Below are 57,671 nucleotides of genomic sequence, written 5' to 3' on the forward strand. Positions count from 1 at the left end.
GTTCGGCTACTACAGCAGGCTGATGTATCCGTCCTGGTCGGGGGTCGCGGCCTCACTCCGGGGCGGCGACGAGACGGGCGAGGCTGACGGGAAGCCTCGGGGCGACGGGTGGACCAGTGGGTTCTACTCCTCGGTCGCGGATGACGAGGAGACGCTCGGGGACTTCCTGGACGGGCTGGACTCGTACAACTCGGTGCCGGGAGAGCTGCTCGCGGCGGCGGTGGACTGGTCGCGCCACCGGACGGTGCTGGACGTGGGGGGTGCGCGGGGCAACCACGCCGCGCACATCGCCCGGGCGGCTCCGCACCTGACCGTGGAGGTGTTCGACCTGCCGCAGCTGGGGCCGTTCTTCGATCGGCTGATGGCGGGAGCGGGGCTGCGGGAGCGGACCGGCTTCCACGGCGGGGACTTCTTCACGGATCCGCTGCCGGAGGCGGATGTGGTGGTCTTCGGGGACGTGCTGCACAACTGGTCCCCGGACACCCGGCGGATGCTGATCGGGAAGGCGGCGCGGGCCGTTCGTCCGGGCGGTTCGGTGCTGGTGTTCGACCGGATGATGGACGAGGCCCGGTCGGACCGGGCCAAGCTGATCGCCAGTCTGAGCATGTATCTGGCGACGAAGGGCGGCGGCTCGGAGTACCTGGAGTCGGAGTGCCGCGGCTATCTGGCGGACGCGGGGTTCGTCGGCATCACCACCGAGCCGTTCGGGACGGCCGGTCACGTGCTGGCGGTCGGTCACCGGCCGGACGGGACCGGGGCGGACGGGTAGGACACAGGCGGTCCGGAGCACGTGTGGCCGGGGAGGGCGGTTGCCCTTCCCGGCCGTCGGCATTTCCGAGGTCGTGGGTCAGCCCGCGTCGGGGTCGGCGGCGAGGGTGCGGAAGCCCGGCTGGAGGAGGTCGACGATCTTCTCGGGGGAGGCGTCCCGGAGGGGGTCGAGTTCGAGCAGGTGGCGGCCGATGACCACGCCGAGGTGTGCGGTGATGAGGAGCGCGGCCCGGAGGTCGGAGTCCTCGTCGTCGGGGAGGACGGCGGCGATCTGCTTGATCTGCTGCCCGAAGACGGCCCGCATCTCGGAGGCCGCCTCGGGGTGGGTGAGCATCGAGCGGAGCATGGTCAACGAGGTGGCGGGCATGCCGGCGAGTTTCACGCCGAGTCCGGCCAGCAGGAGCTCGCTGAGCGGCTCGGTGGCATCGGCGTCCATCGACTCGGTGTCGATCCGGACGACCTGCCGGAACAGGCCCTCCTTGCTGCCGAAGTACTGCATGATCAGCGCTGGATCGACCTCGGCCGCCTTGGCCACGGTGCGCATGGTGGTCCGTTCGTAGCCGAGTTCGCCGAAGATCCGACGAGCCGCCTCCAGGATGCGGCGCTCCGAGTTGCGTCGTCGTTCGGCCCGGGAGCGGGCAGGTCCGTTGGTGTCCACGTATCGATATTACCCAACCTCGCTCAACGCACGTTGACTGGCGTCGAGCTTTGGCTCTACGGTTGTTGAGGAATCGGGAGTCCTGGGTGGGCCACCGGGTCCTCCACCGTTGCTACCTGCCCTCCGGCGACTGCTCGCACGCGTCCGGACCGGGCCTGAGAAGGAGCACCATGCCCAACCGGAACGCTGTCGGCACGGACGTCCCGAAGGAGGCGCCGGATCGTCCCGCGCCGGCGGGAACGCGCCGGCCGGGCCTCACCCTGGCGGTCATCGCGACCTGCTACCTGATGGTCGGCATCGACTCGACCATCGTGAACATCGCTCTGCCCAAGATCCAAGCGGCGCTGGACTTCTCGCCGGTCGGGCTGTCGTGGGTGATCAACGCGTACCTGCTCGCCTTCGGCGGCCTGCTGCTGCTCGGCGGACGGGCCGGCGACATCTTCGGACGGCGCCGGGTGCTGGTGATCGGCACCGTGCTGTTCACGGCGGCCTCGCTGCTCGGCGGCCTGGCGAACGCGCCGTGGCTGCTGATCCTGGCCCGCGCGCTGCAGGGCGTCGGCGCGGCGATGGCCGCACCCGGGACCCTCGCGCTGATCGCCAGCAACTTCGAGGAGGGGACGCCGCGCAACCGCGCGCTCAGCATCTACTCGGCGACGGCGGCCACCGGCACGTCGATCGGGCTGATCCTCGGCGGCATCCTCACCTCCTGGGTGTCCTGGCGGTGGGTGCAGTTCGTCAACGTGCCGATCGGGGTGGCGGTGGCGGTGCTGGCCCCGATGTGCATCCGGGAGACCGCCCGGCAGAACGGCCGATTCGACTTCCTCGGGACGATCACCGGCACGGCCGGCGTCGGCCTGTTGGTGTACGCGTTCATCCGGGTTCCCGCCGAGGGCTGGAGCGACTCCCTGACGGTCACCTGCTTCGTCGCGGCGGTGGTCCTGCTGATCGGGTTCGTGCTGGTCGAGCGTCGGGTCAGCCATCCGATGGTGCCGCTCGCGCTGTTCCGGGACCGGACCCGCACCGCCGCCTACCTGAACATGCTGATGTTCACGGCGACGATCCTCAGCCTGTTCTACTTCCTCAGCCAATTCATCCAGAACGTCCTGGAGTTCTCGCCGATCCGGGCCGGGCTGGCGTTCCTGCCGATGACGCTCGGCATGTTCGCGGTGGCGAGGGTCGTCCCCAAGCTGCTGCCCAAGTACGGCGCCAAGCGCTTCATGGTGGTCGGGGCGCTGCTGATGACGGTCACCGCGGTGTGGCTCAGCCGCATCTCGGTGTCCGACAGCTACGCCGTCGGCGTGCTCGGACCGATGCTGCTGTTCGGCATCGGAGCGGGCTGCTGCCTGATGCCGACCAACGTGACCGTCCTGAGCGGGGTGCAGCCGCAGCTGGCAGGTGCGGCCTCGGGCGTGCTGCAGACCATGATGCAGCTGGGCGGCGCGCTCGGTCTGTCCATCCTCGTGACGGTGTACGGCACCGCCAGCGACGACGCCGCCAAGCACCCGCAGGCCGGCACCGCGGTGGAGGAGGCGCACCGGGCGCTGACACACGGCGTGCAGAGCGCCTTCACCGCCAGCATCGCCTTCGTGGGCTGCGCCCTGGTGATCGCGACGCTGCTGATCCGCACGCCGAAGCCGGCGGCGAAGCCCGCCTGACCGGAGCCGTGGGCGGTCGTCGGGTGCCCCGGCCCACCGGTGGGCCGGGGCACCCGACTTCGGGCCTTTGGGCCGGGTTCAGCGGCAGTGAATGCGCCGCACCGAGCATGGTGGAAAACCCAGGAGAGGTACTCGCATGCGCGATCGGGACCAACCCACCCCCGGCTCCGGCCGAGCGGCCGCGACCACGCCGTACCTGACGGCCGGCCCCGCGGCGGACGGGCGACCGGTGCTGTTCTGCTTCCCTCACGCCGGTGGCAGCGCATCGGTGTTCACCGCGCTGCGTACCGCCCTCGCGCCCGCCGCGGACGTGCTGCCGGTCCAGCTGCCCGGCCGGGAGAACCGGCTGCGGGACCGACGACCCGGCTCGATGGCGGAGCTGGTGGCCGTCCTCGACCAGCAGCTCGACCCGTACCTGGCCGGGCCGCACGTGTTCTACGGGCACAGCATGGGCGCCCTGGTGGCGCACGATCTGGTGGCCCGTCGGCAGGAACGGGGTGTGCGGATCCCCGACCGACTCGTCGCCGGGGCGGCCCGGGGGCCGCGGCTGCCGGCGGCCCTGGTCGCGGCACACGTCGACTCCGACGAGAACCTGCTGGAGAGGATCGTGGACTGCGGGGGCTTGTCCCCTGACCTGCTGAGGTACCCGGACTGGTACCGGCCGGTGCTGGAACTGACCCGCGCCGACCTACGGTTGTGCGCGACGCGGAGCACCTCGCCGACGGCGCCGCTGGATTGCCCGGTCGACGTCTTCCACGGTGTCGCGGATCCGCTGGTGACCGAGCGGGACGCGCTCGCCTGGGTCGGGGCCGGGTCGGCGGGGGGTGCGCTGCACCGTTTCGACGGTGGGCACTTCTTCTTCCTGCGGGAGTCGGCCGGGCCGTTCGCCTCGCGGCTCGGCGCGGTGGTCCGGGCGGCGGCGGAACCGGTCGGTCCCGACCGGAAAACGGTCCCGTCCCGGCAGCGGTAGGCATGCCGGGACGGGACCGGAATTCGGCCAGGGGTGGAAGAAATCAGCCGTTGAGAGTGATCCGGAGGTTCACCGTCATGGTGGAGACGGGAAGGATCAGGCCCCATTCCCGGACTCCGGTGAGTCCGAGGAACTTGCCTCCGGTGCCGATCGCGGGGAACCGGGCCCAGGCTCCGCCCAGCATTTCCTGCCGGTCGATGGTGCCGCTGGATCGCAGCGTTCCGTCGGGGAGCTCGATGGCCTCCTCGTAGTGGGTCATGAGGTGGCCGTTCGGTGCGACATGCGTGGCCGTCACCATACCGACAGTGTGTCCGATCGTGGTGCCGTCGGCGTCGTAGATCTCGTCGAAATAGACGATGGCGTCCCCGACCTTCTGGATCGGCAGCGGCTCGTTCTGTCCGATGTAGTGGTAGCGGACCGTCTTTTCCGTCACGTTGTCGATGACGATGTTCACCATGTCGCTCCCTGGTTCGATGGTGGAGAAAGTCTTTCCGCTATGATCGGTCCGACTTCTAAAGCCGTGCCTTTTTCTCCCTTGGCCTGGCGGGCGTCCTCGTCATCCGATGGCCTCCGGCCGGTCGTCGGCGGTGAGGATTTCCTGATGGAGGGTGCGCAGCGCGGATCCGGGATCGATACCGAGGTCGCGACGGAGGGTTTCCCGGGCGGTTCGGTAGACGTTCAGTGCGTCTGCCCGCCGTTCGGACCGGTAGAGCGCGATCATCAGCTGCCGGTAGAAGGTCTCGCGGAACGGCTGGTCGACGGTGAGCGAGTAGAGCTGCCCGATGATCTCGCGGTGCCGGCCGAGGGCGAGATTGGACTGCATCATGATCTCGATGCATTCCAGGCGGTGCTCCTGGATCCAGGTGGCGAAGCCGTTGACGATGGGCCCGTCCCGCAGGTTGCCGAGGGCCGGCCCGTGCCACATTCCGAGCGCCCGTTTGAATTCCGCGACTGCCTGTTCGTGCTCCTCGCGGTCGACGTGCTGGCGGCCGTTCTGCGCCAGCCACAGGAACGCCTCGACGTCCAACCCGTGCGGGCCGAGGTGCAGCATGTAACCGGAATGCTGGGTTTCGATGACGCTGCCCGTACAGCCGGCCCTGATCAGGAATTTCCGGAGCTGGGACACGTAGACGTACAGGGCCGAAGTGGCGCGCAGCGGTGGACGCTCCCCCCAGAGTTCGGTGATCAGATCGTCGATTCCCACGCTCTGTTCGGCCCGGGCCAGCAGTGCGGCGAACAGGATTTCCACTTTGCGGGCGCTGACCGACCGTCGCTGCTCATGGCTGTTCACGCAAACGGGGCCGAGGACCTCGAAGGTGACAGGGTGAAGCCTTTGTGCTGCGGTAAGATCCAGGCGAAAAGGTGAATTGACGGTTCCGCTTCTTTCGCCAAGGCCCACGAGCTGCAAGTTATTGAACATCTCCCTCTCTCCCCGTACCTGTTGATTGCTTCCTGTGACAATAGCGGTAGGTGTGCGCTCGTGGTGGGTAACGCGGAAGGGCGAGGTCCGTCGACCGGAAACGACTAAGGCAGGCCGGTCGACGGACCTCGCTTCAGGAGTCGGCGATATGGATCGCGGCGGCGGGGCAGAGGCCGGCCGCGAGACGGGCGAGGGCCGCGTCGGCGTGATCGGGGTTCGGCCGCAGGACGAGGGAGGTGCCCTCGTCCGGGTCCTGGTCGAAGACCTCCGGAGCCACCCTGGCGCACTGGCCGGCCGCGATGCACCTGGCGGGGTCGACGGTGACCCGGGCAGTGCGGTCCCCGCTGCGGGGGACGCTCACCAGGTGACGGGAACGGAGTCGTAACCGTAGATCAGCGTCTCCCGCTTGAACGGCAGTTCCTCGACGGGGAGCGCCAGCTTCAGGGTGGGGATCCTGGTGAACAGGGTGGACAGCACCACCTCCAGTTCCAGTCGGGCCAGGTTCTGGCCGATGCACTGGTGGATGCCGTAGCCGAAGGCCAGGTGGTGTCGGCTGTCGCGGGCGAGATCGAGGGTGCCGGGCTCCTCGAAGACGTCGGGGTCGTGGTTGCCCGCCGCGGTGGACAGCAGGATGCCCTCGCCGGCCCGGATCACCAGCCCGTCGATCTCGATGTCCTCGATGGCGGCCCGGTGGGTGACGTGGTCGGCGTGGCTGATGAAGCGCAGCAGTTCCTCGGTCGCGGCAGGGGCGGTGGCCGGGTCGGCCTGGAGCAGCGCCAGCTGGTCGGGGTGGGTGAGCAGGACGACCGCGCTCAGCGAGATCAGGCTGGCGGTGGTCTCGAAGCCCGCGATCAGCAGCAGCACCGCGAGGCCGATCAGCTGGTTGCGGTCGTCGAGGCCGTTCTCCGCGAACTTGACGATCAGCCGGGTGAGCAGGTCGTCCTCGGACAGGTCGGCGCTCTTGCGTTCGACGAGGTCTGCCAGGTACGTCCGCATGTCGCCGAGGTTGGCGGCCCACTCCTCGGCGGTGACGGTGCGGTTGACGACGGTGCGGGCGCGCTGTTGGAACATCGCGCGGTCGTCGTAGGGGACCCCGAGCAGTTCGCAGATCACCAGCGACGGAACGATCAGGCCGAGTTCCTGGACCAGGTCGGCCTCGCCGGGCTTGGCGAGGATCGCGGTGACGCAGTCGTCGACGATGCCCTGGATGTAGGGGCGCATGGCCTTGATCCGGCGGAAGGTGAACTCGTTGACGACGGTGCGACGGTAGAGGTTGTGCTGCGGCGGGTCCATCCAGGGCAGCACGCCCGCCTTGTCGACCTCCTGCTGGCCCTCGACGAGCGAGGGGAAGCCGGGCTTCATCGGGTCGGAGCTGACCCGCGGGTCGGCCAGCAGTCGCCGTACGTAGTCGTACTTGGTCACCAGCCAGGCCACGCGGTCGCCGGGGAGGGCGACCTTGGCGATCGGACTCCCGGCGCGCAGTGCGGTGTACTCCGCAGGGGGGGTGAATGGGCAACTGCGAACAATCGGGAACTGAAGGATATTATTCCCGAGCGGCACGTCATTCACGGAATTCTCACTTCCGGGTGTGGTGTGACTGGATTGCCTCCGCATAGATCCTCGTGCTGCCAACTAAAGTCAATCTTAAGGCAGTTGGTCAGGTCGGCAACGCCACCACCTCCAGGGCCGCGCCCAAGGATGGCCTTAAATCCACTTAAGAACCCGGTCCGAGGATCTCGTCCGGAGCGGCCCCGCCGGGCAGCGACGCCGACCACGCGGAGGGATCTGATGCACCCCGAGGGAATCCATATCGTGTCAACCGGGACTGCCCTTCCCGGTCCACCGGTCGACAATTCGGCACTCGCGCGACGTTTCGGTGCGAGCGACCAGTGGGAGGAGTGGATCCAGCTCTTCATCGGAACGGCCACCAGGCACCTCTCCGTCGACCTGGACACCGGTGAGCGCCGCAACTCGCTCGCGGACCTCGCCGAACTCGCCGGCCGGCGCGCGCTCGACTCCGCCTCCCTCGCGCCCGAGGACATCGACCTGCTGGTCATGGGCACCGCCACCCCCGACCGCCTGCTGCCCACCACCGCCTCCGTGGTCGCGGAGCGGCTCGGCATCGACGACCTTCCGGTGTTCCAACTCCAGTCGGGTTGCACCGGGGCGTTCCAGGCGCTCAGCGCCGCCCACCAGCTGCTCGGCACCGGCGCGTACCGGCGGGCGCTGGTCCTCGGCGGCGAACTGAACGAGAAGTACTTCGACCTCGGCCAGGACTTCGGGGCCATGCGCCCCGAGCAGCTCATCAACTACGTGCTGTTCGGCGACGGAGCGGGTGCCGCGGTGCTCGCCGCCGATCCGGAGGGCGCGCGAGCCGTGATCCGGCACAGCTCCGTCCGGCTGACCGGGCTCGGCCGGCCCGCCGGTCAGATCCTCGAATGGTTCGGCCCGGCCGACCGGACGTCCGACCGGATCCCGGCCGTCGAGGACTACAAGGAGATCGAGGCCTCCGTGCCCCGGATGAGCCGCGAGATCCTCGACCGGTTGCTCTCCGACCTCCGATGGACACCCGAGGACGTCCACTACGTCATGCCGCCCCAGCTCTCCGGCCGGATGACCCGGAAGGTGGTCGAAGCCCTCGCACTGCCCGGCGCCCAGGAGATCAGCTGCGTCGTACGGACCGGCAACACCGGCAACGCCACGCCCTTCTTCCAGCTCGAACAGGCGCTGGACGTGATGAGCCCCGGTGACCGCGGCCTGGGCATCTCCGTCGAGTCCAGCAAGTGGATCAGGGCCGGCCTCGCGATCGAGCGGTTGTGAGCGAGATGACCGCGACCACGGCCACGCCCGGCTCGTTGCTCGACCTCCACCGCGCCGGGCGACTCGCCGCCGACTACCCGCAGGTGCGCGCCCGGCTGTCGGTCGCCCCGGAGGCCGAGTTCCAGCGTGCCGGACAGCTGCTCGCCCGACTGGACCCGGAGGAGGTGCTGCGCGCACACCCCCAGGTGCCGCTGGTCCGGGTCGCGGTCACCGGGCACGGAAACCTCGCCATGCTGGTGCCGCCGCTGACCGCCGAACTCGCCCGGCACGGAGTGCTGTTGCGTCCGACCGTCACCGACTTCGACAGCTACGTCGCCGAGCTCTCCGACCCGGCCGGCGAACTGCACGCCTCCCGGCCCGACCTGGTGCTGTGCGTCCTCGACCCGATGGTGGTGCTCGACGACCTGCCCACCCCCTGGGACCTCGACGCCGTGCGGACCGCCGTCGACCACCGGCTCGCCCTGATCGAAGGCCTGGCCGAACAGTTCGTCGTGCACAGCGAGGCCACCCTCGTCCTCAACACCCTCCCACTGCTGCGTCGTTTCACCGCCCAACTCGTCGACTACCGATCGCGCGCCCGCCTCGGCGCCCTGTGGCGGGAGGCCGGCGCCCGGCTGCTGAGGCTCGGCGAGCGCAGCCCCCAGGTCGTGGTGCTCGACCTCGACCCGCTGCTCGCCGAGGGCGTGCCCGCGAGCGACCCGCGACTCAGCACCTACGCCGGTGCCCATCTGTCCGCCCCGCTGCTCGCCGCCTATGCGAAGGAGGCCGCGCACCTGGTCCGGCACCTGCAGGGCCGGACCAAGAAATGCCTGGCCGTCGACCTCGACGAGACGCTGTGGGGCGGCGTTCTGAGCGAGGACGGCTTCGAGGGCATCGAGATCGGCGAGGGCCTGCGAGGGAAGGCGTTCACCGCGTTCCAGCGCGCGGTACGGCAACTGGCGGCTCAGGGCGTGCTGCTCACCGCGGTCAGCAAGAACGACCTGGAACCGGTCCGCGAGGTGCTTCGCTCCCACCCCGGCATGACTCTGAGCGAGGACGACTTCGTGCGGGTCAGGGCCGACTGGCAGGCCAAGCCGGGCCACCTGCGGGAGATCGCCGGTGCCATCGGCATCGGCCTCGACAGCTTCGTCTTCGTCGACGACAGCCCCCACGAGTGCGGGGTCGTGCGGGAGCACTGCCCCGAGGTGGACGTGGTCCCGCTCGACACGGAGCCCGCCCTGCACGTCGAGAAACTGCTGGCCGACGGCTGGTTCAACGTCAGAGAGGTCACCGCGGAGGACGGCGAACGCACCGCGATGTACCGGGCCGACGCCGCGCGCGGCGAACTGCGCACCGCGCACGCCAGCCTCGACGGCTACCTGGCGGACCTCGGCATCACCGTCACGCTCGCTCCGGCGGAACCCGGCGAGATCCAAAGGCTCTCCCAACTGACCCTGCGCACGAACCAGTTCAACCTGACCACGGAGCGGCTCCAGCCGGCCGACGTGCAGGACCGGATCGACGACCCCACGCGGACGGTGCTGTCGGTACGGGTCGGCGACCGGTTCGGCGGCAGCGGACTGACCGGCGCGGTGTTCCTGCGGCAGTCCGGTGAGGTGCTGACCGTCGAGAACTTCCTGCTGAGCTGCCGGGTACTGGCCCGCGGTGTGGAGGGCGCCTGCCTCGCCGCCGTGCTGAGGCGGGCCGAGGCGCGGGGCGTGCACGCCGTCGAGGCCGAGTACCGGGCCACGGCGAAGAACGCCAAGGTGGCCCGCCTCTACCCCGACCACGGGTTCCGGGAGACCGGGGGCGACGGGGCGACCACGGCCTACCGCCACGTGCTGGAGGAACTGCCGGCCGTGCCCGGCCACATCCGGCTCATCGACCGCACGGAGTCCGCCAACCGCCCTGAGAAGGAGGGACGTTGAAAAGTCTGGACGAATTCGCGGAGTTGATCGGCGATCAGCTCGGGGTCCCGATCACCGTCGAGGACCTGCACCGCGACATCGACGAGGTGCCGGGCTGGGACTCGCTGCACGTGATGTGGTTGCTGACCGTCCTGGAACGGGAGACCGGTCGACGGTTGTCCCTCCCGCAGGTGATCGAGGCACCCACGCTCGCCCACGTCCACCGGCTGGCGGTGGGCGCGTGAGCATCGGGCCGCTGGTGCGGCAGCGCCGCCACACGTACTACTTCCTGCGCGCGATCCGCGGCTTCGCTCCCGTCTTCCTCGACACGGACGTCGACATGAGCCGGGTCCAGCAGGCGCGCGAGGCCGCCCGCGAGAGCGGACGGCGGTACTCGGCGGTCGCCGTCGTCGTGCAGGCCGCGGCCCGGGCACTCGCCGCCCACCCGCGCGCCAACGCGGCGCTGCACGGCGTGCTGCGGCCGCGGATCGAGACCTATGACCGGGTCGACGTGAAGGTGGCGCTGGACAAGACCCTGGACGGCGAGCGGGCCGTGCTCTCGGCGGTGCTGCCCGATGCCGACCGGGCCGACCTCGACGAGATCCAGACCTGGCTCGCGCACTACCGCGACGGTGACCCGGCTCGGATGGCCGAGTTCGCGCCCGTCCGGCGGTTGCAGCGGCTCCCGGTCCCGCTCGGCGCGTTGCTCTTCCGGCGGGCCCTGCGCCCGCCGGCCGGTCGGCGGCGGATCATGGGCACGCTCGCCGTCTCCTCGCTCGGCCACCGGCCCGTCGACGGATTCCACTCCGTCGGCGGCACCACCATCACCCTCGGGCTCGGCCGGATCACCGACCGGCCGGTGGTACGCGACGGCCGGGTGGTGATCGCGCCCGTGCTGCGCGTCAACCTCGCCTTCGACCACCGGGTGGTGGACGGCGCCGAGGCCGCCGACCTGCTCGCCGACATCAAGAGCGCGCTGGAGGACTTCCAGGTGCCCGCCGCGCTCCGCCGTTCCGATCCGACCGGGTCCGGCAGGGGAGCCGAATGAACGACGTGGCCGAACTCAAGCTGTACGGGCTGGCCCACGCGCGGGCCCAGAACATCCCGCAGGCCGCGTACCGGGCGGTCTGCGAGCGGATCGAGTCCGACGACCAGGACGCCCCCGGGTCCTGGGCGGGAGAGTGGAGCCGCGCCGCGGCCCGGCTGGAGGCCGAGGGGCGGCTGCTCGATGCCTGTGGCTACTACAACCTGGCGAGGTTCCCGGCGGTCGACGGCCCGGCCCGGGAACGCGCGCTGCGCAAGTGCGTGGAGACGTGCGCCGCCTGGGCCGCCGACCACGGCGTGGTCCGGCTGGAACTGCCCGTACTCGGCGAGAAGGTGCCGTGCTGGGCGAGCGGCCTGGGCGGCGCCGAGCGGCGGCCGCTCCTGCTGGTGATGGGTGGCATCATCAGCATCAAGGAGCAGTGGATGCCGCTGCTCGGCCGGGCCGCCCGGCTCGGCATGGCCGTCCTGGTCGCCGAGCTGCCCGGAGTGGGGGAGAACCCGCTGCCGTATACCGCCGACAGCTGGCGGATGATCCCGCAACTGCTGGACGCCGTCGCCGAGTCCGCGGACGTCGGGCAGACCTATGCACTGACCCTCAGCTTCAGCGGCCACTCCGCGCTCCGGTGCGCCGTCCACGACCCGCGAATCAGGGGAATCATCACCATCGCGGCTCCTGTCAGCGCCTTCTTCACCGACCCGGACTGGCGCCGCGGCCTGCCCGGGATCACCGTGGACACGCTGGCCGGCCTCACGGGCGCGGGGGCGGAGGCGATCACCGGCGACATGGGATCCTGGGCGCTCACCGATGAGGAACTCGCGGCCCTGGACATTCCCGTCCACTACCTGGCGACCCAGGAGGACGCGATCATCCCGGGCGCGGACGTGGTGCGCCTGCGCACCAGGACCCGGCGAACCGAGGTCCTCGAGTACCGCGACGCGCACGCCGGCCCCGGCAACGCCGCCGAGACCAAGGTGTGGATCTTCCGCTCGCTGCTGCGGATGAGGGGTGTGCGCGGGCCCGGTCCCGTGCTGCTGTCCGCCGCGGCCACCCTGCTCCGGTTCCGTCGGCTCCTTGTAGGCCTGCGCCGCTGAGCACGTGCGGTCGGGCCCGCGCCGTCGGACGCCCGCGCCGCCGGACGCCCGCGCCGCCGGGCCCGCGCCGCCGGACGCCCGCGAGCCGTTCGGGGACGGCGTCCGGCGTTACATCAACTTCCTACGAAGATCGGACGATTCCGTGAGTGACACCTCCACCGAGCTCGACACCACCCGCCCAGGCCTGGCGCGGATGTACGACTACCTGCTCGGCGGCACCGAGAACCATCCGGTCGACCGCGCACTGGTCGACGAGATCGCGGTGACCGACCCGGGAGTGTTCGCCGCCGCGCGTGCGAACCGCGACTTCCTGATCCGCGCCGTCACCTACCTGACCGAGGAGGTCGGCATCCGCCAGTTCCTCGACATCGGCTCGGGACTGCCCACGCAGGACAACGTGCACGCCGTCGCCCGGGCCATCGACCCCTCGGCGCGCGTGGTGTACGTCGACAACGACCCCACTGTCGCCGTGCACGCCGAGTCGCTGGTCCAGGGCCAGGACGGCATCGCGGTGATCCTCGGCGACCTCGGCAGCCCGCAGAGCCTCCTCGACCACCCGCGGGTGCGCGAACTCATCGATTTCGAACAGCCGGTGGCGCTCCTGCTGGTCGCCGTCCTGCACTTCGTCCCGGACGGCAAGGACCCGTGGGCGGCCGTCCGGCTGCTGCTCGACGCTCTGCCCGCCGGGAGCCACCTGGTGCTCTCCCACGTGTCGCTGGCCGAACTCGACGACCTCGCCGCGACCACCGACCGGGCCTTCGAGAAGCGGAGCATCGAACTCAACGCCAACCGTTCCAAGGCCCAGATCGGCCGCTTCCTGGACGGTCTCGAACTGCTGCCTCCCGGTCTGGTCGAGACCACCGAGTGGCGGGCCGGGGAAGTCGCCCCGCGCCGGGTCAGCGAGATGGTCATCTACGCGGGCGTCGCCCGCAAGAACTAGGGCGCGCCGGCCGCTGGGGACAGCGGCCACGACGGAGCCAGGGCCACAGTTTTCGACCGAGGAGTGAGCAGGGTGGTTGCAGGAACCGCGAAGATCGACGCCGACCGGTCCGCCGTGCGGGCCCAGGACGCCGTGGCAGTCATCGGCATGTCGTGCCGACTGCCGCAGGCCGACGATCCGCAGGCCTTCTGGCAGCTCCTGCGCGAAGGCCGGGACGCGGTCGCGCCGGCCCCCGGGCACCGCTGGGGGCCGGCCGGCGACGGGCGGCCCATGCCCGCGGCACTGCTCGACCGGGTGGACGGGTTCGACGCCGCGTTCTTCGGGATCTCCCCCCGCGAGGCCGTCGAGACGGACCCGCAGCAGCGGCTGGTCCTCGAACTCGGCTGGGAACTCCTGGAGAACGCCGGCGTCCTCCCCGAGCGGCTCCGGGACTCCCGCACCGGCGTCTTCGTCGGCGCGATCTGGGACGACTACGCGCACCTGCTCGGCCGGCGCGGCCCGGACGGCGCCACCGGCCACACCGTCACCGGCACCCACCGCAGCATCATCGCCAACCGGTTGTCCTACGTCCTCGGCCTGCACGGCCCCAGCCTCGCCGTGGACGCGGGCCAGTCGTCGTCCCTGGTTGCCGTCCACCTCGCCTGCGAGAGCCTGCGGGCGGGCGAGTCCGAACTCGCGATCGCGGGCGGGGTGAACCTCGACCTGCTGGCCGAGACCACCGAAACCTCCGCGAAGTTCGGCGCGCTCTCGCCGTCCGGACGCTGCCACACCTTCGACGCCGACGCCGACGGGTACGTGCGCGGCGAGGGCGCCGGCCTGGTGCTGCTCAAGCCGCTGCGGCTGGCCGTGCGCGACGGCGACCGCATCCAGTGCGTCATCCTCGGCAGTGCCGTCACCAACGACGGCCGCACCGACGGCCTCACCGTGCCCAGCGCCGAGTACCAGGCCGAGGCGGTACGGCGGGCGCAGGCCGCGGCCGGCCTCCGGCCCGCCGACGTCCAGTACGTCGAACTGCACGGCACCGGCACCCGGGTCGGCGACCCGGTCGAGGCCGCCGCGCTCGGCATGGTCTTCGCCGCCGACCGGTCGGCCGGCTCCCGGCTGCGAGTGGGCTCCGTCAAGACCAACATCGGACATCTGGAAGCGGCCGCCGGCATCGCCGGGCTGATCAAGACCGCACTCAGCCTGGGCCACCGCGAACTCCCCGCCAGCCTGCACTTCCGGACCCCCAACCCCGACATCCCGCTCGACGAGCTCCGGTTGCAGGTGCAGACCCGGCACGAGCCCTGGCCCCGCCCCGAGGAGCGACTGGTGGCCGGCGTCAGCTCCTTCGGCATGGGCGGCACCAACTGCCACCTCGTCCTCGCCGAGCACCGGAAACCGGAGCCGGAGCCGCAACCGGAGCCGGACGCCGCCGCGCCGTCGGCCGACCGGACCGTCCCCTGGGTGCTGTCCGGGCGGACGCGGGCCGCCCTGCAGGGGCAGGCGCGGCGGCTGCTGGACCGGCTGTCGGACGGGTCGCACGACACGCCCGCCGAGCTCGGACTGTCGCTGGCCACCACCCGGACCGCTTTCGGACACCGCGCGGCCGTCGTCGGCCGGGACCGCGGCGCCCTGGTGGACGGGCTGACCGCGCTCGCCGAGGGCCGCCCCGTCGGCGAGGTGCTGACCGGCAGCGCCGAACCGGGCGGCGCGCTGGCCCTGGTGTTCTCCGGCCAGGGCGCCCAGCGGGCCGGCATGGGCCGCGAACTGTACGAGGCCTTCGGCGAGTTCAGGAATTCCGTGGACGAACTGTGTGCGGAGTTCGACGGTCTGCTGGAGCATCCGCTGCGGACCGTGATGTTCGCCGACCAGGGCACCCCGGACGCCGCCCTGCTGGACCGGACCGCGTACACCCAGCCCGCCCTGTTCACCTTCGAGGTGTCACTGTTCCGTCTGCTCGAATCGCTCGGCATCCACCCCGACTACCTGATCGGCCACTCGATCGGCGAACTGGCCGCCGCCCACGTCGCCGGGGTGCTGTCCCGGCCCGACGCCTGCCGGCTGGTGGCCGGACGCGGCGCGCTGATGCAGGCACTGCCCGAGGGCGGCGCGATGGCCGCCGTCGAGGCCACCGAGGACGAAGTGCGGGACGTCCTCGCCGCGCACGGCGGCGACGCCGGGATCGCCGCCGTCAACGCTCCCGGTTCCACCGTCGTCTCCGGCCCCGAGGCGGCCGTGCTCGCGGTGGCGGCCGTGTTCGGGGAGCGCGGACGACGAACCCGCAGGCTCCAGGTCAGCCACGCCTTCCACTCCCGGCTGATGGAGCCGGCGCTCGACGACCTGCGCGCACTCGCCGCGGGACTGGACTTCTCGGCTCCCGCCGTGCCCGTCGTCTCCAACCTCAGCGGGACGCTCGCCTCGCCCGAGCAGCTGGCCTCCGCCGACTACTGGGCCGAGCACGTCCGCGCGACGGTCAGGTTCGGAGACGGCATCCGGACCCTGCACGAACTGGGCGTCACCCGCTTCCTCGAGATCGGCCCGGACGCGGCGCTGGTCCACATGATCCGGCAGAACCTTCCCGCGGATGCCACCCCCGGCCCGCTCGCGGTGGCCGCGCAGCGTCGGGACCGGTCGGAGGAGGACACCTTCGTCCGCTCGCTCGCACAGCTCCACCTCGCGGGGGTGGACCTCGACTGGTCCGCCTTCTTCGCCCCGAGCGGGGCCCGCACCGTCCCGCTGCCGACCTACGCCTTCCAGCGACAGAGCTTCTGGCCCGAACCCGTCGGACCGGGCCGCCCGGCGGTCGCACCGCGCGGCGCGACCGCCGAGGCGGACCTGGATGCCGGCGCCGTACCCGCCGTAGCTCCCGTACCCGCCGTTCCCGCCGTTCCCGCCGGGCCGGACCGGACCGGGGCGCTGTCCGCCCTGGTCCGCGCCGAGGTCGCCGCCGTCCTCGGACACACCTCGGCCGGGGACGTCGACGGCTCGGCGGTCTTCCGCGACCTCGGCCTGGACTCGATGATGTCGGTCGACCTGTGCGCGCGGCTCTCGCTCGCCACCGGCCTCGACCTGCCGACCACCCTGCTGTACGACTGCCCGAGCCCGCTCGCGCTGGGCCGGCACCTGGCGGAGCGGCTCGCCGGCGACACGCCGGACGACACGCGACCGACCGGCCCGCTGGTGGCCGTCGACGAGCCGGTGGCGATCGTCGGCATGGCCTGCCGCTACCCGGGCGGGGTGGCCTCGCCGGAGGACCTGTGGCGGCTGGTCGCCGACGGCGTCGACGCGATCGGCGGCTTCCCCGACAACCGCGGCTGGGACCTCGACACGCTCTTCGACGCCGACCCGGACCGGCCCGGACGCTCCTACGTCGACGTCGGGGGCTTCCTGCTCGACGCGGACCGCTTCGACCCCGGCTTCTTCGGGATCAGCCCCCGGGAGGCCACCGCGATGGACCCCCAGCAGCGGCTGCTGCTGGAGACCTCCTGGGAAGCGCTGGAACGGGCCGGCGTCGACCCGTCCGGTCTGCGCGGAAGCAGCACCGGGGTGTTCGTCGGCGCCGTCGCCCCCGAGTACGGGCCGCGCCTGCACCAGGCGGCCCAGGGCTACGACGGCTACCTGCTGACCGGCAGCACCTCCAGCGTCGCCTCCGGGCGGGTGTCGTACGCCCTGGGCCTGCACGGGCCGGCGATCACCGTGGACACCGCCTGCTCGTCCTCGCTGGTGGCACTGCACATGGCGGCCCAGTCGCTGCTGCGCGGCGAGTGCGAGACGGCGCTGGCCGGCGGCGCCGCGGTGATGAGCTCGCCGGGCATGTTCGTCGAGTTCAGCCGCCAGCGCGGACTGGCACCCGACGGTCGGGCCAAGGCCTTCGCCGAGGCCGCGGACGGTACCGCCTGGGCCGAGGGCGTGGGCATGCTGGTGCTGATGCGCCGGTCCGAGGCCGAGCGCCGCGGCCTGCGCGTGCTCGCGGTGATCCGCGGTTCGGCGGTCAACCAGGACGGCGCCAGCAACGGCCTGTCCGCGCCCAGCGGACCGGCCCAGGAACGGGTGGTCCGGCAGGCGCTGGCCGTCGCCGGACTGACCGGCGCGGACGTCGACGCGGTGGAGGCACACGGTACCGGTACCACCCTCGGCGACCCGATCGAGGCACGGGCGCTGCTGGCCACCTACGGCCTGCGCCGCGACCCGGCGAAGCCGTTGTGGCTGGGCTCCCTCAAGTCCAACATCGGCCATGCCCAGGCGGCCGCCGGCGTCGGCGGCGTGATCAAGATGGTGATGAGCCTCCACCACGGCCTGCTGCCGCGGACCTTGCACGTGGACAGTCCGACCTCGCACGTCGACTGGAGCAGCGGAGCCGTCAGCCTGCTCCAGGACGCCGTTCCGTGGGAACGCGGCGAGCGGGTGCGCCGGGCCGCCGTGTCCTCGTTCGGCATCAGCGGCACCAACGCCCACCTGATCCTCGAAGAGGGCCCAGCAGTCCCCACCGCCGCCGTCCCCACCGCCGCCGTCCCCGACGGAGCAGGCCCCGGCCTGCCGTGGCTGCTGACCGCCCGTGACGACTCGGCGCTCCGCGGCGTCGCCGACCGGCTGGCCACGGTCCTCGCCGCCGAGGACGGCCCGCTCGACGTGGCGGGCATCGGTCGCACCCTGGCCGCCGGACGTGCCCGCTTCGAACACCGCGCGGTCGTCACCGCGACCGGTCGCGAGGAGGCCCTGCGGGCGCTGCGCGCGCTCGCGGCCGACGGTTCCGACGACCTGCTGGTGCGCGGCTACGCCGCACAGGACGTCCGTCCGGTGCTGGTGTTCCCGGGTCAGGGGTCGCAGTGGGTGGGGATGGCGACGGAGTTGTTGGGGTCGTCGGCGGTGTTCGCGGAGCGGATGGCGCAGTGCGGTTCGGCGCTGGGTGAGTTCGTGGACTGGTCGTTGGAGGGGGTGTTGGAGGGGGTGCCGGGGGCGCCTTCGTTGGAGCGGGTCGATGTGGTGCAGCCGGTGTTGTTCGCGGTGATGGTGTCGTTGGCCGAGTTGTGGCGGTCGTTCGGGGTGGAGCCGGCGGCGGTGGTGGGGCATTCGCAGGGGGAGATCGCGGCGGCGTGTGTGGCGGGTGCGTTGTCGTTGCGGGACGCGGCGCGGGTGGTGGCGTTGCGGAGCAAGGCGTTGCTGCGGTTGGCCGGTACCGGCGGCATGGTCTCCGTCGCGTCGGCCGCCGAGGACGTGGAGCAGCGGCTCGCCGCCTGGTCCGGCCGCCTGTCCGTGGCAGCGGCCAACGGGCCCCGTTCGACGGTCGTCTCCGGCGACCCGGACGCCCTGGGTGAACTCCTCGCCCACTGCGAGGAGTCCGGCGTCCGCGCCCGTCGGATCCCGGTGGACTACGCCTCGCACTCCGCGCACGTCGAGGCGCTGGAGGCGGAACTCGCCGAACTGCTGGCGCCGATCGCACCGCGCCCGCACTCCGCCGTGCCGTTCCACTCCACGCTCACCGGCGCACTCGTCGAGGACACCACGCAGCTCGACGCCGGCTACTGGTACCGCAACCTGCGCAACCCCGTCCGCTTCGAACAGGTCGTCCGCGGTCTGATCGAGCAGGGCCACACCCTGTTCGTGGAGGCCAGCCCGCACCCGGTGCTCACCGTCGGCATCGAGGAGACCCTCGACGGCATGGGCGTCCACGGCGCCGCCGTCGGATCGCTGCGCAGGCAGCAGGGCGGCCGTCCGCAGTTCCTCGACTCGCTCGCCCGCGCGATCGCCGGCGGCGCGTCGCCGGACCGGGCCAGGCTGTTCCCCGGCGACGCCGCCACCGCCGAACTGCCCACCTATCCCTTCCGGCGGGAAAGCTACTGGCTCGCCGAACCCGCCGGCACCGCCGGCGGCGCGACCGGGCTCGGCCTGCAACCGGACGACCACCCGCTGCTCGGCGCGACGACCACCCTGGCCGACAACGAACAGCTGGTCTTCACCGGGCGGCTCTCGCAGCGCGGCCTCCCCTGGCTGGCCGACCACCGGGTCGGCGACACCGTGCTGCTGCCCGGCACGGCATTCGTCGAACTGGCCCTGCACGCCGGGCACCGCGTGGGCCACCGGACTCTGGAGGAACTGACCCTCGAAGCACCGCTCGTCCTCGCCGAGGCCGGCGCGGTGCGCCTGCAGGTCTCGCTCGCCGCCTCGGACGACACCGGACGACGAGCGGTCACCGTCTCCTCCCGGCCGGAGGACGCCGACACGCCGCAGGAGCAGTGGACCCGGCACGCCACCGGAACCCTGGTCCGCGGCGCGGCCACGCCCTCCGCGCTGCCGCAGCAGTGGCCGCCGGCCGGAGCGGACCAGCTGGACGTCGCGGACCTCTACCCGCGCCTGGCCGACCAGGGGTACCACTACGGGCCGCTGTTCCAGGGCGTGACCCGCGCCTGGACGGACGGCGACGCCACCTACGCCGAGATCAGCCTTCCCGAGGACCAGCGGGCGGCGGCCGATGCGTACGGCCTGCACCCCGCGCTGCTGGACGCCGCCCTGCACCTGCTCGTCCTCGACCCCGCTGCCGCCGCCACCAGGCTGCCGTTCTCCTGGTCGGGCGTCCGGCTGCACGCGGTCGCCGCGACCGACCTGCGGGTCCGGCTGACCCGGCGCGCGGACGGCACCGCCTCGATCGAGGCCGCCGACGCGAGCGGCGCGCCGGTCGCCTCCGTCGACGGGCTGACGCTGCGTGAGATGACCTCGCCCGCCGGCCGTACCGCGTCGAGCCCGGTGCTGGAAGTCGCCTGGGTCCCGCTGCGGACCGTGTCCGCGGCTCCGCCCGCGCCCGGCGAATGGGCTGTCGTCGGCCCCGGCGCGCTGGACACCGAGGGCCTGCCCGTCGCCCATCACGCCGACCTGGGCGCCCTCCTCGACGCGCTCGGCCCGGACGCCACCCCGCCCGCGGTCGTCCTGACCGCCTTCGAGCTCCCGGCCGGCGAGGACGCCGGCGAACTGGCCCTGGCGACCGTCGAGTCCGCCCTTGCGTTTGTGCGGGGGTGGTTGGTGGAGGAGCGGTTGGTGGGTGTGCGGTTGGTGGTGGTGACGGGGGGTTCGGTGGGGCCTGGTGGGGTGTCGGGGGCGGGTGGTTTGGCGGGTGCGGGTGTGTGGGGTTTGTTGCGGAGTGTGCAGTCGGAGCATCCGGGTCGGTTGGTGTTGGTGGATGCGGGGGTTGGTGCGGGTGGGGTCGGTGGGTGGTTGTCGGGGGTGTTGGCGTCGGGTGAGGCGCAGGTGGTGGTCGGTGCCGGTGGGGTGGTGGTGCCGCGGTTGGTGCGGGTGTCGGGTGGTGGGGGTGGTGGGGGGTCGTCGTCGTTCGGTGGTGGGACGGTTCTGGTGACGGGGGCGGGTGGTGCGCTGGGTGGTGTGGTGGCGCGTCGTCTGGTGGTTGGTCATGGGGTGCGGCGGTTGTTGTTGGTGTCGCGTCGTGGTGGGGGTGATGCGGGGTTGGAGGTGTTGGCGGGGGAGTTGCGGGGTTTGGGTGCGGTGGTCGAGGTGGCGGCGTGCGATGTGGCGGATCTGGGGGCGTTGGCGGGGTTGGTGGGTGGTTTGCCGGTGGAGTTCCCGTTGACGGGTGTGGTGCATGCGGCGGGTGTGCTGGACGACGCGACGGTGGAGAACTTGTCGGTGGGGGCGTTGGGGCGGGTGTTGCGTCCGAAGGTGCTGGGTGCGTGGAATCTGCATCTGGTGGCGGGGGATGTGGCGGCTTTCGTGGTGTTCTCGTCGGTGGCGGGGGTGTTGGGGACTGCGGGGCAGGCGAATTACGCGGCTGCGAATGTGTTCGTGGACGCGTTGGTGGCGTGGCGTCGTGGTGCGGGTTTGTCGGGTGTGTCGTTGGCGTGGGGTCTGTGGGAGCGGGCCGGTGGGATGACGGGGCATTTGGGGGAGGTGGATCGGGCGCGGATGGCGCGGGCGGGTATCGCGCCGATGTCGGACGAGACCGGACTGGCCCTCTTCGACACCGCGCTCACCCTCGACCACCCCAACCCGGTGCTCGCCGAACTGAGCACGGCTGTCCTCGACTCGCGCGCCGGCGGCGGTGGTTCCGCGCTCTCGCCGATGTTCGCCGAGCTGGTTCGGCCGGTGCTGCGACGCGCTTCGAGCGCCGCTGTCGCCACCGGCGCCGGCGCCGGCGCCGGCGCCGGTTCCGCACTCGCGGGTCGGTTGGCGGGTCTGTCGGTGGAGGAGCAGGAGGGGTTGCTGCTGGACGTGGTGGTGGCCCAGGTGGCGTTGGTGCTGGGGCATGTGGACGGTTCGCGGGTGGACGCGGGTCGGGCGTTCAAGGATCTGGGTTTCGATTCGTTGACCGCGGTGGAGTTGCGGAACCGTTTGCAGGCGGTGGTGGGGGTGCGGTTGCCGGCGACGGTGGTGTTCGACCGTCCGAGTCCGGTGGCGTTGGCGGCGTGGTTGCGGGAGGAGGTGCTGGGGGTGTCCTCGGCGGCGCCGGTGCCGGTGCCGGTGCGGGTGCCGGTGGTGTCGTCGGTGGAGGAGCCGGTGGCGATCGTGGGGATGGCGTGCCGGTTCCCGGGTGGGGTGGTGTCGCCGGAGGACCTGTGGCGGTTGGTGGTGGAGGGGGGTGATGCGATCGGTGGGTTCCCGGAGGATCGTGGGTGGGATCTGGAGGGGTTGTTCGATCCGGATCCGGAGGTGCGGGGGAAGTCGTACACGCGGCGGGGTGGGTTCCTGTACGACGCGGCGGACTTCGACGCGGAGTTCTTCGAGATCAGTCCGCGGGAGGCGTTGGCGACGGATCCGCAGCAGCGGTTGCTGCTGGAGCTGGCGTGGGAGGTGGTGGAGCGGGCCGGGATCGATCCGGTGACGTTGCGGGAGTCGCAGACCGGTGTGTTCGCCGGTGTGATGTACAACGACTACAGCTCACGCCTCCAGCAGACCCCTGACGGCATGGAGGGGTACCTGGCGATAGGCAACTCGTCGAGTGTCGCGTCGGGTCGGGTCGCCTATCAGCTGGGTCTCCAGGGGCCGGCCGTCACCGTGGACACCGCCTGCTCGTCCTCGCTGGTGGCCCTGCACCTGGCGGCCCAGTCGCTGCGGCGCGGTGAGTGCGACCTCGCCCTGGCCGGCGGAGTGACCCTGATGTCGACTCCGTCGATGTTCGTGGAGTTCAGTCGGCAGCGGGGGTTGGCGGTCGACGGGCGGTGCAAGCCGTTCGCGCGGGCGGCGGACGGGACGGGGTGGAGCGAGGGTGCGGGGCTGCTGTTGGTGGAGCGTCTGTCGGACGCGCGGCGCAACGGTCACCGGGTGCTGGCGGTGGTGCGTGGTTCGGCGGTCAACCAGGACGGTGCGAGCAACGGGTTGACGGCGCCGAACGGTCCGGCGCAGCAGCGGGTGATCGCGGCGGCGCTGGCCGACGCGCGGCTCGTGCCGGGGGACGTGGACGTGGTGGAGGCGCACGGTACGGGTACGCGGCTGGGGGACCCGATCGAGGCGCAGGCGTTGATCGAGGCGTACGGGCGGGGCCGGGAGGCGGATCGTCCGTTGTGGTTGGGCTCGGTGAAGTCGAACATCGGGCACACCCAGGCCGCGGCGGGTGTGGCCGGTGTGATCAAGATGGTGAAGGCGATGGAGCACGGTGTGCTGCCCGCCTCGTTGCACGTGGACGCGCCGAGCGAGCACGTGCAGTGGGAGGGCGGTGGTGTCGAACTGCTCGTCGGTCGGGAACGGTGGCCGGAGGTGGAGCGGCCGCGGCGTGCGGGGGTCTCCGCGTTCGGGATCAGCGGTACCAACGCGCACGTCGTGCTCGAACAGCCGCCGTCCCGGCCGTCCTCCCCGGCGGTCGATGTGGTGGCGGGTCCGGTTCCGTGGGTGCTGTCGGCCCGTTCCGAGGCGGCGCTGCGCGAACAGGCCGTCAACCTCGCCCGGAGCGTCCGCGGGGTCGAGGGCGTCGATCCGGGCGCCGTCGCCCGGGCCCTGGCCACCACCCGCACCCACTGGAACCACCGCGCGGCGGTCGTCGCTCGTGACCTGGACGGCTATCTCGTGGGCCTGGACGAACTGGCGGAGGGCGGCACGACTCCCGACGTGGTCGGCGCCGTCGCCGGCTCCGGGGCGGTGGCGTTCATGTTCACCGGTCAGGGCAGCCAACGTGCCGGCATGGGAAGGGAGTTGTACCGGTCCCAGCCGGTCTTCGCGGCCGCCGTCGACGAGTTGTTCGCCGAACTCGACCGGCACCTGGAACGCCCGCTGGCCGACGTGGTGTTCGCCGATCCGGGGAGTGCGGAGGCGGCACTGCTCGACGGCACCGCGTACACCCAGCCGGCGCTGTTCGCCCTCGAGGTGGCCCTGTTCCGGCTGCTCGAACACTGGGGCGTGCGTCCCGCTCTGCTGCTCGGGCACTCGGTCGGTGAGATCGCGGCCGCGCACGTGTCCGGCGTGCTGGGGCTGCCGGACGCGGCGAAGCTGGTCACGGCCCGGGGCCGGCTGATGCAGGCGCTTCCGCCGGGCGGGGCGATGCTCGCCGTCGAGGCGGACGAGGAGCAGGTGCGGGCGCTGATCGAGCGCCACGGGTCCGCGGTGGACCTGGCCGCGGTGAACGGCCCGACGTCGGTGGTGATCGCCGGGGACGAGGACGCCGTCGCCGAACTGGCTCGCGAACTCGCCACGGCGGGGCGCAGGACGAAGCGCCTGGCGGTCAGCCACGCCTTTCACTCCGCGCACATGGACGACATGCTGGCGGAGTTCCGCGTCGTCGCGGAGGGCCTCGACTACCGGCCCGCGACCGTCCCGGTGATCTCCGCACTGACGGGCCGGCCGGCCGGTGACGAGGAACTGGGGTCGGCCGAGTACTGGGTGCGCCATGCCCGCGGCACGGTGCGCTTCGCCGACGCGGTGCGCCGGGCTCAGGAAGCGGGCGCCGAAGTGCTGCTGGAACTCGGTCCGGGAGCGGTCCTGACGCCGATGGCCCTGGACAGCTGGCCCGCCGGGGCCGAGCGGCCCGTCGCGGTGCCGGTGCTGCGCGCCGACCGGCCGGAGGACCTGAGCGCGGCCGTCGCGCTGGCCCGGCTGCACGTGCACGGGGCCGAGGTCGACTGGCCGGCGCTGCTCGACTCCACCGGCGGCTCGGGGAAGCACCTCGGGACCGGTGCGTTCGCGGTGCCGAGCTACCCCTTCCAGCGGCGGCGCTACTGGCTGGAGCCCACCCCGGCAGTTGGGCAGGTCTCGGCCGCAGGTCTGGGAGAGGTGCTCCACCCGCTCCTGGGCGCGGTGGTGGACGACCCCGAGTCGGAGGCGCTGAGCCTGACCGGCCGGGTGGCGGAGGCCACCCACCCGTGGCTGGTCGAGCACACGATCGCCGGAGCGGTACTGCTGCCCGGCACGGCGATCCTCGACCTGCTGCTGCACACCGCGGGCCGGGTCGGCGCGGACGAGGTGCGGGAACTGCTGTTGGAGTCCCCGGTCGTGTTGCCCGCGGGCAGGGGGCTCCAGCTCCGGCTGGTCGTCGGCGCGCCGGGGGACGACGGGGACCGGTCGGCCGCCCTGTACGCCCGGCCCGAGGACGATGCCTCGTCCACGGGGTGGACGAGGCACGCCACGGCGCGGCTGAGCCCGGGCACGGCCGGAACGCCCGGGCAGGATCCGGCGGACCACCACGGGCCGTGGCCGCCCGCCGGGGCCACCGCCCTGTCCGTCGAGACGTTCTACCCGGACCTCGCGGCCCTCGGGCTCGGCTACGGCCCGCTGTTCCGGGGACTGCGCGCCGCCTGGCGCGAGGGCGGCACCGTACTGGTGGAGGCCGAACTGCCGGAGGGCGCCGACCCGGACGGCTTCGTGCTCCACCCGGCGCTGCTCGACTCCGCACTGCACGGATTCCTGCTGCTGCGGGACGACCCGGCGCCGGTGCTGCCGTTCGCCTGGAGCGGCGTGCGGGTGGCGGGGACGGGCGCCACGGCGCTGCGGGCCCGCATCACCGAGCTCGCGGCGGACCGCGTGCGCGTCGAGGCCTGGGACCGGGACGGGCGGTTCCTCGCCCGGATCGACTCGTTGGCCTGCCGTCCCCTGCCCACCGGGGTCCTCGGTGGCGAACGAGGCGGCCTGTACGCGACGGAATGGGTCGAGGCGGCCCTGCCGGCCGCGCCGGCCGGCCTGCGGTGGGCGCTGCTGGGCGGCGAGGACCCGGAGACGGAGGCGGTCGGCCTGCCGGCCGGAGCGGGACGTCACCCGGACGTCGCCGCGCTCGCCGCCGCGGACGGCGACGCACCGGAGGTGGTGGTGGCCCCCTGCCCGGCCTTCGCCCCGTCGACGGCGCGATCCGCGGAGAGGGTGCGCACGGAAACCGCGGGCTTCCTCGCCGTGCTGCAGTCCTGGCTGGCGGAGGAGCGGCTGTCCGGCAGCCGCCTGGTCGTGCTCACCCGCGGCGACGGGCCGGCCGACGCGGCGGTGCGTGGACTCGTGCGGGCCGCGCAGCGCGAACACCCCGGTCGGTTCGGGCTGGTGGAGACCGACGGGCGGAGCACCGTCGAGCTGCTGCTCGCCGCCTGTGCCGGGGACGAGCCCGAGGTGGCCCTGCGGGACGGTGCGGCGCGTGTCCCGCGCCTGGCCCCGGTGTCCGTCGACGCCGAGGCGACGGCCCCGGTGCTGGACCCCGACGGCACCGTGCTGATCACCGGCGCCACCGGCGCGCTCGGCCGCCAGGTTGCCCGTCACCTGGTCCGGAGGCATGGTGTGAGCCACCTGCTGCTGGTCAGCCGCGGCGGCGCCGATGCCGAGCTGGCGGCCGAACTGGCCGCGGACGGCGCGGCCGTGACCTTCGCGGCCTGCGACGTCGCGGACCGTGCCGCACTGGCGGCCGTCCTGCGGGACGTTCCGGCGGCGCACCCGCTCACCGGGGTGTTCCACGCCGCCGGCGTGGTCGCGGACGGAGTGCTGCGGTCGTTGACCGCCGCGGACCTGGACGCCGTGCTGCGGCCCAAGAGCGACGCGGCGCTGCACCTGGACGAGCTGACCCGGGGCACGGCGCTCGGCGCGTTCGTGCTGTTCTCCTCCATCGCCGGGGTGCTCGGCTCGGCCGGGCAGGCGAACTACGCCGCCGCCAACGCGATGTTGGACGCGCTGGCCGATCAGCGCCGCGACCTGGGCCTGCCCGCTGCCTCCCTGGCCTGGGGCAGCTGGGAGGCCGAGGGGCCCGGCCGCGGCATGACCGGGGCGCTCGGCGGCGCGCAGTGGGCGCGGCTGCGCCGCACCGGTGTGGTCCCGCTGACCGCCGAGGACGGGCTCGCCCTGCTCGACCTGAGTCTGACGTCGCGTCGGTCCGCGCTGGTGGCCGCCCGGTTCGACCTGCGCGCGCTGCGCGAGCAGGAGGCGGCGGGTACCGTTCCGGCGGTGCTGCGCGGCCTCCTCCCGGCCCGCCCCCGGCCGGGGACGGGCCGCGCGGTGACCGCCGGAAGCACGCAGGGTGACCGGTTGCGGAGCCGGCTGGACGCGCTGGCCGGACCGGAACGCGGACAGCTGCTGCTCGACACGGTGCGCCGGCGGGCCGCCGCGGCGCTCGGCCACCTCGACGAGGACGCCGTCCCGCCCGGCCGCGGCTTCCTCGACCTGGGCTTCAACTCGCTCACCGCGGTCGAGTTCCGCAACGACCTGGAGCGGCTCACCGGTCTGCGGCTGAGCACGACCGTGATGTTCGACCACCCCACCCCGGACGCCCTGGCCCGGTACCTGCTGGAACTGACCGGGTCCACGGATCCGGCGCCGGCCGCCTCGCCGGCGTTCACCGGACTGGAGGAGCTCGCCAGGACCCTGACGGAACTCGATGACGCGGCCCGGGCCGGCGCGCTCGTCCAGCTGAGGGACCTGCTGCAGGCACTCGACCGGCCCGCGGCCGGACCCGGGGACGAGGACGGCTTCGAGGACGTCAGCGACGACGAGATCTTCGACTTCATCGACCGCGAGCTCGGGGCCTCCTGATGGGCCACCGAAGGCTGTCTCCGCAGACCCCGAGAGGACGGACCGACGTGACGACCGAACAGAAACTGCGCGACTACCTCAAGCGGGCGACCGGCCAGCTCCAGCAGGCCAACCGTCGCCTGCGCGAAGCCGATGAGGCACGGACCGAACCGATCGCGATCGTCGCGATGAGCTGCCGTTACCCGGGCGACGTCAGCACCCCCGAGGAGCTCTGGCAGCTGGTCGCCGACGGGCGGGACGCGACCGGCGACTTCCCCACCGACCGGGGCTGGGACACCGCGGCGCTGTACGATCCCGACCCGGAGGCGACCGGCCGGACCTACACCACCCGGGGCGGCTTCCTCTACGACGCCGACCGCTTCGACCCGGAGTTCTTCGGACTCAACCCGCGGGAGGCGCTCGCCACCGACCCGCAGCAGCGGCTGCTGCTGGAACTCGCCTGGGAGGCCTTCGAACGGGCCGGAATCCGGCCGCAGGACGTGCGCGGCAGCTCGACCGGCGTGTTCACCGGCGTCATGTACAACGACTACGCCGGTCGGCTGCGGCCGATGCCCGGTGCCTTCGAGGGATACCTGGGCAGCGGCAGCGCGGGCAGCGTCGCCTCCGGTCGGGTCGCCCACACCTTCGACCTCGGCGGGCCCGCCATCACCGTGGACACCGCCTGCTCGTCCTCACTGGTCGCCATCCACCTGGCCGCCGAGTCGCTGCGCCGGGGCGAGTCCGCACTCGCGCTGGCCGGCGGGGTCACCGTGATGGCGACCCCGGACACCTTCGTCGAGTTCAGCCGCCAGCGCGGCCTCGCCCCCGACGGGCGCTGCAAGCCGTTCGCCGCCGCCGCCGACGGCACCGGCTGGGGAGAGGGCGGCGGACTCCTCCTGCTCGAACGGCTCTCGGACGCGGAGCGCAACGGGCACCCCGTGCTCGCCCTGGTCCGCTCCAGCGCCGTCAACCAGGACGGCACCAGCAGCCAGCTCACCGCGCCCAACGGCCCGGCCCAGCAGCGCGTGCTGCGGCAGGCGCTGGCGAACGGCGGACTGCTGCCCTCCGACGTCGACGCCGTCGAGGCGCACGGGACCGGAACCACGTTGGGCGATCCGATCGAGGCCGGCGCGCTGCTCGGTGTCTACGGCCCCGACCGCGCCCCGGACGCCCCGCTGTGGCTGGGCTCGGTGAAGTCCAACCTCGGCCACACCCAGGCCGCCGCCGGCGTGGCCGGCGTGATCAAGACGGTGATGGCGCTGCGCCACGAGGTGCTGCCGCCCACCCTGCACGCCGGGACGCCCTCGCCGTACGTGGACTGGGCGGCGGGCGGTGTCGAGCTGCTGACCGGGCCGGTGCCGTGGCCGCGGCGCGAGAGGCCCCGGCGGGCCGGCGTGTCCTCCTTCGGCATCAGCGGCACCAACGCCCATGTGATCGTCGAGGAGGGCCCGGCCGTCGAGCCGTCGGCTCCGGGCGAACCGGCCGTCGCCACCGGGATCCCGCCATGGGTGCTGTCGGCCCGGACCGGTGCGGCCCTGCGTGACCAGGCCGGCCGGCTCCGGAACTGGCTCGGCGGCGCCCGGACCGGCGATGCCGAGATCGCCGCCGCGCTGGCCGGTGACCGCACCCTCTTCGAGTACCGCGCCGTTCTGCTCGGCGGCGACCGCGACCGGATGACGGCCGCCCTCGACGCCCTCGCCGCCGGGCGCGCCACCCTCGACCTGGTCGAGGGAAGGGTCGCACCCGCGGGCCGTACCGTCCTGGTCTTCCCCGGGCAGGGCACCCAGTGGGTGGGCATGGCCGGCGACCTGCTCGACCGCTCGTCGGTGTTCCGGCGCGCACTGGAGGACTGTGCCGACGCGCTCGGCCCGCACACCGACTGGTCGCTGCTGGACGCGGTGCGCACCGACGGCAACGCGGAGCTGCTGCAACGCGTGGACGTCGTCCAGCCCGCGCTGTTCGCGATGATGGTGTCGCTCGCGCGGCTGTGGCGATCCGTCGGCGTGGTTCCGGACGCCGTCGTCGGCCACTCCCAGGGCGAGATCGCCGCCGCCCACGTCGCCGGCGCGCTCGACCTGGACGACGCCGCGCGCGCGGTCGCCCTGCGCAGCCGCGCCGTGGCCCGGCTGGCCGGCACCGGCGCGATGGCCTCGGTCGCGCTCGGCGCGGAGCAGGTCGCCCGAACGCTCGCGGCCGGTCGGCCCGGCGTGCAGATCGCCGCCGTCAACGGCCCCAACGCCACTGTCGTGGCGGGCGACCCCGGTTCGGTCCGGGCACTCCTCGACGAGTACCGGACGGCCGGGGTGAAGGTCCGCTTGCTCCCCGTCGACTACGCCTCGCACTCCCAGCACGTCGAGGCCATCGAACAGGAGGTCACCGAGGCGTTGGCCGGCCTGAAGCCGCGTACCGCCGACACCGCCTTCTACTCGACCGTCACCGCCGGCCCGATCGACACCGGTACCCTCGACGCCGACTACTGGTACCGCAACCTGCGCCGGCCCGTCCGTTTCGACGAGGCCACCCGCCGACTCACCGCGGACGGCTACACCGTGTTCGTGGAGTCCAGCCCGCACCCCGTGTTGACCTCCGCCGTCGAGGAGACCGCCGAGCAGTCCGGCACGACCGTCACCGCGGTCGGCACGCTGCGCCGCGAGGAACCGGCCGCCGACCGCTTCCTGCGCTCCGCAGCCGAACTGCACACCCAGGCCGCGGACGTCGACTGGACCGCCCTGCGCACCGTCTCGCCGTCCCGCGAGGCGGTGCCGCCCACGTACGCCTTCCAGCGCCGCCGGCTGTGGATCGACACCCCGGTCGGAGCCGGCGACGCCGCCGGGCTGGGTCTGGAGCCGGCCGGGCACCCGATGCTCGGCGCGGCGCTGGGCACCGCCGAACCCGGAACCCTGGTGCTGACCGGCCGGATCTCCCGGCGTACCCACCCCTGGCTGACCGGCCACGCGGTGGCCGGAAGCGTCCTCGTCCCCGGCACCGCGCTGCTCGAACTCGCCCTGCACGCCGCCGCCCGGGTCGGTGGCGGCGCGGTGGAGGAACTCACCCTGGAAGCACCGCTGCCGCTGCCCGAGGAGGACGCGGTGCAGCTCCAGGTCGCCGTCACCGCGGACGGCGAAGGCCGGCACCGCGTCACCGTCCACTCCCGGACCGCGCCCGACGGCACCCCCGGCGACTGGATCCGCCACGCCTCCGGCACCCTGACCCAGCAGCCGCCCGCCACCCCCGCCACCGCCACCGCCGCCCCCGCCACCGCCTGGCCGCCGTCCGGCGCGCAGCCGGTCCCGCTCGACGGCGTGTACGGGCGGCTCGCCGACCTCGGCTACCACTACACCGGAGCGTTCCAGGGCCTGCGCGCACTGTGGCGGGACGGGGACGAACTGCACGCCGAGGTGGAACTGGCCGCCGACTCGGACGACACCGGCCACGGGATCCACCCGGCGCTGCTCGACGCCTGTCTGCACGCGCTGCTCGTCGCCGACCCGCCCGAGGACGGCCTGCTCCTGCCCTTCCACTGGAGCGGCGTGCGTCTGCACGCGACGGGTGTCCGCACCCTGCGGGTCCGGCTGCGACCCACCGGCGAGCAGACGCTGGAGCTGGCCGCCGCCGACGTCCACGGCCGCCCCGTCCTCGACGCGGCGGCCCTGACGCTGCGCCCGATCGACCCGGCCAGGCTCGCCGCAGGCACCCGTGAGGCCCGGGACGGCATGTTCCACCTCGGCTGGCGGCCCCGGCCCGGGACCGCCGATCCGGCGCCCGAGGCCGGCCCGTTCGTGGTGCTCGCCGCGCCCGTCCCCGGAGGTCGTTCCGCCGCCGAGGACGCGGCCCACAGGCTGGCCGACCGCCCCGAACAGCCGATCTGTCACCTGAGCCTCGACGAACTCCGGGCCGCCCTCGCCGCCGGTGCGCCCAGCCCCGAGCACGTGCTGGTCCTCGTGCCGTCGCAGGAGGGGGAGGACGTCGCGGGCGACACCCACCGGCTGACCGCCGGGCTGCTCGGCCTGCTCCAGGACTGGCTGGCCGACGAGACGCTCGCCGGCTCCCGGCTCGTCCTCGTCACCCGGCGGTCCGTCTCCACCATGGCCGACGAGCCCGCGCCCGATCTCGCCGGCGCGGCAGTCCGGGGTCTGGTCGGCGCGGCGATGGCCGAGAGCCCCGACCGGTTCGGTCTGGTCGACATCGACGAGCACTCCCTCGACGTGCTGCCGGCGGCTCTCACCGCCGGCGAATCCAGGTTCGCGCTGCGCTCCGGAACGGTGCTCCTGCCGCGTCTGGCCCGTTCCGCCGGACCGCACCCCGACCTGGCGGTTCCCGACCGGCGGACCTGGCGGCTCGACCTGACCGAGCGCGGGAGCCTGGAGAACCTCGTCCTGGCCGACTGCCCCGAACTCGGGGAGGAACTCCGACCGGGACAGGTCCGGGTGGCGCTGCGCGCGGCCGGCCTGAACTTCCGCGACGTGCTGATCGGTCTAGGCATGTACCCGGGCGACGGGAGGATGGGAGGCGAAGGCGCCGGCGTCGTCCTGGAGACCGGGCCCGGCGTCACCGAACTGCGGCCCGGCGACCGGGTCATGGGCCTGATCACCCACGGCACCGGCCCCGTTGCCGTCACCGACCACCGGATGCTGACGCCCGTTCCGGCCGGGTGGTCGTACGCGCAGGCCGCCACCGTCCCCATCGTCTTCCTCACCGCCTACTACGGGCTGCAGGACCTCGCCGGTGCCCGGCGCGGCGAACGCGTGCTGCTGCACGCGGCCACCGGCGGCGTCGGCATGGCCGCCCTGCAACTCGCCGAGCACTGGGGCCTCGAAGTGCTCGCCACCGCCAGTCCCGCCAAGTGGCCGGTGCTGCGCGCCCTCGGCGTGCCCGAGGAACGCATCGCCTCCTCCCGCGAACTCGGTTTCGAGGCCATGGTCGCGGAGCGCACCGGTGGAGCGGGCGCGGACATCGTGCTCAACTCGTTGGCCAAGGAGTTCGTCGACGCCTCGCTGCGCTCCCTGCGCCCGGGCGGCCGGTTCGTCGAGATGGGCAAGACCGACATCCGGGACGCCGATACCGTCGCCCGCGAGCACCGGGGCGTCCGCTACCGGGCCTTCGACCTGCTCGACGCCGGGCCCGAACGGATCCGGCGGATGCTCGCCGATCTCGGAAGGCTGTTCGCCGAGGGCGTGCTCGCCCCGCTGCCCGTGCACAGCTGGGACGTCCGGCAGGCCAAGGACGCGCTCCGATTCCTCTCACAGGCCCGGCACACCGGCAAACTCGCACTCGCGCTGCCCGTCCCGCGCGACCCCGAGGGCACCGTGCTGCTCAGCGGCGGCACCGGCACCCTCGGCGCGATGGTCGCCCGCCACCTGGTGCGGGAACGCGGCGCCACCCGCCTGCTGCTGGTCGGTCGGCGTGGCCCCGAGGCACCCGGGGCGGAGGAACTCGCCAAGGAACTGACCGCCCTCGGCGCCCACGTCGACCTCGTGTCCTGCGACACGGCCGACGAACAGCAGCTCGCCGCCCTGTTGGCCGGCATACCCGCCGAGCACCCGCTGACCGCGGTCGTGCACCTCGCCGGGGTGCTCGACGACGCGACCGTCGCCAACCTCACCGAGGACAAGCTGCGCGCCGTGCTGCGCGCCAAGGTCGACGCGGCCTGGAACCTGCACCGGCTCACCGAACACCTCGACCTGTCGGACTTCGTGCTGTTCTCCTCGCTGGCCTCCACCGTCGGCGCCCCCGGGCAGGCCAACTACGCCGCCGCCAACGCCTTCCTGGACGCGCTCGCCCGACACCGGCGGGTCCGCGGCCTGCCCGCGGCCTCGCTCGCCTGGGGCCTGTGGGCGCAGGCCAGCGGAATGACCGGCCACCTCGACCGCGACGACCTGGCCCGGCTGCGGCGCGGTGGCGTCCTGCCGATGGGAGAGGAGCTCGCGCTCGGCCTGCTCGACCTCGCCATGGACGGCAGCCACCCGGCCGTGGTCCCCGCCCTGTTCGACCTCGTGGCGCTGCGCCGGCAGGCCGAGACCGGACTGCTCCACCCCGTCCTGCAGGACCTGGTGCGCCGCCCGGCCGGGCGCGACGTCCCCGCCGGGGCCGCCCGGCCGGAGGCGCTCCAGCTGGCCGGCCGGGGCCCCGAGGAGCGTCGACGAGCCGTCCTGGAACTGGTCCTCGGCAACGCCGCCCTGGTCCTCGGCCACGACTCGCCCGACGGCGTCCGACCGGACCGGCCCTTCAAGGACCTCGGATTCGACTCCCTCACCGCCGTCGAGCTCCGCAACCGGCTCAACCGCGCAACCGGGCTGCGCCTGCCCGCGACCGTGATCTTCGCCCACCCCACCGCCGGGCAGCTCACCGAGTACGTGCTCGCCCAACTCGCCCCGGCCGGGCCCACGCTGCTCGCCGAGCTGGACCGTCTGGAGGCGCGGCTCACCGCCGAAGACCCCGACGACATGCCGCGGGAGGAACTGCTCGCCCGCCTGGAGGCGATGGCGCAGCGCCTGCGGCCCGCCGAGCCGGACACGGCGCCGGAGGCCGGCATCGATGCCGCCAGCACCGAGGAGATCTTCGCCCTGATCGACCGGGAACTCGGCCGATGAGCAGCGCGCCGGGGCCGCACACCGCCGCACATCGCCGTGGACCGCACCCAACCGGAGAGGCCGGGCCAGCCGTGACCGAGGAAGCCAAACTCGCCGACTACCTGAAGCGGGTCACCGCCGACCTGCTGAGGACCCGCCGCCGCCTGCAGGAGGTGGAGGCGGAGCGAACCGAACCGATCGCCGTCGTCGGCATGGCGTGCCGGTACCCGGGTGGTGTGCAGAGCCCCGAGGACCTGTGGGAGCTGGTGGCCTCCGGTACCGATGCCATCACCCGCTTTCCCGCCGACCGCGGCTGGGACCTCGACGCCGTCCACCACCCGGATCCCGAGCACCGCGGCACCAGCTACGTCGACCAGGGCGGATTCCTGCACGAAGCGGGCGAGTTCGACGCGGCGTTCTTCGGAATGAGCCCCCGTGAGGCCCAGGCCACCGACCCGCAGCAGCGGCTGCTGCTGGAGATCGCCTGGGAGGCCGTCGAACGGGCGGGCATCGACCCGGCGACGCTGCGGGGCACCGACACCGGCGTGTACGCGGGTGTCATCGCACAGGACTACGGGCCGGTGACCGTGCACGGTGTCCCGGCCGACATCGAGGGCTTCGCGATCGGCAACCAGACCAGCGTCGCGTCCGGCCGGGTCTCCTACACGCTCGGCCTGAACGGCCCCGCGATCACTCTGGACACCGCCTGCTCCTCCTCACTGGTGGCGATCCACCTGGCCGCCGGCGCCCTGCGCGACGGGACGTGCTCGCTGGCCCTGGCGGGCGGTGTGACCGTGCTGCCGAGCCCGCGCGGCTTCGTCGAGTTCAGCCGCCAGCGCGGCCTCGCCCCCGACGGGCGCTGCAAGCCGTTCGCCGCCGCCGCCGACGGCACCGCGTGGGCGGAGGGCGCCGGGGTCCTGCTGCTGGAGCGGCTGTCCGACGCGCGCCGGGCCGGCCGTCGCGTGCACGCCGTCATCACCGGTACCGCCGTCAACCAGGACGGCGCCAGCAACGGGCTGACCGCGCCCAGCGGCCCCGCACAGGAACGGGTGGTCCGCCGAGCGCTGGCCGAGGCGCGGCTGCTCGCGGCCGATGTCGACGCGGTCGAGGCGCACGGCACCGGAACCCCGCTCGGCGACCCGATCGAGGCGCAGGCGCTGCTCGCCACCTACGGGCAGGGCCGGCCCGCGGACCGGCCGTTGTGGCTGGGTTCGGTCAAGTCGAACCTCGGTCACACCCAGGCCGCCGCAGGGGTGTGCGGGGTGATCAAGACGATCGAGGCGATCCGCCACGGCCGGCTGCCGCGCACCCTGCACGTCGACGCGCCGTCGCCGCACGTCGACTGGTCCGCCGGCGCGGTCCGGCTGCTCACCGAGGACGTTCCCTGGCCCGCGGTGGACCGGCCGCGTCGTGCCGCGGTCTCGTCGTTCGGGATCAGCGGCACCAACGCCCACGTCATCGTCGAACAGTGCTCCGACACCGACACCGACACCGACACCGACTCGGACACCGACACCGACACCGGCGCCGACTCGGACACCGGTGCCGCGCACCCGCGCCGGGTCGGCGCGTCCGGCCCGCGCCCATGGGTGCTCACCGCCCGCACGCCGTCCGCGCTGGCGAGCGGCGCCCACCGGCTGCTGCACCACCTGCGCACCCGGACGGAGGCCGACGAGGCGATCGGCTGGGCCCTCGCGACCACCCGCACCCCGTTCGAGCACCGCGCCGTCGTGGTGGGCGGCGACCGTGAGGCGTACACCGAGGGTCTGCGGGCGTTGCACGAGGGCCGCACCTCGACCCGTCTGCTGACCGGCCGGGCCTCGGCCCCGCCGAGGGTCGCTTTCATGTTCTCCGGTCAAGGTGGCCAGCGGCCCGGCATGGGCGGCGAGCTGTACCGCGCCCACCCGGTTTTCGCCACCGCGTTCGACGCGGCGTGCGAGGCCCTCGACCCGCACCTGCCGCGGCCCCTGCGGGAGGTCGTCGGAGCCCGGGCGGGCACCCCCGAGGCCGCGCTGTTGGACCGCACCGAGTACGCGCAGCCGGCCCTGTTCGCCCTCCAGATCGCGCTGTTCCGTCTGATCGAGGCCTTCGGCGTCCGGCCGGACGCGTTGATCGGGCACTCGGTGGGCGAACTGGCCGTCGCCCACTGCGCCGGAATGCTGTCGCTCTCCGACGCGGCCGGGCTGGTCGCCGCCCGTGGCCGGCTGATGGGGGAACTCCCCGACGGCGGCGCGATGATCGCCGTGGAGGCCACCGAGGCCGAGCTCCTGGAGGCCGTCTCCGGTCTGGAGGACCGGCTCGGCGTCGCGGCCGTCAACGGTCCCCGGGCGGTGGTGCTGTCCGGCGCGGCCGCGGAGGCGCAGGAGGTCGCCGAGCGCCTCCGCCGCCAGGGCCGCAGAGTCCGCCGGCTCACCGTGAGCCACGCCTTCCACTCGCCGCTGATGGAGCCGATGCTCGACGGCCTCCGCAAGGCCGCCGCCGAACTCGACTTCGCCCCGCCGCACACCCACGTGGTCTGCGGTTCCACCGGGGACAGCGCCGACGGGCGACTGGCCACCCCCGACTACTGGGTGGAGCACGCGCGGGGCACGGTGCGTTTCCACGACGGGCTGCGGCGGCTGCAGGAAGCCGGGATCGAGGCGTACCTCGAACTCGGACCCGACAGCGTGCTCGCCGCCCTCGCCCAGCGTCCCCCGGCGGCCGCCGCCGGAGGATCCGAGCCCGCTCCGCCGCGGGTGGTCGTCCCGTCGCTGCGCCACGACCGTGCCGAGCCCGAATCGGTGCTGGCCGCTCTGGCCGCCCTGTACGTCGAAGGCGTCGAGGTGTCCTGGCGGACGGCCTTTCCGGTCCCGCCCACCGCTCCGGCACAGCTGCCGACCTACCCGTTCGAGCGGAAGCGCCACTGGTTGCGGCCGGCCGGCCCGGGTCACGGCGCGACCGAGCGGTGCCGGGCCGTCGACCACGCCGACGCCACCGGGCGGACCGGGCAGGACGGCGACCGCTCCGCGACCCCGGCCGAGCCCTCGAACACGCCGACCGGCACGCGCGGCCCCGACCCGGCCGGGGCCGAGGGCGGCTCCGGGTACCGGCCCGGGTGGCGTCGGATCCCGCCGCCGGGCGTACCGCTGCTCTCCGGCTGCTGGCTCGCCGTCCTGCCCGCGGACGCCGCCGCCGAGCCGTACCCGGCCGCCGTCCTCGCCGCCCTCCGGGACAGTGGCGCCGAGGTGATCCCGGTCCTCGTCGGTCCGGCCGACTCGGACCTGACCGGAGCGTTGCGCGCGGCCCTCGCCTCCGCACCGGCCGGCGTCCCACCGACGGGCGTGCTCTCGCTGCTCGCCCGCCACGACCGTTTCCCGCCGTCGGCCGCGGAGCCCGCGCCCGAGGCGGAGGCCACCGAACGCCTCGACACGGCCCTGCTGGAGGTCGGGCTGGACGCGCCGCTGTGGTGTCTCACCCGCGCCGCCGTCGAGCCCGACGGGCCGGAGCCCGCAGCAGCCGCCGGCCGGCTGTGGTCGCTCGCCGATGTCCGCAGGGCCGCGCCCGTCCCCTGGTTCGGGCTGGTGGACCTGCCCGAGCAGCCCACCGGGCGCGTCCTGTCCTGGCTGGTCGCACTGCTCGCCGATCCGTCCGGCCCCGAGCACGCCGTGATCCGGCCCGGCGGCGTGCAGGTTCGGCGCCTGGCCCGGACGGCCGGGCGATCCGCCGGGCCGGCGGCGCGCACGACCGGCACCGTCCTGGTCACCGCCGGCCCGGCCGCGCCGACCGCGGCAGCGATCCGGTGGGCGGCGGAGCACGGCGCCGCCCAGGTTCTGCTCCTCGCCCGGGACGGGCAGGCCGCGCGGTTCTCCGCGTCGCCCGGCTGCGGGCTCGTGGTCCGTGACCGCGTCCCGACCGACCGGGCCGCGCTGGCCGCCGTCCTCGCCGACCTTCCGGAAGATCGGCCGCTGAGCGCGGTCCTGCACCTGGCGGCCCTCGCCGATCACGGGGCGGACGAACAGTCCTCCGCCGCGGCGCTGGCGCTCCATGAGGTGACGGCCGGGCTGCCGCTCACCCACTTCGCCCTGTTCGCTCCGCTCACCCCGCTGCTCGGCGGGGGCCCGGCCGGGTCGACGACGACGCTGCGGGCCGTCCACGACGCGGTGGCCCGTGAGCGCCGGGCCGCCGGGCTGCCCGGCCGCAGCGTGACCTGGGCCGAACCCGCGGACCCCGCGGACGCGATGCGACACGCCATGCTCGGCGAGGAGGCCGCCCTGCTGGTCGCCGACCTCCCGTTGACCGACCTGCTCACCGCGTTCGCCGGGAGTCCCGTTCCGCCGTCGCTGCGCGAACTGCTCGGCCGGGCCCGGCCCGTCGACGACCCCGCGGCGTCCGACGCGTCCGGGACCCGCCTGACCGCGCACCTGGCGGACCTGCCCGCGGAACAGCGCCAGGACGCGCTGCTGTCGCTGGTGCGCAGGAGCACGGCGTTCGTTCTCGGGCACGCCGCCCACGACGCCGTGCCCGGGGACATCTCCTTCGCCGACCTGGGCCTCACGTCCTTCACCGCGTTCGAACTGCGCACCCGCCTGGTGGACGCCACCGGCGTCGACCTGCCGCTGACGGAGATCTTCGAGAACCCCACCCCGTCCGCACTCGCCCGCTACCTGCACACCGTGCTCCCCGTCACCGCACCCTGAGGAAGGAAGTCCCGTCATGGACGCCGATGCCCGCCCCGATGCGGACGTGCTGGTGGTGGGGGGCGGCCCGGTCGGCCTGTTCCTCGCCGGCGAACTCGGCCTGGCCGGCGCGTCCGTCCTCGTGGTCGAGAAACTCGACCGGAACGGACGCCCGGACAGCCCCGCGCTGCGCGGAGTCACCACCCGCACGATGCGCACCCTGGCACTGCGCGGACTGGACAGGCCGATCGTCGAGGCGGCCGAGCAGACGCTGCGCACGCTGATCGGCACCGCCGCCACCCTTGCTCCCGCCCGTGCCCGGCGGTCCGAGGCACCCGGCCAGGTCGCCTCGACCAAGCTCGGCAACGGCGGTGCCACCAAGGGGCACATCGCCATGGTGCCGCTGACGGATCCGGCCGGAGAGCACTCCGACGTGTCGCTGCTCCCGGTGCCCTACGCCGCTCTGCGCGAGGTGTTCGCCGAACGCGCCCGGCAGCACGGGGTCCGGTTGACGCACGGTCGCGGCGTCGTCGCCCTGGAGTCCGAACCGGGCGGGGTGGCCGCCCGACTCGACGACGGCCGGACCGTCCGGGCCCGCTACCTGGTCGGTGCCGACGGTGGACGCAGTACCGTCCGCCGACTCGCCGGATTCGACTTCCCCGGCACCGAACCCACACTGTTCGCGGTCGGCGGTGAGGACGTCACCCTGGCCGGCCCGGAGAGGCTCCCCCGCGGATTCACCCGCACTCCCGTCGGCGCGCTCATGGTCGACGTCGTTCCCGGCCAGGTCGTCGCCCTCGAATTCGACCGCCCGCCCGCGGACCGTCACGCCCCCGCCACCGCGCGGGAACTCCAGGCGGCGCTGCGCCGGGTCAGCGGCGTCGAGGTGACCGTCGCGCGGGTGCGCTCGCCGTTCCGCTACAACGACAACGCCCGGCAGGCCGTGACCTACCGCCGTGACCGGATCCTGCTCGCCGGCGACGCCGCCCACGTCCACTCGCCGTTCGGCGGACAGGGCGTCAACCTCGGTGTCCAGGACGCCGCCAACCTCGGCTGGAAGCTCGCCCGTGTGGTCCGCGGAACCGCACCGTCCCGCCTCCTCGACACCTACACCGCGGAACGGCACGCCCCTGCCGCCCGGGTCCTGCGCAACTCCCGTGCCCAGGCCGCACTGCTGCGCCACGGCCCGCAGATCGACGCGGTGCGCGAGCTGATCGCCGACCTGGCCGAAGTGCCCCAGGCGAAACGGATGCTGATCGAGATGCTGCACGCACTGGATGTCACCTACGACCACGGCCGCCCCGCGGGCCACCCCCTGGTCGGTCGCTTCGCTCCCGATCTGCTGGCGCCCGACGGTCCTGCCGTCTTCGAGGACGGGCGCGCCGTCCTGCTCGACGCGACGCCCGCCGCCGAACACCGGCCGGCCGTCGCCGGCCGCCCGGACGTCCGCTGGGCCCGGACGGGGTTCCCCGACCACCCGGCTCTCGCCGCCGTCCTGGTCCGCCCCGACGGTTACGTGGCCTGGGCCGGCGACGGGACGGATGCCGGGCCCCGGCTGGCGGAGGCACTGGACGACTGGTTCGGCCGCCCGTCGGCCACGTCCTGACATGCGGTGGTACCTGCCGGCCCGCGCCGCGGTGATCACCCTGTTGCGCTGTGTGGGCCGCGTTCTGATCACCTACGGCAACTGCTGGTTCCCGCCCCCGGCCCCGCCGGATCCGCCTGCCCGGGGCCCCGGCGCGGGTCACCCCGAGCGGACCTGCCCCGAACTGCCTCCCACCGCGGTCGAGCTGATGCTCTGGCGTCAGCTCGACCGCGGTGGAACGCGCCGTCGTCGGCCCTGAGGGCGCACCCGCACCCGCCGTGCAGCCGGCGGCGAAGGTCCGCCCGCGAAAGGTCCCGCCCGCGAAGGTCCGGGAGGAGGAGCTCGCCCGGTGAGCCCGGGGGCTCCTCGGCGGCGGGTTGGTGGCGCGGGGGAGCCGGTGCATAGGGTGGGGCCGATGTGTCGCCGTACCCGTGGGAGAATCCGATGAATCCGACCCCTGTTGCCGACGGCCTTCTCCCGGTCGGGGTGATCGGGCTCGGTGACATCGCGCAGAAGGCGTATCTGCCGGTGCTCACCGCGCTGCCCGGGCTGGACGTCCGGCTGATGACCCGGGACGCGGCGAAGCTGGACAGGATCGGTGAGGCCCACCGGATCGCCCCCGAGCACCGCTTCACCGACCTCGGCGCCCTGATCGGCAGCGGGATCCGGGCGGCGTTCGTGCATGCCGCGACCAGTCAGCACGTGCCGATCGTCGAGCAGCTGCTCACCGCCGGGGTGGACGTCTACGTCGACAAGCCGCTCGACCAGACCCTGGACGGCGCCCGCCGGCTGGTCGACCTCGCCGACCGCACCGGCCGCTCGCTGATGGTCGGCTTCAACCGCCGCCACGCGCCCGGCTACGTCCAGGCCAAGGAGCGCCCGCGCGATCTGATCGTGCTGCAGAAGAACCGTGAGGGCCTGGCCGAGGCGGCACGCCCGCTGGTGTTCGACGACTTCATCCACGTGGTGGACACCCTGCGCTTCCTGGCCCCCGGCGAGATCGAGCACGTGGACGTCCGCTCGCGGGTCCGCGACGGCCTGGTCGAGCACGTCGTCCTCACCCTGGCCGGCGACGGTTTCACCGCCCTGGGCATCATGAACCGGGTCTCCGGCTCCACCGAGGAGGTGCTGGAGGTCTCCGGCGGTGACTCCAAGCGCGAGGTGCGCAACCTGGCCGAGGTGATCGACCACCGCGGCCAGCCGACCGTCCGCCGCCGCGGCGACTGGGTGCCGGTGGCCCGTCAGCGCGGCATCGAGCAGTGCGTGCTCGCCTTCCTGGCGGCCGTCCGCGCCGGACACACCCTGGACGCCCATGACGCGCTGCGCACCCACGAGCTGTGCGAGCTGGTCGTGGAGCGGATCGGGGCTTCCTGGGAGTCGGCTGGGAGCGGGCTGTGAGGATTCTGGGCTGACCCGGCGTCACGTCATCTCCGGGGAGCCGACAGTTCACCGGCAGGGTCTTGTCGGGGCATTTTCTACGCGCGTATCTTGAGGGGCGCCGCGGGGGGCGGGTGCCCGTCCCCCGCTTCTTCTCTACGCGAGTAGCGCGCGCTCGAAGCGCGCCTCCGCCCGGACCGCCGTGCCACGCCAGTGCCGCACGACGGAGCTAGGAGTCCAGCCCCGGTGACCACCGCCCCCGCACCCCGCCCCCGCAGAGCCCTGCTGCGTGCCGCCCTGATCCCGGCCTCGCTGGCCGCCTCGCTGGTGCTCGTCCCGTTGCCGGTGGCCAACGCCGCCGCGCCCGCGACCCCCGCCTCGACCGAGGTCGGCCCGCTGCGGATCCACGACATCCAGGGCGGCACCCGGATATCCCCGCAGACCGGCAAGCCCGTCACCGGCGTGCCCGGCATCGTCACCGGCGTGCGCGCGTACGGCAGTTCCAAGGGCTTCTGGCTCCAGGACCCGAACCCGGACGCCGACCCGGCCACCAGCGAGGGCGTCTTCGTCTTCACCGGCGGCAACCCGACCGTGAAGGTCGGCGACTCGGTGCTGGTCAGCGGCAAGGTCACCGAGTACTACCCGAACTTCGGCGGCGGCTCGCAGTCCCTCACCGAGATCTCCGCCCCGGGCGTCACCGTCCTGTCGGCCGGCAACCCGCTGCCCGCCCCGGTGGTCGTCGACACCCGCAACATCCCCGGCACCTACGCCCCGCCGGCCGGTGCGGACGGTTCCGTCGACGGCGTGGCGCTCAACCCGGCGAAGTACACCCTGGACTTCTACGAGTCCCTGGAGGGCATGCTCGTCCAGGTCAAGGACGTCCGGGTGATCCAGGCGACCGACAAGTACAACGAGCTGTGGGTCGCCGCCGACCGCCAGGACCAGCGCAGCAAGCGCGGCGGCGTCCTGTACGAGTCCTACCGCGAGCCCAACGTCGGCCGCCTGATGATCCAGCAGCAGGCCGCGGTCACCCAGCAGCCCTTCCCGGTCGCCAACGTCGGCGACGAGCTGACCGGCACCACCACCGGCCCGCTGGACTACAACAACTTCGGCGGCTACACCCTGGTCGCCGGCACCATGGGCACGCTGAAGGACAACCACCTCCAGCGCGAGGTCACCGCCCAGGCGACCGACCGCGAGCTCACCCTCGCCACCTACAACGTGGAGAACCTGGCCCCGGGCAACCCGGACGCCAAGTTCGCCGAGCTGGCCCAGGGCGTCGTCACCAACCTGCGCTCGCCCGACATCGTCGCCCTGGAGGAGATCCAGGACAACAACGGCGCCAAGAACGACGGCACGGTGGACGCGAGCCAGACCGTGGCCAAGTTCATCGCCGCGATCAAGGCGGCCGGCGGCCCGGCCTACGACTGGCGCTCGGTCGACCCGCAGGACGGCAAGGACGGCGGCGAGCCCGGCGGCAACATCCGCCAGGTGTTCCTGTTCAACCCGCAGCGGGTGTCCTTCACCGACATCCCCGGCGGCGCCGCCACCTCCGCCGTCGGCGTGACCGGCACCGGCGCGAGCACCGCGCTGACCGCCTCGCCCGGCCGGATCGAGCCGAACGACGAGGCCTGGACCAACAGCCGCAAGCCGCTGGTCGGCCAGTTCTCCTTCCGCGGCAAGAAGGTCTTCGTCATCGCCAACCACTTCAACAGCAAGGGCGGCGACCAGGGCATCGACAGCCGCTTCCAGCAGCCGGTCCGCAGCTCCGAGGTGCAGCGGATCAAGCAGGCCACCGTGGAACAGGCCTTCGTCGCCCAGCTGCTGGCCGCCGACAAGGAGGCCAAGGTCGTCTCCCTCGGCGACTTCAACGACTACCAGTTCTCGCCCGCGCTCGGCGCGCTCACCAAGGACGGCGTGCTGCGCGACCTGGTGAACGAGCTGCCGGAGACCGAGCAGTACTCGTACGTCTACCAGGGCAACTCGCAGGTGCTGGACCACATCCTGGTCAGCCCCGAGGTCGGCTACGCCAAGTACGACGTGGTGCACATCAACGCCGAGTTCGCCCAGCAGGCCAGCGACCACGACCCGCAGGTGGTCCGCATCAAGCCGTAGGGCCGCATCAAGCCGTGGGGCGACACGGAGCCGTAGGGCCGCATGGAGCCGTGGGACCTCGGCAATCCGGGGGACCCCGGCGCGGTTATCCTGCCTCCGCCGCCGGTGATCACCGGCGGCGGAGGCGGCGTCGTGCGACGGGGAGACCATGGACGACCGGATCGAGCGGATCGGGCGCGCGGACTGGCAGCGCCTGCGGAAGGTGCGGCTGGCCCAACTCCTCGACACGCCCCTGGCCTTCGGCGAGACCCACGAGGACGCGAGCCGCCACGGTGAGGGCGAGTGGATGGCCCGGTGCGGCTGGGTCAACGAGCCCGACCGCCTCGGCCTGGTCGCGGTGGACGCCGCGGGGGAGTGGGTCGCCACCATGTTGTCCGTCCCGAACCGGAGCCAACCGGGCGCGCTCGACCTGATCGGCGTCTGGGTGGCCCCGGCGCACCGCGGCCGGGGCCGCGGCGTCGCCGACGCCCTGCTGGACGCGGTGCTCGCCTGGGCGCGGGTCCGGGGCGCCGGGCGGATGCTGCTCGGGGTGCACGAGGCGAACCCCCGCGCCGCCGCCTTCTACCTGCGGCGCGGGTTCGCCTACACGGGACAGGAGACGCCGTACGTGCTGGACGCCTCGGCGCGGATCCTGGAGATGGCCCTCCCGCTCGACCGGGCGGGAGCGGACCGGCCCGGGTAGGGCGCGGCCCGGGTACGGCTCAGCCCAGGTACTGGGCCAGCGCCTCGCCGGTCGGCGTGGAGCGGGCGGCGACCAGGTCGGCCGGGGTGCCCTCGAAGACCACCCGTCCGCCGTCGTGGCCGGCCCCCGGACCGAGGTCGATGATCCAGTCGGCGTGCGCCATCACCGCCGGGTGGTGCTCGATCACGATCACCGACTTGCCGGACTCGACCAGCCGGTCCAGCAGCCCGAGCAACTGCTCGACGTCGGCCAGGTGCAGCCCGGTGGTCGGCTCGTCCAGCACGTAGACGCCGCCCTTGTCCGCCATGTGGGTGGCCAGCTTGAGCCGCTGCCGCTCGCCGCCGGACAGCGTGGTGAGCGGCTGGCCCAGGCTGACGTAGCCGAGCCCGACGTCGGCGAGCCGCTCCAGGACGCGGTGCGCGGCCGGGAGCTTCGCCTCGCCCGAGCCGAAGAACTCCTCCGCCTCCGTCACCGACATCGCCAGCACCTCGGCGATGTCCCGCCCGCCCAGGCGGTACTCCAGCACCGCCGGCTGGTACCGCTTGCCCTCGCAGTCCTCGCAGGTGGTGGCCACCCCGGCCATCATCGCCAGGTCGGTGAAGACCACCCCGGCGCCGTTGCAGGTCGGGCAGGCGCCCTCGGAGTTGGCGCTGAACAGGGCCGGCTTCACACCGTTGGCCTTGGCGAAGGCCTTGCGGACCGGTTCGAGCAGACCGGTGTAGGTGGCCGGGTTGCTGCGCCGGGAGCCCTTGATCGCCCCCTGGCCGACGGAGACCACGCCCTCCTCGCGCGGGATCGAGCCGTGGATCAGCGAGCTCTTGCCGGAGCCCGCCACCCCGGTCACCACCGTGAGCACCCCGAGCGGGACGTCCACGTCCACGTCCCGCAGGTTGTGGGTGCCCGCGCCGCGGATCTCCAGCTTCCCGGTGGGCTTGCGGACGTCCTCCCGCAGCGCCGTCCGGTCGGACAGGTGACGGCCGGTCACCGTGCCACTGGTGCGCAGCCCCGGCACGTCGCCCTCGTAGCAGACCGTGCCGCCGGCCGTGCCCGCCCCGGGGCCGAGGTCGACCACGTGGTCGGCGATCGCGATGGTCTGCGGCTTGTGCTCCACCACCAGCACCGTGTTGCCCTTGTCCCGCAGGCGCAGCAGCAGCTGGTTCATCCGGTCGATGTCGTGCGGGTGCAGGCCGGTGGTGGGCTCGTCGAAGACGTAGGTGGTGTCGGTGAGCGAGGAACCGAGGTGGCGGACCATCTTGACCCGCTGGGCCTCGCCGCCGGAGAGGGTGCCGGAGGGGCGGTCGAGCGAGAGGTAGCCGAGGCCGATCTCCACGAAGGAGTCCAGGGCCTGCCGGAGCGTGCCGAGCAGCGGCGCCACCGAGGGCTCGTCGAGGTCGCGGACCCAGGCGGCGAGGTCGCTGATCTGCATCGCGCAGGCGTCGGCGATGCTGATCCCGGCGATCCGGGAGGAGCGGGCGGCCGCGCTGAGCCGGGTGCCCTCGCAGTCCGGGCAGGCGGTGAAGGTGACGGCCCGCTCCACGAAGGCCCGGATGTGCGGCTGCAGCGCGTCCTTGTCCTTGGACAGCATCGACTTCTGGATCTTGGGGATCAGGCCCTCGTAGGTGAGGTTGACGCCGTTGACCTTGACCTTGGTCGGCTCCCGGTACAGGAAGTCCCGCATCTCCTGCTCGGTGAACTCGCGGATCGGCTTGTCCGGGTCGAGGAAGCCCGAGTTGGCGTAGACGCCGACCGTCCACCAGCTGTCGGTCTTCCAGCCGGGGATGGTGAACGCGCCCCCGGAGATCGACTTGCCGTCGTCGTACAGCTGGGTGAGGTCGATGTCCGAGACGGTGCCGCGGCCCTCGCAGCGCGGGCACATGCCGCCGGTGATGCTGAAACTGCGCTGCTCCTTGACGGTCTTGCCGGCGCGCTCGACGGTGACGGCGCCGGCGCCGCTGATCGAGGGCACGTTGAAGGAGAAGGCCTTGGGGGAGCCGATGTGCGGGGTGCCGAGGCGGCTGAAGAGGATGCGCAGCATCGCGTTGGCGTCGGTGGCGGTGCCGACGGTGGAGCGCGGGTCGGCGCCCATCCGCTGCTGGTCGACGATGATCGCGGTGGTCAGGCCTTCGAGGACGTCCACCTCGGGGCGGGCCAGGGTGGGCATGAAGCCCTGGACGAAGGCGCTGTACGTCTCGTTGATCAGCCGCTGGGACTCGGCGGCGACGGTGTCGAAGACCAGCGAGCTCTTGCCGGAGCCGGACACCCCGGTGAACACCGTCAGACGGCGCTTGGGGATGTCGACGCTGACGTCCTTGAGGTTGTTCTCCCGTGCGCCGTGCACGCGGATCAGGTCATGGCTGTCGGCGAGGTGCGGCTGCGCATCCGTCCGCTTGGGCATCGTTCTCTTCGCTCCCTGGCTCTCGGCGGTCTGTGGAGGGGCCTGCTGGGCGGGCCCGCCCCGCGGCCGCCGTCGGTGTGCTCGAACCGTTCGATCCAACCATCGATCCGGCCGGGATCGAACGGGTTTCGGGTGCGGTCGACGAGGGGCGGGGCGGGCCCGGTGCCCGTGGGCCCGGCTCAGCCCAGTTCGTTGAAGCGGACCATGTTGCCCGCCGGGTCGCGGAACGCGCAGTCGCGGACGCCGTACGGCTGCTTGGTCGGCTCCTGGACCAGCTCGGCGCCGCCCGACTTCAGCCGGTCGTAGACGCCGTCCAGGTCGCGGGTGCCCAGGACGACCCGGGCGTAGGTGCCCTTGGCCATCATCTCGGTGATGGTCCGCTGCTCCTCCTCGGTGCGGCCCGGGTCGGCGGACGCCGGCTCCAGCACCAGGGAGACGTCGGGCTGGCCGGCGGGGCCGACGGTGATCCAGCGCATCGGGCCGCCGCCGACGTCGCTGCGCACCTCGAAGCCCAGCAGATCGCGGTAGAAGGCGAGGGAGGCCTCGGGGTCGGTGTGGGGGAGGAAGGTCCAGTGAATGGTGATGTCGCTCATGACCGCAACGCTAGGCGCGCACCCCGGCCGGGCGCTTCTCGAATCCTGATCGGTCCGGGCGGCTGCGAATCTCGTCGGGTAGAGCGGCCGTGCCGGCCGCGGTCCCCGGGGGAGGGGCTGCGGCCGGCACGGCCGGAACGGGTCCTGAACGGGTCCTGAACGGGTCCTGCCCAGGTCCTAGCAGTCGGGGATGGTGGTGCCGTTGTTGTCCTTGGCCACGTCGTTGCCCCATCGGGACAGGTAGTAGGCGGACACCCACTGGCCGGCGGGGCCGCCGTCCGAGTCGGTCTTCAGCCACCAGTGGTTGTAGCCGGCGCCGCTGGAGACCTCACGGCCCCAGGCCTTGCAGTAGACGTAGTTGGTCCCCTGGTACAGCGTCCCGGTGGCGTTGGTGGAGGTCGGCGAGGCGTAGACGTTCGCGGTGGCGTTGGTGTCCACCCAGTACTTGCCGGTGGCGGGCGGGGTGCCGCCACCCGGGCAGTCGGGGACGGTGGTGCCGTTGTTGTCCTTGGCCACGTCGTTGCCCCACCGGGACAGGTAGAACGCGGACACCCACTGGCCGCCGGGGCCGCTGTCCGGGTCGGTCTTCAGCCACCAGTGGTTGTAGCCGGCGCCGCTGGAGACCTCGCGGCCCCACGCCTTGCAGTAGACGTAGTTCGTGCCCCGGTACAGCGTTCCCGTGCTCGTGGTGGAGGTCGGGGAACCGAACACCGGCGCGTTGGCGTTGGTGTCCACCCAGTACTGGCCGCTGTTCGACGGAGGCGGGGTGGTGGGCGGCGTCGTCGGCGAGGTGCTGCCGGGGCCGTACAGCCGGATCGCGCCGTAGTAGTCGCCGTGCGAGGAGAGCGCCGCCACCTGGACGTAGCCGCCGGAGTAGGGGGCCTCGACGATCCAGCCCTGCCCGAGGTACATCGCGACGTGGTGGATGGTGGAGGCGGTGTTGCCGAAGTACACCAGGTCGCCGGGGAGCAGCGGTGCGGTCCCGTCCGCCCGGTAGTAGCGGGCGACCGCCCGGGAGGTCGGCCACTGGGTCCGGGTGGTGCCGTTGATGACGTCCGTGCCGACCGCCAGGTCGTAGGCGTAGCGGACCATGCCGGAGCAGTCCAGGCCGCGGACGTTGCAGTCGTTGGGGGCGCCGTTGGCGGGGTCGCAGAGGCCGTACGTCGGACCGGGCTGCGAGCCGTGGCCGCCGCCCCACGAGTACGGGGTGCCTATCAGCCCGCAGGCGGAACGGACGGCGGCGGTCGCCTGCGGCGCCGCGCCGGTGGAGAGCACCCCGCAGGCGGGTGCCGCCTGAGCGGCTCCGGCCCCGGCGAAGAACACGCCGACCGACACCAGCACCGACAGCAGAGCCGCCCACCGCAGCGGGGCGACCAGCCACCGCGACAGAAGGTTTACGCGCGTAGTCATGGTCGCGAATCTTTCCGGAGGCGCTGACTCCGGGTCAATGGTTCGGCGGCACACGGATCCTGGGGTTCCGGTAGTTGCCGGTTCGCTGGTCACGGGCGCGGAAACCGGCAACTGCGCGGCAGGCGGCGAGGGTGTTGCCGGGGTGATCCGCCGCGCCCGGAGAAGTCGCGGGGGAAATACGACAGAGGATGTCGGGTTCTGCGGAGACAGTGGGGTCACCGGCCGGCGCCGTGACGGCGCCGGCCGGGACGACACACGAAGACCCACGGAAAGACGCACGGAAGAAGGACCCCCATGCGCGAAACACCCGACGAGCTGCGCCGGCTCCAGGCCCTCCTCGACACCTCGCTCTCCCGCTCCACGGCGCACCTGCGGTCGATCATCAGCAGCGAGCGCACCCTCACCGCCGGGCAGCTCACCGGCGTGCTCACCGGCATGTGCACGCTCGCGCTGTCCACCGTGACGGCGAAGGGCGAGCCCCGGATCAGCGGCGTGGACGGGCACTTCCTGCACGGCACGTGGCACTTCGGCACCGCCCGGGGCGCCGCCAAGGCGCGGCACCTCGCCGCCCGGCCCGCCGCCAGCGCCGCCCACCTGCGCGGGGAGGACCTGGGCGTGTTCACCCACGGCACCGTGGAGGTCCTCAACCCCCACGACGGCGAGCCGGCCGCCGACTGGCCGGACCTGCTCGCGTACTTCCAGGACTTCTACGGCGCCGACGCCTTCGACTGGGACAACGACGTGGTCTACTACCGGCTGCACCCGCAGTGGATGGCCGCGTTCGCCCCCGACCCCGCCAGGCTCGGCGAGGCCGGCGAGAGGGCGGAGGAGGCGTGACCCCGTCCGCACCGGACCCGTCCGCACCGGACCCGCGCCCGGCGAGAATGGTGCCGGCGCCGCCGTGGGACCACCGGGCGCCCGACGACGGACGAGCGGAAGGGGCGACGTGCGGGCGAGCCGGGCCATCGCGCTGCTGCTGCTCCTCCAGTCCCGGCGGGAGATGACCGCCGCGGAACTCGCGGTCGAGCTGGAGGTCTCCGAGCGCACCGTGCAGCGGGACGTCGCCGCCCTGGTCGAGGCCGGGGTGCCGGTGTACGCCGAACGCGGCCGGGGCGGCGGCTACCGACTGATCGACGGCTACCGCACCCGCCTCACCGGCCTCGAACGCGCGGAGGCGGAAGTCCTGCACCTGGCCGGCCTCCCGGGCCCGCTGCGCGACATGGGCCTGGCCGGGCGGGCCCTGGCCGCCCGGCTGAAGGTCGCCGCCGCGCTCGGCGACGCCCCCGCGGCCGCCGTCCAGCGGTTCCACCTCGACGCACCGGCCTGGTTCCGCGAGGCCGGGACGCCCGCGCTGCTCGCCGAGGTGTCGCGCGCGGTGTGGGAGGACCGTGTGCTCCACGCCCGCTACGCGGCGCGCGGCGGCACCCGGGACCGGCGGCTGGAGCCGTACGGCCTGGTCCTGAAGGCCGGGCAGTGGTACGCCGTGGCACGCGGGCCCTCCGGCCGGTTCGGCTCGTACCGCGTGGACCGCTTCGAGACCGCCGAGGCCGGCGAGGAGCGGTTCGAACGCGACCCGGAGTTCGACCTCGCCGAGCACTGGGCCGCGGCGGCACGGGAGTTCACCCGCGCCATGCTGCGCGAGCGGGCGCTGGTGCGCCTGAGCCCGCTCGCCGTGGAGAACCTCGCCGTCCTGTTGGAACCGACCGCCGCCGCCGACGCCCTCGCCACCGCGGGCCCGCCGGACGCCGACGGCTGGGTCACCGTGACCCTGCCGGTCGAGACCTGGGAGATCGGTTACTTCGAACTCCTCCGCCTCGGCCCGGAGGCCGAGGTCCTCCAGCCGCCCGAACTCCGCGCCCGCCTCGCCGAGGCCACCCGCCGCGCCGCCGCCCGCTACGCCTGACCGGCCGCCCCCGGGGAAGCGCCCGGCCGGTCACGGCCGGCGACGGCGGAGGGCGGCGAGCAGCGCAGGTGCAAGGAAACAAGCAAGCATGATTGCTTTTTTCTGTCGACGGTGCCACGCTGCTGCCCGGTGGCGCCCGACCAAGGGCGCGCCCAACTCACCGGCAGGGGAGGCGCCTTGGTGCGCGACGGCACGGTACTGCGGATCGGCAACGCCTCGGGGTTCTACGGGGACCGCTTCGCGGCGATGCGGGAGATGCTCACCGGCGGGCCGCTGGACGTGCTCACCGGGGACTACCTGGCCGAGCTGACGATGCTGATCCTCGCCCGGGACCGGCTGAAGGACCCGTCGCTCGGCTACGCCCGGACCTTCCTGCGCCAGATGGAGGAGTGCCTCGGCCTGGCCCGCGAACGCGGCGTGAAGATCGTGGTCAACGCGGGCGGCCTCAACCCGGCCCGGCTCGCCGAGGAGCTGCGGGCGCTGGCGGGGCGGCTCGGGGTCGAGACGGCCGTCGGCCATGTCGAGGGCGACGACTTGCTTCCGCGCCGGGCCGAACTCGGCCTGCCGGGCGGCCTGTTGGCCGCCAACGCCTACCTCGGTGGGTTCGGCATCGCCGCCTGCCTGGCCGCCGGCGCCGACGTGGTGGTGACCGGCCGGGTGACGGACGCGGCACTGGTCGTCGGCCCCGGGATCGCCCACTTCGGCTGGACCCCGGAGGACCTGGACGCCCTGGCCGGCGCCGTGGTGGCCGGGCACGTCCTGGAGTGCGGCGCCCAGGCGACCGGCGGCAACTACGCCTTCTTCCGGGAGCACGACGTCACCCGGCCCGGCTTCCCGCTCGCCGAACTGCGCGCCGACGGCTCCAGTGTGATCACCAAGCATCCGGGCACCGGCGGCGCCGTCACCACCGGCACCGTCACCGCCCAACTCCTGTACGAGACCGGCGGACCGCACTACCTCGGCCCGGACGTCACGGCCCGGCTGGACAGCGTGCGGCTCACCGGGGAGGGCCCGGACCGGGTCCGGATCGACGGCGTGCGCGGCGAGGCCCCGCCGCCCACCCTGAAGGCGGGCCTCAACCGGCTCGGCGGCCACCTCAACGAGGTGGTGTTCGTCCTCACCGGCCTGGACATCGAGGCCAAGGCCGACCTGGCGCGGCGGCAGTTCGCCGACGCCCTGCCGCCCGGCGCCCGGCCCGCCGAGCTGCGCTGGACCCTGGCCCGCACCGACCACCCGGACGCCCCGACCGAGGAGGGCGCCTCCGCCCTGCTGCGGCTGGCCGCCCGCGACCCGGACCCGGCCAAGGTCGGACGCGAACTCGGCAAGGCGGCCGTCGAGTTGGGTCTCGCCGGGTACCCGGGCTTCCACCTCACCGCCCCGCCCGGACCGGGCGCGCCGTACGGCGTGTTCAGTGCCGCGCACATCGACGCGAAGGCCGTCGAGCACACCGCCGTGCTGCCGGACGGCCGCCGGATCGCCGTACCGCCGGCGCCCGTCACCACCGGGGCCCAACAGCCCCACCAGGCCCGCCCGGTGGAGGCCGAGCTGCCCGAACCGCTGCCGGCCGGCCCCACCCGGCGGGCCCCGCTCGGCCTGGTGGCCGGCGCCCGCAGCGGCGACAAGGGCGGGGACGCCAACCTCGGCGTCTGGGCCCGCTCCGCGGACGGCTGGCGCTGGCTGGCGCACGCCCTGACCGTCGAGCGGCTGCGCGAACTCCTGCCGGAAACCGAGGAGTTGGAAGTCACCCGGCACGTTCTGCCGAACCTGCGCGCGGTCAACTTCACCCTCACCGGTCTGCTCGGCGAGGGCGTCGCCGCCCGGCACCGCTTCGACCCGCAGGCCAAGGCCCTCGGGGAGTGGCTGCGCTCGCGCCACCTCGACATCCCGACCCTGCTCCTGGACAGCCCGGAGGCCCCGCTGTGACCGTCCTGACCACCCGTGTCGACCCGGCCGGGCCCGATCACGCCGAGCACCGCGCCGCGATGGTCGCCAAGCTCGCCGAACTCGACGCCGAGCACGCCAAGGCGCTGGCGGGCGGCGGCCCCAGGTACGTGGAGCGCCACCGCAAGCGCGGCAAGCTGCCGGTCCGCGAGCGGATCGAGCTGCTGGTCGACCCGGACTCCCCGTTCCTGGAGCTGTCCCCGCTGGCCGCGTGGGGCAGCGACTACCCGGTGGGCGCGGCCCTGGTCACCGGGATCGGCACGATCGAGGGCGTGGAGTGCGTGATCACCGCCAACGACCCGACGGTGCGCGGTGGCGCCAGCAACCCCTGGACCCTGCGCAAGGCCCTGCGGGCCAACGAGATCGCGCTGAACAACCGCCTCCCGCTGGTCAACCTGGTCGAGTCGGGCGGCGCCGACCTGCCCAGCCAGAAGGAGATCTTCATCCCCGGCGGCGCCCTGTTCCGCGACCTCACCCGGCTGTCCGCCGCCGGAATCCCCACCGTGGCGGTGGTGTTCGGCAACTCGACGGCCGGCGGCGCCTACGTGCCGGGCATGTCCGACCACACCGTGCTGGTCAAGGAGCGCGCCAAGGTGTTCCTCGGCGGCCCGCCGCTGGTGAGGATGGCCACCGGCGAGGAGGCCGACGACGAGTCGCTGGGCGGCGCCGAGATGCACGCCCGCGTCTCCGGCCTGGCCGACCACTTCGCGGTGGACGAGGCGGACGCGCTGCGGATCGCCCGCCGGATCGTCGCCCGGCTCGACCACCGCAAGCCCGGCCCCGGCCCGGACCGGCTCGCCGAACCGCCCGCGTACGACGAGGAGGAGCTGCTCGGGATCGTCCCCGGCGACCTCAAGGTGCCCTTCGACCCGCGCGAGGTGATCGCCCGGATCGTCGACGGCTCCGACTTCGACGAGTTCAAGCCGCTCTACGGCACCAGCCTGGCCACCGGCTGGGCCCTCCTCCACGGCTACCCGGTCGGCGTCCTGGCCAACGCCCAGGGCGTGCTGTTCAGCCAGGAGTCCCAGAAGGCCGCCCAGTTCATCCAGCTGGCCAACCAGCGGGACACCCCGCTGCTCTTCCTGCACAACACCACCGGCTACATGGTCGGCAGGGACTACGAGCAGGGCGGCATCATCAAGCACGGCGCGATGATGATCAACGCGGTCGCCAACTCGAAGGTCCCGCACCTGTCGGTCCTGATGGGCGCCTCGTACGGGGCCGGCCACTACGGCATGTGCGGGCGGGCCTTCGAGCCGCGGTTCCTGTTCGCCTGGCCGAGCGCCAAGTCCGCGGTGATGGGCCCGCAGCAGCTCGCCGGAGTGCTGTCGATCGTCGCCCGGCAGTCCGCCGCGGCGAAGGGACAGCCCTACGACGAGGACGCGGACGCGGCGATCCGGGCGATGGTCGAGCAGCAGATCGAGGCCGAGTCGCTGCCGGTGTTCCTCTCCGGCCGGCTCTACGACGACGGCGTGATCGACCCGCGCGACACCCGGACGGTGCTCGGCCTGTGCCTGTCCGCGATCCACAACGCGCCGGTCGAGGGCGCGCGCGGCTACGGCGTCTTCCGACTGTAAAGGACCCCCGAGACGATGATCACCAATCTGCTGGTCGCCAACCGGGGTGAGATCGCCCGCCGGGTCTTCCGCACCTGCCGGGAGCTCGGCATCGCGACCACCGCCGTCCACTCCGACCCGGACGCCGGCGCCCCGCACGTGCGCGAGGCCGACGCGGCCGTCCGGCTGCCCGGCGCCGCGCCCGCCGACACCTACCTGCGGGCCGACCTGATCGTCCGGGCCGCGCTCGCCGCCGGGGCCGACGCCGTCCACCCCGGCTACGGATTCCTGTCCGAGAGCGCGGACTTCGCGCGGGCCGTGCTGGACGCGGGACTGCTCTGGATCGGCCCGCCGCCGGCCGCGATCGCCGCGATGGGCTCCAAGACCGCCGCCAAGGAGCTGATGGCCGCGGCCGGGGTGCCGGTGCTCGGCGCGCTGACCGAGCCCACCGAGGCCGACCTGCCCCTGCTGGTCAAGGCCGCGGCGGGCGGTGGCGGTCGCGGCATGCGGGTCGTCCGGAGCCTGGCGGACCTCCCCGGCGAACTGGCGGCCGCCCGCGCCGAGGCGGCCAAGGCCTTCGGCTCGGACGAGGTGTTCTGCGAGCGCTACCTGCCCGCCGGACGGCACGTCGAGGTCCAGCTGCTGGCCGACGCCCACGGCACCGTCTGGGCGGTCGGCGACCGCGACTGCTCGCTGCAGCGGCGGCACCAGAAGGTGATCGAGGAGGCCCCGGCCCCCGGCCTGCCCGCGGAGGTGCGCGCCGGCCTGCACGCGGCGGCCCGCGACGCGGCCAGAGCGATCGGCTACACGGGCGCCGGCACCGCGGAGTTCCTGCTCACCGGGGACGGCCGGTTCTTCTTCCTGGAGATGAACACCCGCCTGCAGGTCGAACACCCGGTCACCGAGGCCGTCACCGGGCTGGACCTGGTGGCGCTGCAGCTCGCCGTCGCCGAGGGGGACGCGCTGGCGCCCGAGCCCCCGGCCCCCGGCGGCCACGCGATCGAGGCGCGGCTCTACGCGGAGGACCCGGCCAAGGACTGGCAGCCCGCGACCGGGACCCTGCACCGGCTCGAACTCGCGCTCCCGTACCAGGAGTTCACCGGAGCCGGAGCCGGAGCCGGAGCAGGCACAGGAGCAGGCACAGGAACGGGCACGGGCACCGGACGAGGCACCGGACTGCGGCTGGACTCCGGAGTGGAGGCCGGCAGCGGGATCACCCCGCACTACGACGCGATGCTCGCCAAGGTGATCGCCTGGGCGCCCACCCGCGCGGCCGCCGCCCGCCGGCTCGCCGACGCGCTCGCCCGCGCCCGCATCCACGGCCCGGCCACCAACCGGGACCTGCTGGTGCGCGCCCTGCGCCACCCGGCCTTCCTGGCCGCGGAGCTGCACACCGGCTTCCTGGCCGAGCACGCGGCCGAACTCACCGCCCCGGACAGCAAGGGCGCCGACCGCGCCGCGCTGGCCGCCGCCCTCGCCGACGCCGCCGGCCGCCGCGGCGCGCTGCCCTCCGGCTGGCGCAACCTGCCCTCGCAGCCGCAGCTCAAGCGCTACCGGGCCGAGGACGGCACCGAGACGGCCGTCCGCTACCGGCTGACCCGCGCCGGTCTGCTGGCCGAGGACCACCCGGACGTCGAACTCGTCGAGGCCGCGCCGGACCGGGTGGTGCTGTCCGAGGACGGGCTGCGACGCACCTACCGCGTCGCCCGCTACGGCGACCGGGTGCACGTCGACACCCCGGCCGGCGGCACCGTACTCACCGCCCTGCCGCGCTTCCCCGACCCCACCGTCCGCACCGAGCCCGGCGCGCTGCTCGCCCCGATGCCCGGCACCGTCGTCCGGGTCCTCGCCGCCGTCGGGGACACCGTCACCGCCGGCCAGCCGCTGCTGGTGCTGGAGGCGATGAAGATGGAGCACCGCGTCGCCGCCCCGGCCGACGGCACCCTCGTCGAACTGCGCGCCACCCCCGGCCGGCAGGTCGAAACCGGCACCCTGCTGGCCGTCGTCCAGCCCATCGAAGCCTGAGGAAGGACCCGCATGTCCACCATCGGCAGTCAGCTCCTGGAGACCCCCGAACGCCAGGCCCTGCGCCGGGCCGTCGGCGACCTCGGCCGCCGCTACGGCTCCGCCTACTACCTCGCCAAGGCCCGGGCCGGCGAACCCGCCGACGAGCTGTGGGCGGACGCAGGCAAGGCCGGCTACCTCGGCGTCAACCTGCCCGTCGAGTACGGCGGCGGGGGCGGCGGCATCACCGACCTCGCCATCGTCCTGGAGGAGCTCGGCACCGCCGGGTGCCCGCTGCTGCTGCTCATCGTCTCCCCGGCGATCTGCGGCACGGTGATAGCCCGCTACGGCACCGAGGAGCAGAAGCGCCGCTGGCTGCCGGGCCTGGCCGACGGCAGCCGCCGGATGGCCTTCGGCATCACCGAACCGGACGCCGGTTCGAACTCCCACCGGATCTCCACGGTGGCCCGCCGGGACGGCGAGGACTGGCTGCTGACCGGCCGCAAGGTGTTCGTCTCCGGCATCGACCACTGTGACGCGGTGCTGTTCGTGGCCCGCACCGAGACTGTGGACACCGGTGGGGGCCGCACCGGCAAGCTGAAGCCCTGCCTGTTCGTCGTCCCGCGCGAGACCCCCGGCTTCGAGTTCCGGGCGATCCCGATGGAGCTCGTCGCCCCGGAGAAGCAGTTCCAGGTCTTCCTGGACGACGTCCGGCTGCCCGCCGACGCCCTGGTCGGCGACGAGAACGCGGGCCTGCTCCAGCTGTTCGCCGGCCTCAACCCCGAGCGCGTCCTCACCGCGGCCTTCTCGCTCGGCCTCGCCCGCCAGGCCCTCGGCAAGGCGGTCGAGTACGCGAAGACCCGCACGGTCTGGTCCACCCCGATCGGCGCCCACCAGGGCCTGGCCCATCCGCTCGCCCAGTGCGCGGTGGAGATCGAGCTGGCCCGCCTGATGACCCAGAAGGCCGGGCTGCTCTACGACGCGGGGGAGGACCTCGCCGCCGGGGAGGCCGCCAACATGGCCAAGTACGCCGCCGGCGAGGCCGCCGCCCGTACCGTCGACCAGGCGGTGCAGACCCTCGGCGGGAACGGCCTGACCCAGGAGTACGGGCTGGGCGCGCTGCTGGCCGCCACCCGGGTCGGCCGGGTCGCCCCGGTCAGCCGCGAGATGGTGCTCAACTACGTGGCCCAGCACACCCTCGGGCTGCCGAAGTCGTACTGATGCACGAGACCTCGCCCAGGTGTGCGAGCGCGCCGGTGGTGTCCCCGGTGCGCGGCGGTCGGTCCGAGGACGGTCGCCGGGGCGTCGGGCGCGAGCGCGGGGAGCCGGATCCCGGGTGAGCGGCGCGGCGGGCGGCGGTGCTCACCCGGACGGTCCATTCGACCCCGTGGTGCACACCGCCCCGTCGGGCGCCCCCCGGGAGCAACCGCGCCACGCACGGACGGTCACGGGTTCCCCACAATGGCCGAGCCGGACCCCCGACTGTCCGTATGCTCCTGAACGCGCCCCGCACGGAACTGCTCGCCGGTTTTGTTGCTACGTCAACTTCCTTACTGGAGGCTCACCTTGGTGTTCCGCAGCGAGTTCCCCGACGTCTCCGCGGTCGACCAGCCGATCCACGAGGCGGTACTCGGCGCCGCGCACAGGTACGGCGACCGCCCGGCCCTGATCGACGGCGTCACCGGCGAGAGCACCAGCTACGCCCAACTCGCCGCCGCCGTCGAGCGGGTGGCCGCCGGGCTGGCC

At 73.5% G+C, this 57,671-nt stretch carries 31 protein-coding genes and 2 pseudogenes (2 of these 33 running past the window's edge); 25 read left to right on the plus strand and 8 right to left on the minus strand.

Annotated elements, in window-relative coordinates; all coding sequences use genetic code 11:
* Positions 1-769, plus strand: partial view of a methyltransferase gene (locus ACZ6EM_RS07970; RefSeq protein WP_465772008.1) — the 3' portion only. 302 nt of this gene lie to the left of the window's left edge; only the last 769 of its 1,071 coding nucleotides appear in the window; its start codon lies beyond the left edge, outside the window; its stop codon occupies positions 767-769.
* Between the two features lie 78 nt (positions 770-847).
* On the opposite strand, the gene ACZ6EM_RS07975 is transcribed toward ACZ6EM_RS07970, so the two are convergent.
* Positions 848-1,426, minus strand: coding sequence for a TetR/AcrR family transcriptional regulator (locus tag ACZ6EM_RS07975; protein ID WP_465772009.1), 579 nt, complete (start codon positions 1,424-1,426; stop codon positions 848-850).
* Between the two features lie 170 nt (positions 1,427-1,596).
* Between ACZ6EM_RS07975 and ACZ6EM_RS07980 the strand changes: the two genes are divergently transcribed.
* Positions 1,597-3,081 carry an MFS transporter gene (locus ACZ6EM_RS07980; RefSeq protein ID WP_465772010.1) on the plus strand — a complete coding sequence of 495 codons (1,485 nt, stop codon included), beginning with the start codon at positions 1,597-1,599 and terminating at the stop codon, positions 3,079-3,081.
* Between the two features lie 136 nt (positions 3,082-3,217).
* Positions 3,218-4,051, plus strand: coding sequence for a thioesterase II family protein (locus ACZ6EM_RS07985; RefSeq protein WP_465772011.1), 834 nt, complete (start codon positions 3,218-3,220; stop codon positions 4,049-4,051).
* A gap of 43 nt (positions 4,052-4,094) precedes the next feature.
* Here the strand turns inward: ACZ6EM_RS07985 and ACZ6EM_RS07990 are convergent, their stop codons facing one another.
* The 4 genes from ACZ6EM_RS07990 to ACZ6EM_RS08005 form a co-directional block, all read right to left on the minus strand.
* A complete protein-coding gene (locus ACZ6EM_RS07990; RefSeq protein ID WP_465772012.1) occupies positions 4,095-4,508 on the minus strand; it encodes an allene oxide cyclase barrel-like domain-containing protein in 414 nt (137 codons plus the stop codon).
* Between the two features lie 99 nt (positions 4,509-4,607).
* Positions 4,608-5,471, minus strand: coding sequence for an AfsR/SARP family transcriptional regulator (locus ACZ6EM_RS07995; protein WP_465772013.1), 864 nt, complete (start codon positions 5,469-5,471; stop codon positions 4,608-4,610).
* A gap of 133 nt (positions 5,472-5,604) precedes the next feature.
* Positions 5,605-5,832: a ferredoxin gene (locus ACZ6EM_RS08000; protein WP_465772014.1), complete on the minus strand. Its 228-nt coding sequence runs from the start codon at positions 5,830-5,832 to the stop codon at positions 5,605-5,607.
* A complete protein-coding gene (locus ACZ6EM_RS08005) occupies positions 5,829-6,905 on the minus strand; it encodes a cytochrome P450 (RefSeq protein ID WP_465772015.1) in 1,077 nt (358 codons plus the stop codon). The genes ACZ6EM_RS08000 and ACZ6EM_RS08005 overlap by 4 nt, the downstream gene beginning before the upstream one ends.
* Positions 6,906-7,259: 354 nt before the next feature.
* Between ACZ6EM_RS08005 and ACZ6EM_RS08010 the strand changes: the two genes are divergently transcribed.
* The 15 genes and pseudogenes from ACZ6EM_RS08010 (at position 7,260) to ACZ6EM_RS08080 (ending at position 44,123) form a co-directional block, all read left to right on the plus strand.
* On the plus strand, positions 7,260-8,291 hold the full coding sequence (locus ACZ6EM_RS08010) for a 3-oxoacyl-ACP synthase III family protein (protein ID WP_465772016.1): 1,032 nt from the start codon (positions 7,260-7,262) through the stop codon (positions 8,289-8,291).
* 5 nt (positions 8,292-8,296) lie between these two features.
* Entirely contained in the window at positions 8,297-10,198 is a 1,902-nt protein-coding gene (locus ACZ6EM_RS08015; RefSeq protein ID WP_465772110.1) for an HAD-IIIC family phosphatase, read from the plus strand.
* The gene (locus ACZ6EM_RS08020; RefSeq protein ID WP_380358373.1) at positions 10,195-10,422 is read left to right on the plus strand and encodes an acyl carrier protein; all 228 of its coding nucleotides are present in this window, start codon (positions 10,195-10,197) and stop codon (positions 10,420-10,422) included. The genes ACZ6EM_RS08015 and ACZ6EM_RS08020 overlap by 4 nt, the downstream gene beginning before the upstream one ends.
* Entirely contained in the window at positions 10,419-11,225 is an 807-nt protein-coding gene (locus tag ACZ6EM_RS08025) for a 2-oxo acid dehydrogenase subunit E2 (protein WP_465772017.1), read from the plus strand. Before ACZ6EM_RS08020 ends, ACZ6EM_RS08025 begins: the two co-directional genes overlap by 4 nt.
* The gene (locus tag ACZ6EM_RS08030) at positions 11,222-12,313 is read left to right on the plus strand and encodes an alpha/beta hydrolase (RefSeq protein ID WP_465772018.1); all 1,092 of its coding nucleotides are present in this window, start codon (positions 11,222-11,224) and stop codon (positions 12,311-12,313) included. The genes ACZ6EM_RS08025 and ACZ6EM_RS08030 overlap by 4 nt, the downstream gene beginning before the upstream one ends.
* A 142-nt stretch (positions 12,314-12,455) precedes the next feature.
* Positions 12,456-13,253 (plus strand): SAM-dependent methyltransferase, encoded by a 798-nt coding sequence (locus ACZ6EM_RS08035; RefSeq protein ID WP_465772019.1) that lies wholly within the window; start codon positions 12,456-12,458, stop codon positions 13,251-13,253.
* Positions 13,254-13,325: 72 nt separating this feature from the next.
* The gene (locus ACZ6EM_RS08040; RefSeq protein WP_465772020.1) at positions 13,326-27,161 is read left to right on the plus strand and encodes a type I polyketide synthase; all 13,836 of its coding nucleotides are present in this window, start codon (positions 13,326-13,328) and stop codon (positions 27,159-27,161) included.
* A gap of 47 nt (positions 27,162-27,208) precedes the next feature.
* Complete coding sequence (locus tag ACZ6EM_RS08045) at positions 27,209-33,730, plus strand: SDR family NAD(P)-dependent oxidoreductase (protein WP_465772021.1); 6,522 nt, start codon at positions 27,209-27,211, stop codon at positions 33,728-33,730.
* Positions 33,731-33,801: 71 nt separating this feature from the next.
* Positions 33,802-36,471 (plus strand): annotated as a pseudogene (locus tag ACZ6EM_RS08050) (type I polyketide synthase); the annotation flags it as partial.
* A gap of 975 nt (positions 36,472-37,446) precedes the next feature.
* A pseudogene (locus tag ACZ6EM_RS08055) lies at positions 37,447-38,385 on the plus strand (acyl carrier protein); the annotation flags it as partial.
* 16 nt (positions 38,386-38,401) lie between these two features.
* Positions 38,402-39,970, plus strand: coding sequence for an FAD-dependent monooxygenase (locus ACZ6EM_RS08060; RefSeq protein ID WP_465772022.1), 1,569 nt, complete (start codon positions 38,402-38,404; stop codon positions 39,968-39,970).
* A 1-nt stretch (position 39,971) separates the two neighbouring features.
* On the plus strand, positions 39,972-40,208 hold the full coding sequence (locus tag ACZ6EM_RS08065; RefSeq protein ID WP_465772023.1) for a DUF6059 family protein: 237 nt from the start codon (positions 39,972-39,974) through the stop codon (positions 40,206-40,208).
* A gap of 185 nt (positions 40,209-40,393) precedes the next feature.
* On the plus strand, positions 40,394-41,347 hold the full coding sequence (locus ACZ6EM_RS08070) for a Gfo/Idh/MocA family protein (protein ID WP_401051513.1): 954 nt from the start codon (positions 40,394-40,396) through the stop codon (positions 41,345-41,347).
* Between the two features lie 225 nt (positions 41,348-41,572).
* Complete coding sequence (locus tag ACZ6EM_RS08075; RefSeq protein WP_465772024.1) at positions 41,573-43,441, plus strand: endonuclease/exonuclease/phosphatase family protein; 1,869 nt, start codon at positions 41,573-41,575, stop codon at positions 43,439-43,441.
* 148 nt (positions 43,442-43,589) lie between these two features.
* The gene (locus ACZ6EM_RS08080) at positions 43,590-44,123 is read left to right on the plus strand and encodes a GNAT family N-acetyltransferase (RefSeq protein WP_465772025.1); all 534 of its coding nucleotides are present in this window, start codon (positions 43,590-43,592) and stop codon (positions 44,121-44,123) included.
* Between the two features lie 19 nt (positions 44,124-44,142).
* Here ACZ6EM_RS08080 and ACZ6EM_RS08085 read toward each other — a convergent pair whose 3' ends face one another.
* From ACZ6EM_RS08085 to ACZ6EM_RS08095, 3 genes are all read right to left on the minus strand, one after another.
* Entirely contained in the window at positions 44,143-46,518 is a 2,376-nt protein-coding gene (locus ACZ6EM_RS08085; protein WP_465772026.1) for an ATP-binding cassette domain-containing protein, read from the minus strand.
* Positions 46,519-46,697: 179 nt separating this feature from the next.
* Positions 46,698-47,111: a VOC family protein gene (locus ACZ6EM_RS08090; RefSeq protein ID WP_380352930.1), complete on the minus strand. Its 414-nt coding sequence runs from the start codon at positions 47,109-47,111 to the stop codon at positions 46,698-46,700.
* 177 nt (positions 47,112-47,288) lie between these two features.
* A complete protein-coding gene (locus ACZ6EM_RS08095; RefSeq protein ID WP_401043606.1) occupies positions 47,289-48,521 on the minus strand; it encodes a C40 family peptidase in 1,233 nt (410 codons plus the stop codon).
* A gap of 294 nt (positions 48,522-48,815) precedes the next feature.
* Between ACZ6EM_RS08095 and ACZ6EM_RS08100 the strand changes: the two genes are divergently transcribed.
* The 7 genes from ACZ6EM_RS08100 to ACZ6EM_RS08130 form a co-directional block, all read left to right on the plus strand.
* Positions 48,816-49,358: a pyridoxamine 5'-phosphate oxidase family protein gene (locus tag ACZ6EM_RS08100; RefSeq protein ID WP_465772028.1), complete on the plus strand. Its 543-nt coding sequence runs from the start codon at positions 48,816-48,818 to the stop codon at positions 49,356-49,358.
* Positions 49,359-49,467: 109 nt separating this feature from the next.
* The gene (locus ACZ6EM_RS08105; RefSeq protein WP_452179781.1) at positions 49,468-50,424 is read left to right on the plus strand and encodes a helix-turn-helix transcriptional regulator; all 957 of its coding nucleotides are present in this window, start codon (positions 49,468-49,470) and stop codon (positions 50,422-50,424) included.
* Between the two features lie 246 nt (positions 50,425-50,670).
* Complete coding sequence (locus ACZ6EM_RS08110; RefSeq protein WP_465772112.1) at positions 50,671-52,347, plus strand: acyclic terpene utilization AtuA family protein; 1,677 nt, start codon at positions 50,671-50,673, stop codon at positions 52,345-52,347.
* Positions 52,344-53,942: an acyl-CoA carboxylase subunit beta gene (locus tag ACZ6EM_RS08115; RefSeq protein ID WP_465772029.1), complete on the plus strand. Its 1,599-nt coding sequence runs from the start codon at positions 52,344-52,346 to the stop codon at positions 53,940-53,942. Before ACZ6EM_RS08110 ends, ACZ6EM_RS08115 begins: the two co-directional genes overlap by 4 nt.
* A 15-nt stretch (positions 53,943-53,957) precedes the next feature.
* Positions 53,958-55,946 (plus strand): acetyl/propionyl/methylcrotonyl-CoA carboxylase subunit alpha, encoded by a 1,989-nt coding sequence (locus tag ACZ6EM_RS08120; RefSeq protein WP_465772030.1) that lies wholly within the window; start codon positions 53,958-53,960, stop codon positions 55,944-55,946.
* 12 nt (positions 55,947-55,958) lie between these two features.
* On the plus strand, positions 55,959-57,146 hold the full coding sequence (locus ACZ6EM_RS08125) for an acyl-CoA dehydrogenase family protein (RefSeq protein WP_401043623.1): 1,188 nt from the start codon (positions 55,959-55,961) through the stop codon (positions 57,144-57,146).
* Between the two features lie 345 nt (positions 57,147-57,491).
* A protein-coding gene (locus ACZ6EM_RS08130; protein ID WP_465772031.1) for a 4-coumarate--CoA ligase family protein crosses the window boundary here: on the plus strand, positions 57,492-57,671 show its start. It continues 1,419 nt past the right edge of the window; the window shows 180 of its 1,599 coding nt (coding positions 1-180); the start codon lies at positions 57,492-57,494; its stop codon lies off the right edge, out of view.

It is taken from the genome of Kitasatospora sp. NPDC041917, assembly GCF_055589745.1.

Bases quoted from the DNA above. Each gene is read 5' to 3' on its own strand.
- ACZ6EM_RS07985 (WP_465772011.1), top strand. From the start codon at position 3,218: ATGCGCGATCGGGACCAACCCACCCCCGGCTCCGGCCGAGCGGCCGCG.
- ACZ6EM_RS08015 (WP_465772110.1), top strand. From the start codon at position 8,297: ATGACCGCGACCACGGCCACGCCCGGCTCGTTGCTCGACCTCCACCGC.
- ACZ6EM_RS08070 (WP_401051513.1), top strand. From the start codon at position 40,394: ATGAATCCGACCCCTGTTGCCGACGGCCTTCTCCCGGTCGGGGTGATC.
- ACZ6EM_RS07990 (WP_465772012.1), bottom strand. From the start codon at position 4,508: ATGGTGAACATCGTCATCGACAACGTGACGGAAAAGACGGTCCGCTAC.
- ACZ6EM_RS08100 (WP_465772028.1), top strand. From the start codon at position 48,816: ATGCGCGAAACACCCGACGAGCTGCGCCGGCTCCAGGCCCTCCTCGAC.
- ACZ6EM_RS08030 (WP_465772018.1), top strand. From the start codon at position 11,222: ATGAACGACGTGGCCGAACTCAAGCTGTACGGGCTGGCCCACGCGCGG.
- ACZ6EM_RS08125 (WP_401043623.1), top strand. From the start codon at position 55,959: ATGTCCACCATCGGCAGTCAGCTCCTGGAGACCCCCGAACGCCAGGCC.
- ACZ6EM_RS08110 (WP_465772112.1), top strand. From the start codon at position 50,671: ATGCGGGAGATGCTCACCGGCGGGCCGCTGGACGTGCTCACCGGGGAC.
- ACZ6EM_RS07980 (WP_465772010.1), top strand. From the start codon at position 1,597: ATGCCCAACCGGAACGCTGTCGGCACGGACGTCCCGAAGGAGGCGCCG.
- ACZ6EM_RS07995 (WP_465772013.1), bottom strand. From the start codon at position 5,471: ATGTTCAATAACTTGCAGCTCGTGGGCCTTGGCGAAAGAAGCGGAACC.
- ACZ6EM_RS08120 (WP_465772030.1), top strand. From the start codon at position 53,958: ATGATCACCAATCTGCTGGTCGCCAACCGGGGTGAGATCGCCCGCCGG.
- ACZ6EM_RS08065 (WP_465772023.1), top strand. From the start codon at position 39,972: ATGCGGTGGTACCTGCCGGCCCGCGCCGCGGTGATCACCCTGTTGCGC.
- ACZ6EM_RS08085 (WP_465772026.1), bottom strand. From the start codon at position 46,518: ATGCCCAAGCGGACGGATGCGCAGCCGCACCTCGCCGACAGCCATGAC.
- ACZ6EM_RS08060 (WP_465772022.1), top strand. From the start codon at position 38,402: ATGGACGCCGATGCCCGCCCCGATGCGGACGTGCTGGTGGTGGGGGGC.
- ACZ6EM_RS08095 (WP_401043606.1), bottom strand. From the start codon at position 48,521: ATGACTACGCGCGTAAACCTTCTGTCGCGGTGGCTGGTCGCCCCGCTG.
- ACZ6EM_RS08090 (WP_380352930.1), bottom strand. From the start codon at position 47,111: ATGAGCGACATCACCATTCACTGGACCTTCCTCCCCCACACCGACCCC.
- ACZ6EM_RS08010 (WP_465772016.1), top strand. From the start codon at position 7,260: ATGCACCCCGAGGGAATCCATATCGTGTCAACCGGGACTGCCCTTCCC.
- ACZ6EM_RS08080 (WP_465772025.1), top strand. From the start codon at position 43,590: ATGGACGACCGGATCGAGCGGATCGGGCGCGCGGACTGGCAGCGCCTG.